Below are 56,763 nucleotides of genomic sequence, written 5' to 3' on the forward strand. Positions count from 1 at the left end.
TCACTATCTGAGCTTCGGAGGATTCTTCGCCAACTTTGAGCGAGAAACAGATGAGCATCCCTGTCTGCTTTGGGCCCAAAGTGACCGCTCAATCAGCCCGCAGTGATACCCACACTCACCGCAAACCCGGCTGCCGCAACAACGCCCCCAGCACCAGCGCCTCCGCCATCACCTCCAGAGCCTCTTCCAGCGTAGCCAGCAACTCCGGCAGTTCTGGCAGCCCTGGCAACCAGGGCCAGTGCGGCTGCACCTCGGGCCATTGGTCCACGGCCATCGCCGCCAGCCCCACGGCGAACCCGGTCCACAGCAGGGCCTGGGTGCTGCGGTGCGACAGTGCCCGGTGCAGCCACGCCAGCGTGGCCAGGCCCACCCCAGCCACCGCGAGCATGGGCGCCTCGCGCACGGCGCCCCAGCGGCAGGCATCGGTCCATTCGTGGCAGCGGAACTTCCACAGCTCGTGCAGCATGAACTGCTCGTCCAGCGCCAGCGCGCCGAAGGCCAGCACCAGCCACACGCCCAGCCGCCCGGGCAGGCAGCGCTCCGCCGTCAGGCGCAGCGCGGTGATGCACAGCGTGAGCAGCAGCGCACTCGACAGCCACGATGCAGGCGAGTTGTCGGAGCGGAACGCGCGCTCCCAGCCCGGCGCAAAGATCCATGCGCTGAACAGCAGGAACCCCGCCACCGCGCCCAGCAGGGCGGGTGCGACCCCCGGGTGGGGCGCCCGCGTGGGGCCGGGCGTGTGGTGGGATGGTGGGGCAGGGCGTTGGCGCATGGCGAGCTTGGAACCACGGGGCACCGGCACCGGGTGGTGCCAGCGGACCGGCGCAATTTTGAATCAGATAGGCCACTGGCGCTGGAATTTAGTGCATTTTCAGCTATGCATTTGGTAGCTTGTTGATGGTTTTGCACGCTGCGGGCGGCGTGCCCTGTTCACGCCCGTGGAATCGCTTCAGAATCGGAAACTCCCACGCTTGTCCGGTATGGCCCTCCCCATCGACCCCTCCCGCAGCGCGCTGCCGCCCGTGGCCCAGTTCCTGGCCGAAGCGGCCCTGCAGCGGCAGGCCGCGCTGCTGGGGCTGGACAAGCCCGGCCCCGCGACCGCGCCGCTGCCCACGGCCGACCCGAGCGCGCCTCCGCCCACACCGACCTCTCCCAGCCCGCCCGCCGGACCTCTGCCCGCCCCGGCGGCCGACAAGGCCAGCATCTCGGCGCAGGCGCGCGAGCAGCTCGGCGCAGGTTTTGAACCACGGCGCGGCGTGGCGGGCAACGCGGCCGCCGCTGCGGCCCCCGGCGCCAGGGCCGGCGCCGCGCCGCGGGGGGCGCTGGCACCGCCGCCGCTGCCCGTGGGCGCGCCTGTGCCAGCCTCCTCCACGGCATCCGTGTCGGGCGCCGACTGGCCCGCCACGGGGCTGGGTGCGCCGCTGCTGCGCATGGTGGGTGCGCTGGTGGCGCAGCTCACGGCGGGCAGTGTGGCGCCTCAGCGGGTCACGGCCGCCCAGCCCTGGCCCATCGGGCTGGCGCAGGCGCTGGAAAGCGGCGCGGTGGACGCGGAGACGCCGCCGCTGCAGACCTGGCTGGTGCGCCAGGGCAGCGTGCAGACGCCCGAAGGCCCGCGCGGCTTTGCGCTGACCCTGCGCGTGCCGGTGCCGTGGCTGGCGTCGCAGGCGCCTTCGGCTGCCGCATCCGCAGCGGCGGCGGCGACCGCCACGCCCTCCACGGCGGCGCCGCTGCAGGTGCCGTTCACGGGCAGTGCGCAGTCGCTGCAGTCCGGGGTGTTCGCGATGGTGCTGCAAGGGCTGGAGGCCTCGGCACCCCGCACCAGCGCCTTGCTGGTGATGGATTTCCAGCCGCAGATGCCCGCTGCCGTGTATGGCCGCGACCTGCTGGCGCAGCTGCGCATGGACCCGTGGACGCAGATGGCCGTGCTGCAGGCCAGCGGCCAGGTGCCGCGCGAGGAGGACCGCGCCCGCAACGGCGCCACCGGTTTGTGCGAGACCGTGGGCTGCCCTTATGCGGCCCGCGCGGAGTGCGCCCAGCCTTTCTGCCTGGCGCAGCGCGGGGTGCGGCCACCGGAGCCGGTGGGCCCCGCGCCCGGCGCCTAGAGCCGGTTCGTCCCGGACTTTTCGGGGATCGCGCTGGCGGGGCGCGGCCTCGCGGGTCAGCGGGTCTTGTGCAGGATGTCCGCGTGGCGCGACCGCGTGATGGGGTAGGCCACCAGCAGCGGAACGGCCAGCACCAGGCACAGCGCCGGCAGCACGCCGGTCATCAGGGTGATGCCCTGCAGCGCGCTGGCCGACTGCGCCACGTTGGGCACGTAGCCCGTCACGTCCAGCATGCCGGCCACCATCACCGTGGCCAGCGTGCGTGCCAGCTTGTCCATCAGGCCGTACAGGCCGTAGTACATGCCCGTCTTGCGCTCGCCGGCCTGCATGTGGCCGTGGTCGATGGTGTCGGGAACCATGGCGAAGGGCACGATCCAGTGCGCGCCCATGCCGATGCCGATGACGACCAGGATGCCCATGACCAGGCGCTGGTCGCCCGGCCCCACCCAGTACAGCGCCACCAGGCCGCCCGCGCACAGCACCAGGCCCAGGACGTACGCCCAGTTCTTTTCCCAGCGGTCGACCACGACCTTCCACACGAACAGCGACAGGCCCACCACGCCGAGCAGCGTGCCCATGTAGCGCGGCAGGTCGCCCTTGTCGCCTTGCAGCTGGTAGATCACGAAGTACGCGAGCGAGGCCTGCACCAGCGTGAGGCCCAGGCGCACCAGGGTCGCGGCGCTCATCAGCAGCAGGAAAGGGCGGTTGCGCAGCGTGGTGCGCAGGGTCTCGCGCACGCTGTCCCACATGGGTTGGCGGTCGCTGGCGTCGGCGGCGGGCTCGGCGCCGCCCTGGGGCTCGCGCACGCGCCAGGCCACCACGGCCACGGCCGCGCCGGCGATCAGGCCGAAGCACGAGCCCGCGAGTGCATAGCCGGTGCGGGCGTCGGGCGCGGCCCGCACCAGCACCGGCATGAACACGCTGCCCGCGAAGAAGCCCAGCAGCGCACCCATGGAGGCATGGGCCGTGAGGCTGGTGCGCTCGTCGTAGTCGGTGGTCATGTTCGCGGCCATCGCCTGGTAGGGCAGCTGCACCAGCGTCATGAGCGTGTCGAACACGGTGTACGTGATGGCGATCCACAGGAACGCGGCCACCGGCGACAGGCCCGGCGGCACCATCCACACCGCGGCTGCCGCAATGCCCAGCGGGAGGGCTCCGTAGACGAGGTAGACGCGGTGACGGCCCCAGCGCGAGCGCGTGCGGTCGGTCACCCAGCCGAACAGCGGGTCGTTGACGGTGTCCCACACCTTGCCCACCAGCAGCGCCGCGCCGGCCACGGCGGGCGCGACCAGGGCCACGTCGGTGTAGAAGATCATGAGCATGAAATTCATCGCCGCGACCAGCATCTGCAGGCCGACGTTGCCGACCGCGTAGCTGAGCTTGGTGCCGAGGGTCAGGGGCGATGGCGTGGTGCTGCCCGGCGCGTGGCTGGGGTGCATCACGGTGCCACCGCCGAGACGGACGCGGGCATTGCGGCGGACGTGGGCGCAGGGGCGGCTGCGCGCGGCGGCGCGGCTTCGAGCATCAGCCGCACTTCGCGGCGCAGCATCTTGTTCAGGAAGCTGCGCGGAATCTCCTCGACGATGCGGACATCGTCGGGGCACAGGGTGGCGGGCAGCTGCTGCGCCAGGTACTGCGCGATCTCACCCTCCAGCGTGCCCCAGTCCTGCCCCTTGCGCCAGCTCTGGCGCAGGCTCAGCACCAGCACGGCCTGCGCGCCATGCTGCACCAGGCAGGCCTCCTTGACCGAGGGGTGGGTGTGGGCCACCTCCTCCACTTCGCGCGGGTTCAGCAGCTGCCCATCGCGCGAGACGCGGTCGGCGCTGCGCCCCAGCACGTGCAGGTAGCCTGCCGTGTCGAAATAGCCCAGGTCGCCCATCACCACCCAGCCGTCGCGCAGGGTCTCGCCGGTCTTTTCGGGGTCGAGCCAGTAGCCGTCGAAGCGCACGGGCGTCAGCACGGTGATCAGGCCCATCTCGCCATGCGGCAGCGGCGTGAAGTCGTCGCCGCGGATGACCACCTGCACGCCGGGCATGACCCGGCCCACGGTGGAGAGCACCTCCAGGCCGAGCGGGTTGCCCTGGGCATCCACGTGTTCGTGCGGCAGCAGCCAGGTGATGGGCGGCAGGGCCTCCAGGCAGCCGTAGCCCTGCTGGAAGATCGGCCCGAAGCGGCGGATGGCCTCGGCGATCTTGGGCGCGGGCATCATCTCCGAACCATAGGGCACGTGGGTCAGCGACGACAGGTCGTACTGGTCCAGCGTGGGCTCGTCCAGCAGGTCGATGATGGCCGAGGGCGAGAGGAAGGCGCGCGACACGCGGTGCTTCTGGATCAGCCCCGCGAGCGTGCTGGCGCGGAAGTCCTCGGGCATCACCAGCGCCGCGCCCGAGAGCAGCGTGGGCAGCACCAGGCCCGAGCCCGGCCCGGTGAGCGGCAGGCCCAGCATGTTCACGTCGGGGCCGTGGGCGGGTGGCCTGAAGTCGATGGCGCGCGAGATCAGGCGCACGCTGTCCAGGTACTTGCGGTTGCTGTAGCCGATGGACTTGGGCAGGCCCGTGGTGCCCGAGGTCATGTGCAGCGCGAACACGTCGTCCTCGTGCACCTCGGCGGTGCCCGCGGTGGGGGTGGCCAGCGCCAGCGCCTGTTCGTACTCATCCCCCAGCGCCAGCAGGCGCAGGCCGGGCAGCTGCTCGCGCACGGCCTGCAGGATGGGGGCGCTCAGCAGCGGGTCGTGGATGAACACTGTGGGCTTGACGCGGCCCATGGTGGTGAGCGCCGCATCGGCCGGCAGGTGCTTGTGGAAGCTCGCGAAGATGGTGCCGTTCTCGAACGTGGCCAGGCGGGTTTCGTACTGCTCGCCGGTCTCGGGCAGCCAGGTGAACACGACGTCGCCCTTCTTCACGCCCTGCGCCTGCATCCAGGCCTGCAGGCGCAACACGCGCTCGTGCAGCTGCGCATAGGTGAGCGTGCCGCGCCGGTCGATGAGCGCGGGCTTGTGGGGGTGCAGACGGTACGCCAGGCGGGCGACGGCGCGGGCGGTGCGCAAGCGGTTCAGGAGAAAGCGCGCCACCAGGCTGCGCAGGGAAGGTAAGGCCACCGGAAGTCTCCCAGGAGGGGCGTGAAAGCAAGGTCAAGGAAGTTTTTCACGCGCACCCGTGGCAAAAGATGACCATTTGTACGTGCGCGTATCTTCTTGTTTCTGCTTCGGCTGTGCGGTCGCTTTGGCTCCGTGAACGGCGGTGCGCGCCGCGTGCCCGTCGCCGTGGCGCAACAAGCAGGCCGGCGCACCGTGCGCAGACAAAGAAAAAACCGCCAGGCCGGATCACGGCGTGGCGGTTGTTTGGCAAGGCCCGCCCCGGTAAGGGCGTGGCCAGGATGGCGGACTAGAAAGTGCCCCTGCGCAATCAGGCGGCGCCTTCACGCCAGGCCACCGGCGTGTCCCCTCGGGGGAAGCGGCGCAGCCGCTGCGGGCGCTTACGGATACAGGCCGCGCATTTCGCGGGCGTGCAGGATGCGCTGGCAGGCCACGATGAAGGTGGCGGTGCGCAGGCTCACCTTGTGCTCTTGCGCCACTTGCCAGATGCCCGCGAAGGCCTCTTGCATGATGCGCACCAGGCGGGCGTTGATCTCGTCCTCGCTCCAGAAGAAGCTGGAGAAATCCTGCACCCACTCGAAGTAGCTCACCGTCACGCCGCCGGCATTGGCGATCACGTCGGGCAGCACCAGCACGCCCTTGTCGTGCAGGATGTCGTCGGCCTCGGTGGTCGTGGGGCCGTTGGCGCCTTCGATCACGAGCCTGGCCTTGATCTGGCCCGCGTTGTCCTTGGTGATCTGGCCTTCGAGCGCGGCGGGGATCAGGATCTCGCAGTCCACGCCCCAGAACTCCTCGGGCTGCATCACATCGGCGCCGGCGAAGCCGCCCACGCCACCCCGGGTCTTCACGTGCGCCAGCAGCGCGGGCACGTCCAGGCCCTTGCCGTTGAAGATGGTGCCGGTGTGGTCCTGCACGGCCACCACCTTGGCGCCGGCTTCGGCAAACAGCTTGGCCGCGATGCCGCCCACATTGCCAAAGCCCTGCACGGCCACGCGGGCGCCGTCGAGCGCCAGGCCGGTGAGCTTGGCGGCTTCCACGCCCACGGTGAACACGCCGCGGCCGGTGGCCTCCACACGGCCGAGCGAGCCGCCCAGGTCCACGGGCTTGCCGGTCACCACGCCGGTGGCGGTGGCGCCCACGTTCATGGAATACGTGTCCATCATCCAGGCCATGATCTGGCCGTTGGTGTTCACGTCGGGGGCGGGGATGTCCTTGGACGGGCCGATCAGCAGGCCGATCTCGCTGGTGTAGCGGCGCGTCAGGCGCTCCAGCTCACCCATCGACAGCTTCTTGGGGTCCACGCGGATACCGCCCTTGGCACCGCCGTAGGGCACGTTCACGGCGGCGTTCTTGACCGACATCCAGGCCGACAGGGCCATCACTTCGGACAGTGTCACGTCCTGGTGGAAACGCACGCCGCCCTTGCCGGGGCCCCGGCTCAGGTTGTGCTGCACGCGGTAGCCCTCGTAGTGGGCGATGGTGCCGTTGTCCAGCTCGATCGGCACGTCCACGATCAGGATGCGCTTGGGGCGCTTGAGCGTTTCCACCCAGCGCGCCAGGCTGCCCAGGTAGGGGGTGACGCGGTCTACCTGCTGCAGGTAGTTGCCCCAGGGGCCGAGGTGGTCGGCCTGCAGGTACGAGGGCAGGGTGTGGACTGCGCCTGCGGGGTTGGAGGCTGGGGCGCCCGTGGATGAAGACATGGTGAATTCCTTGTGGGATCAGTTCAAGCCGCGAAGCTTATGCCTGCCGCCGCACGCTGTCTAAGGCCGTAGTGTTTGTGTGTTATGCATTTGTTGCATAACCACGCAAACGACCGCCCCATGCGGCACTGCACCATGGGCCGCGCCGGGCGCGGGCACCGGGCGGCCGCCCGCCACGCCGGTCATTCCACCGTGAAATGGGTCAGCGCCGGGTCGCCCGTCGGGTAGCGCAGGTCCAGGTTCTGCAGCACCTCGCGCAGCACGGTGGCGATCATCAGGTTGCGGTGGGTCTTGGAATTGGCGGGCACGATGGTCCACGGTGCCCAGGGCGTGTGGGTGGCGGCCAGCAGGGCGTCGTAGGCGCGCTGGTACTCCGCCCATTGCTTGCGCACCTCGATGTCGCCCATGCTGAACTTCCAGTGCTTGGCCGGATCGTCCAGGCGCTCCTGCAGGCGCTGTCGCTGCTCCTCGGGGCTGATGTGCAGCAGGAACTTGAGCACGATGGTGCCCGTTTCGCCGAGCATGCGCTCGAAGTCGTTGATGTGGGCCAGGCGCTGCTGGTGCTGTTCGGGCGTGATCCAGCCGTTGACCACGGGCACCAGCACGTCCTCGTAGTGGCTGCGATTGAACACCGTGATGTCGCCGGCCTGTGGCACCTGCTGGTGGATGCGCCAGAGGTAGTCGCGGGCGCGCTCGGCCTCGGTCGGCGCCTTCCAGCCCACGGCATGCACGCCCAGGGCGCTCATGCGGCCGAACACGCCCCGGATCGTCCCGTCCTTGCCCGAGGTGTCGGTGCCCTGGAGCACCACCAGCAGCTTGTAGCGTTTGTCGGCATAGAACAGGTTCTGCAGCGCATCGAGTTCCTCGGCCAGCGCCTCGACGGCGGCCTTGTCCCGGGCTTTCTCGCCCTGCGAAAACGGCTTGGCGCCCGGGTCGTAGTCCTGCAGCGACACGCCGCGTGGCGGCTTGCCCCGGCTGCTGCCCTTGCCCTCGCCATCGGCGGGCTTGCCGGGTTGCCATTGCGACCAGAGCTCGGCGGCCTTGTTGCGGGACTTGGGAATCAGGGGTGACGGCATGGGGTTCCAGGCGCGGTGCGTTGGTGTGAAAGAGGTTAGCTCACAAGTGGCCTGCGTGGGCCGGCGGCTGCTGCCACTGGTCGTGCCGGCCGTCGATGCGCACGATGGCCAGCCGCGAGAGGTCTTCGTCCGTCAGCCCGTCGATGCAGCCCACGTTGACGCCGTACATCTCGCCCATCGGCGTCTCGGTGCCGTGGCCGAACACGCGCACGCCGCAGTGCCTGCAGAAGTAGTGCAGGTTCTTGCGCGTGTTGAACTGGTAGCGCGTGAGCTCGTCCTGCCCGCGCACGATGTGAAACTGGCCCGGCAGCGCCACGGCTGCCCAGAAGCGCGTGCGCCGGCAGATGGAGCAGTTGCAGCGGAAGGTGGGCTGGCTCAGGTCCAGGCCCGCCTGCACATGGACGGCGCCGCAATGGCAGGTGGCGGTGTAGGTCTGGGGCATGGGCGGGTCCTCGGAACGTGTGGCGATCTTGCAGGGCGAGGGCGGATGATCGCAAAAGCGCGGCTGCGGGGCTACCCCGCCAGCCTTCTGCCGGGGTTCTTTCAACCTTCAACCGCGCCCGTGCGCCATGCGGTAGGCCAGCGGCGTCTGCCCCGTGGCCTGCCGAAAGGCCCGGTGCAGGCCGGCTTCGCTGGCAAAACCCAGGTCTTCGGCGATGCGCTTCAAGGGCCGTGGCGTGTCGCACAGCGCCTCGCTCACCTGGCGCAGCTTGATGCGGCGCATCCAGTGCGCCGCCGGCAGCCCCGTGTGGGCCTGCACCCGGCGCGCCAGCGTGCGGGGCGACACGCCCAGCGCGTCCGCCAGCGCGGGCAGCCGCAGCTCTGCGGCGGGGCTGCGCTGCACCCAGAGCATGGCGCGGCGCAGGTCGGCGTCGGCCGTGGCCATGAGGTCGTGCCCCGCGAACGCCGGGTGGGTGGCGCGCGGGCGCGGCAGCATCAGCAGCGCCTGCAGGTCCGCCAGGGCCTCGGGCGCGATCCGCGCGCCCAGGGCGTGCAGCATCAGCGGCAGGTGGCCGTTGGCACCGGCCGCCGTGGTGGCGGCGCCGTCCTGCACCAGGGGTTCGTCGAAGCGCCAGCGCACGGCGCCGAACTGCTGCTCCAGCGCGGCGCGCAGCCACCAGGTGGCCGTGGCGCCACGGCCGCGCAGGCGGCCGCTGGCGGCGGCTAGCAGCACACCGGCGCAGTAGCTCCACACCTGCGTGCGGCGGGGCAGGGCGGCCAGGGCCCGCACCACCGGGGCCAGCTGCTGCAGTTGCGCGGCCAGGTCGTTCGTGGACGAAAGCCACAGGCCGGGGACCAGCACCGCATCCACATCGGCCCCGGCCAGGGCGGCGGTGGGCGCCAGCGCCGGCCCCTGCCACGTGGGCACGGGCTGCAGGTCGGCGCCCACCCACTGCGTCTGCACCACGGGCCGCTGCACCCGCAGGCCGGCCGCTCGGGCCATGTCGGCGGCAGCGAACAGGCCCGCTGGCATGCAGCCGGGGTACAGCAGCAGGCCCAGGCGCAGCGGGGCGGCGGGCGGCGGCACGGAGCGACGCGGGAGGGATGGCTCGACGGGTGTTGCCATGGGGGAAGAAGTGGTTGGCCGGAAATGGCAAGAAGTTGTCCGATCAGGCCATTCTCGCGCAGGCCGCGGCATCCCACAATCGGCCATCGACCCACCCCCCGGCCCTGTTGGAGACCCCCATGCACATCACCCATCTGCGCAATGCCACCGTCCTGCTGGAATTCTCATCGGAAGGCCGCCCCGTGGGCCTGCTGGTGGACCCGATGCTCGCCCCGCGCGGCGCCCTGCCTGCGCTGCGCTACCTGGGCCAGGGGCGCGAGCGCAATCCCATCGTCGACCTGCCGCCGGGCACGGACGCGGCGCTGGAGCGCGTGACGCACGCCCTCATCACGCACTGCCAGCGCGGCCACTTCGACCACCTGGACCGCGCGGGCAAGCGTTTTCTGCGAGAGCGGCAGATTCCGGTGGTCTGCATGCCGCGCGATGCGGGCTACCTGGCGCAACGGGGCCTGGCGGCGTGGCCGCTGTCCGGCCCGCAGCGCCAGCCGTTCGCGCTGGGCGGCCATGTCACGCCGATCGCCTGCGTGCACGGCCGGGGCTGGATCGGCCGGTTCATGGAGCACGGCCATGGCTACCTGCTGGAGCTGCCGGGCGAGCCCCGCGTGTACCTGGCGGGCGACACGCTGCTGACCCCCGCCGTGCGCGACTGCCTGGCGCGACTGAAGCCGGATGTGGCGGTGCTGCCCGCTGGGGGCGCGCGCTTCGACATCGGCGCGGAAATCCTCATGGACGCCGCCGACATGGCCGAGGCCGCCGCGCTGACGCCCGGCACCCTGGTGGTCAACCACCTGCAGGCCCTGGACCACTGCCCCACCACCCGCGCGGCAGTGCGTGCGCTGGCCGAGCAGGGCGGCTGGGCGCACCGCCTGTGGGTGCCCGAGGACGGCGAGGCGCGGCGGTTCCGGCGCACGACTGGCGGCATGGATGCTATTGAAATAATAGCTAATTGCGCATGATGGTCAGGCGCTGGAGCCCTTCTTGAGGGTGCAGTCGCCGGGGGCCGAGCGCACCCCCGTGCTCTCCCGCATCAGCGCCACGAAGCGCGCCGCGCCCAGGCCCAGCGGGCGCTCCTTGGACCACACCACGTCCACCCACAGTGCGGTGCCGTTGCTCAGGTTCTCGAAGGGCATTTCCACCAGGCGGCCGGCCTCGATGCGTGGCTGCACCAGCGCGCGGGGCTGCCAGCCCCAGCCCAGGCCCGCTTCGATCAGCCCCAGCGCGGCCAGGTGGTTGTCGGTGCGCCAGTGGTGCCGGGCAAACACAAAGCGGGGATCGGTCTGCGCCAGGTCGCGGCTGGCCACGACGATCTGGCGCGTGGTGGTCAGGTGCTCCTCGCGCAGCATGGCGCGCCCGGGGTCTTCGCCCCGCGCCTTCGCCGACGCCCGTGCGCCCTCCAGCACCGGATGCTGGGGGGCGATCACGGCGACCAGCGTCTCGGTGCCCACCTCCTGGAAACCCTCGCGCCCGTCGATGCTGGGGCGCTCGAACACCAGCGCCAGCTGGGCGCGGCCGCCGTGCAGCAGCTCCAGCGCATCCACCTGCGGCGCGGCCAGCACCTCGACCTGGAGCAGCGGGTACTCCTGCGCCAGCGCGGCCAGGGGCCCGGTCCAGCGCGCAGCGAGCAGCTCGGGGGCGATGGCCAGCGTCAGCCGCTCCTCCAGCCCCTGGGTCAGCGCGAGCGCCTGGGCGTTGAGCTGCTGCAGCTGGCCCGCCAGCAGCCGGGCCTGGGGCTCCAGCGCACGCGCTGCCGCGGTGGGCCGGGGCTCGCGCCCGCTGCGGTCGAAAAGCTGCACGTCCAGCTCGGCCTCCAGATGGGCCATCGTCATGCTCACCGCCGAGGGCACCCGCGAGAGCGCGCGTGCCGCCGCCGAGAACGAGCCGTGGTCCAGCGCGGCCAGAAAGACCTGCACGCTGTCGGAACTGAAGGCCATGGTGGTTCCTGATCTATCAATAAAACTGAAACAAGCTGACTTTATATGTCAGATTGTTGAATATAAAGTCCGGCCCATGGACAAGAAACCTACTCTTTTTGGTCTGCAGGGCCTCAAGCGCCGCCTGATCTATGTGACCTTGTACGAACTGATCGCCATCGTGGCGGCGACGGCGGGGCTGGCCCTGCTGACGGGTCAGGGCGCGGGCCATTCGAGCGTGGTGGCCGTGGCGGCCTCGGTGATTGCCATCCTCTGGAACATCATCTTCAACTGGGCCTTCGAGCGCTGGGAAGCACGCCAGCCCGTGCGCGGCCGCAGCGTGGCGCGGCGCGTGGCGCATGCCATCGGTTTCGAGGGCGGACTGGTCTTCACGCTGGTGCCGCTGTTCGCGTGGTGGTTCGGCATCAGCCTGTGGCACGCGTTCGTGATGGACCTGGGGCTGATCGTGTTCTTCCTGTGCTACACCTTTGTCTTCAACTGGGTGTTCGACCATCTGTTCGGCCTGCCGGCCTCGGCCATGGAGCCCGTGGCTGCCTGAGGTTGCAAGGAATTTCGCTATCAAATTAATAGCTATTGGCGCTTGATGGATAAGCGCCAAAGGTCAATTTGACCTCAACTGACCTGATGGGTGCCTGCCTCGGATCAGCCGGTCGCCCGGGCCCGTCGAAGGGCCGCTCGCAAGGAGCGCCCTGGCGTCGACAGGCTCCGCCCGGACGAATGGGGGCAGGCGTGGCCCGTCCGGAAAATCCGGACTCAGATCTGCAGCAACTGCCCCGCAATGGCCGCGGCGGCGGTGCGCGTTTCCACCCCCAGCTTTTCAAAAATGTGCTCCAGGTGCTTGTTCACCGTGCGCGGGCTCATGCCCAGGATGTCGGCGATGTCGCGGTTGGTCTTGCCCTTGCTCAGCCAGGACAGCACCTCGGTCTCGCGCGGGGTCAGCGCCACCTGCTGCAGGTGGCGCGGCGCGGCGGCCTCGGGCTGCGCGTGGCTGAGCAGCAGCATGGATTCGGCCAGGCCGCTGGCGCCCATGTGCCGGGCCAGCAGCTGCCGGCCATCGGCCAGGGGCAGGGTTTGCGCGCCCTCCCGGCGCGCCTGCACCAGCCAGGCGGCCGCGCGTTCGGCCGGTGCCTCTTCACGGGCGAAAGCCGTCTCCAGCCAGCGCGTGGCCTGCGGTGAGCGCCAGGCCACGCGGCCCTGGCCGTCGAGCACCACCACGCCGAGCCCGGCCACGTCCACCGCCTCGCGCGCCAGCCGCGTGGCCTGGGCGTTGCGCACATGCGTGGCCAGCCGGGCCAGCACCTCGGGGATGCGCAGGGGCTTGACCACGTAGTCCACGCCGCCGCTGGCAAAGCCCTGCAGGATCTGTTCGGTGTCCGACAAGCCCGTCATGAACACCACGGGCACATGCGACCAGGGCGGGGTGGCCTTGAGCTGGCGGCACAGCGCAAAGCCGTCCATGCCGGGCATCACCGCGTCCAGCAGCAGGCCGTCGGGCACGGTGAGGTCAAAGCGCTGCAGGGCTTCTTCGGCATCGCGCGCGGCCAGCACGGCGTAGCCTTCGGCGGCCAGTGCATCGCACAGCATGCGCAGGGTGTCGAGCGCGTCGTCCACCACCAGGATCACGCGCTGGCTGATCTGCGGGGCGGCGTCGGGTTGGTCGTTCATGGGGTTCCCTCTTCGGGCTCGCGCAGGTGGTGTGCCAGGGTTTCGAAGTCAAAGCGGTCGGCGCTGGCCTGCAGCAGCGCCAGCGTGGCGGCGTGGCCCGGCAGGTCGCCGCGTGCGCGCCGCAGCCGCTCGCGCAGCGCGGCAGCCTGGCCGGAGCGTGCCAGGCGGGTGAGGTCTTCGCGCAGCTCTTCGGGCAGGGTGGCCAGGGTGTCGTCCGGGTTGGCGGGGCCTGCGGCGGGATCCGGGCCGGGCGCCAGCGGGGCGTTGTCGCGCACCCATTCCAGCTGCAGCGCGTGCTCCAGCGCCTGCAGCAGTTCGGATTCGATCACGGGCTTGCCCACGAAGCCTTGGCACTGCTGGGCGGCCAGGCGCGTCGCTTCATGTTCAAACAGGTTGGCCGATACGAACACGACGGGCAGCTCGGCCGCGGGGCGCAGCGCGCGCAGCAGGGCAGCGGTCTGCCAGCCGTCCAGGTCGTCCATGGTGATATCGAGCAGCACCAGGTCGGGCGGTGTCTGGCGCACGATCTCCAGGCATTCGCGGCCGCTGGCGGCCTCGCGCACATCAAAGCCCAGGGGCACCAGCAGGCCGGCCAGCAGCTGGCGCTGCAGGGGCTGGTCGTCCACCACCAGCAGCGTGCGCCGGGGTGCCAGGTAGCCGATCACCGGGCGCAGCGTGGCGCGGCTGGGCGGGGTCCAGGCCGGGTCCACCGCAATGCCGGGCAGGTACAGCCGCACGGTGAAGGTGCTGCCCTGGCCCGGGGTGCTGGTCAGTGTGAGCTGGCCACCCATCAGCTCGGCAAGCAGGTGCGTGATGGTCAGCCCCAGGCCCGTGCCCGCCTCGCTGGCCCGGCGCCCCGCGCTGCCGCGTTCAAACGGCACAAAGATGCGCTCCAGGTCTTGCGGCTCGATGCCGATGCCGGTGTCGATCACTTCAATGCGCGAGACATGCTGGCGAAAGTCCATGCGCAGCCGCACCTCGCCGCGCTCGGTAAACCGCACCGCGTTGGACAGCAGGTTGATGAGGATCTGCCGCAGGCGCTTGGCGTCGGCCCGAATCCAGCCGGGCATGGTGCCCACGGTTTCCACCACAAAGTGCAGGCCCTTGGCCTCGGCCTGCGGGCGCAGCATGGCTTCGATGTTCTCGATCAGGTCGGGCAGCGGCAGCGGGGCCATGTCCAGCCGCAGGCGCCCGGCCTCGATGCGCGCCAGCTCCAGCGACCCGTCAATGAGCGCGTGCATGTGCTGGCCGCTGTGCTGCATGGTGGACAGCGTCTCGCGCATCCAGCCTTCGGTGTGCGGGTTCTTGAGCAAGATCTGCGTGTAGCCCAGGATGCTGTTGAGGGGGGAACGCAGCTCGTGCGTCATGCCCGCCACGTAGCGTGTCTTGGCCTGGTTGGCCGACTCGGCCTGGTCCTTGGCGGCCTGCAGTTCGGCGTCGGTGCGCTTGTGGGCCTCGATCTCCTGCAGCAGCAGCTGCGTCTGCCGCTCTGATTCATCTTGCGCCATGCGCCGGCTGTCAGTGCTCAGCACCACCCACCACGCGCACACGGCCGCCAGCAGCGCCAGCAACGCAAACACCTTGAGGAACGGCATCCGCAGCACCTGCTCGGGCGCAGGGGTTTGCAGGCTCTCTTGCACATACACCACGCCCACCAGAAACGCCATCACCGCGCACAGCGACACCACGACCATCAGGTACTGTCCGAGGCGAAAGTTCACCTTGATGGCCCAGCGCTGCGGCAGCAGGGCCATCACCACGCCGCGCAACTGGTCGGCCGCGCGCGAGCCGGTCTTGCAACGGTCGTGGCAGCGGGACTCCAGGGAGCAGCACAGCGAACAAATGGGCGCGGCATAGGCCGGGCAGCGCGCCATGTCTTCGGACTCGAACTGGTTCTCGCACACGGCGCAGCGCACGATCTCGCCGGGGCGCCACTCGTTGCCCGGCGCGCGCGCCAGGTAGTAGCGGCCCTGCGTCAGCCAGGCCAGCAGCGGCGCCAGCGCCATCGACAGCACCAGCGCGATGAAGGGCGAAAACGCGGCCGCCTCTTCGCCCAGCAGCCCCGCATAGGCGCCGCAGGCCACCGTGGCCGCCAGCACCATGGCGCCCAGCCCCACGGGGTTGAAGTCGTACAGGTGCGCGCGCCGAAACTCGATGCCCTTGGGGGAGAGCCCGAGCGGCTTGTTGATGACGAGGTCGGCCACCAGCGCGCCCACCCAGGCGATGGCCACGTTGCTGTACACGGCCAGCACCTTCTCCAGCGCTCCAAACACCCCGAGCGTCATCAGCAGCGTGGCAATCAACACGTTGAACACCAGCCATACCACACGCCCCGGGTGGCTGCGGGTGACGCGCGCGAAAAAGTTGGACCATGCCAGCGAGCCCGCGTACGCGTTGGTGAGGTTGATCTTGATCTGCGACACCACCACGAACACCACCGTCACCGCCACGGCCAGCCCTGGCAGGCCCAGCGCCTGCATGACCTGGTGAAAGCCTGCGAGGAACATCTGCGTGGGCTCGGCGGCGCGCTGGGCGCCCACCTCGAACTGCAGCGCGGCAAACGCCAGAAAGGCCCCGCCCGCCATCTTGAGCATGCCCATGACGATCCACCCAGGGCCGGCCACCAGCACGGCGCCCCACCAGCGCAGGCGGTTGGCGCACGTGCGCTCGGGCAGAAAGCGCAGAAAGTCCACCTGCTCGCCAATCTGCACCACCAGCGAAAAGATCACCGCGGCCGCTGCACCAAACATGAGCGGATCGAACTGGCTGCTGCCGCTCTTGAGGCCCGAAAGCCCCGCAAAGTCGCGGTACAGCTGCGGCTGGGCCAGTGCAATCCACACAAAGGGCAGCAGCAGCAGGAACAGCCACAGCGGCTGCGTCCACGCCTGCAGGCGCGATATGAGGGTGATGCCGCGCATGGCCAGCGGCAGGACCACCAGCGACGACGCGATGTAGCACCACTCCAGCGGCCAGTCCACCACCATCTGCAGCGCCAGCGCCATGATGGCCGCCTCCAGCGCAAAGAAGATGAAGGTGAACACCGCATAGATCAGCGACGTGATGGTGGAGCCCAGGTAGCCAAAGCCCGCGCCGCGCGTGAGCAGGTCCATGTCCAGGCCGTAGCGCGCGGCGTAGTAGGCAATGGGCAGGCCCGTCAGAAAGATCAGCAACCCCACGGTGAGGATCGCCCACATGGCGTTGCTGAAGCCGTAGTTCAGCGCAATCGCACCACCAATGGCCTCCAGCGCCAGGAACGACAGCGACCCAAATGCGGTGTTCGCCACGCGGAATTCGCTCCAGCGCCGAAAGCTCTTGGGCGTGTAGCGCAGCGCGTAGTCCTCCATGGTCTCGTCGGCCACCCACGCGTTGTATTCGCGCCGGAACCGGAAGATGGTCTGCGGCGCGCTCTGGGCGTTGGGTGGGAGCGGTGGGGCCATGCGCAGGCTTCAAGCAAGAAGCGTTCTAGGCGTGCACCGCGTTGGGGCGCTGCACGGGTGCGCGGGGCCATGCGCAGGGTGCGCACCGGGGTGCGTAGGCAGCCCTACGTTAATTGACGTATGGGCGCATGCAAGGGTTGTCCCTAACCTTCATTCCACAGCGCAAACAACAACCCGCTTTCGTCCCGTCCTTTCCTTCATTCATTCACACCGATCCCGCAAGGAGCGCCTTCATGAGCCACCCCTCCGACCCCCGCTTCAGTGACTCCGTCCAGGCCGAACCCGGCCGCCGTCGCATCCTGCAGGCGCTGGGCGCCGCGTCGGTAGCGGGCCTGCCCGCCTGGTCTTTTGGCCAGCCCACGGCGCAGGTCAACACCACCAAGCTGGCCATCACCGACACCGAAGTCACCGTGGGCCAGTTGCACTCGGCCACCGGCACCATGGCGATTTCCGAAACGGGCTCCATCCAGGCCGAGCAGCTGGCCATTGACCAGATCAACGCCATGGGCGGTGTGCTGGGCCGCAAGATCAAGGTGATCAAGGAAGACGGCGCCTCCGACTGGCCCACGTTTGCCGAGAAGTCCAAGAAGCTGCTCATCAACGACCGCTGCGCCGCCGTGTTTGGCTGCTGGACCAGTGCCTCGCGCAAGGCCGTGCTGCCGGTGTTCGAAAAGGAAAACGGCCTGCTCTACTACCCCACGTTCTATGAAGGCCTGGAGCAGTCCAAGAATGTGATCTACACCGGCCAGGAAGCCACGCAGCAGATCCTGTACAGCCTGGAATGGGCCAAGACCGAGAAGAAGGCCAAGAGCTTCTTCCTGATTGGCTCCGACTACATCTGGCCCCGCACCTCCATGAAGATTGCGCGCAAGCACATCGAGAACTTCCAGAAGGGCAAGGTCGTGGGCGAGGAGTACTACCCGCTGGGCAGCACCAACTTCGGCTCGCTCATGAACAAGATCAAGGTGCAAAAGCCCGACTGCCTGTTTGTGGCGGTGGTGGGTGGCTCCAACGTGGCGTTCTACAAGGCGCTCAAGGCCGCGGGCATCACGGGCGACAAGCAGCTGCTCGTCACGCTGTCGGTCACCGAGGACGAAATGACCGGGGTGGGCGGCGAGAACTTCGCGGGCTTCTATTCGTCGATGAAGTACTTCCAGTCGCTCGACAACGAGAACAACAAGAAGTTTGTGACCGCCTTCAAGGCCAAGTACGGCAAGGAGGCCGTGATTGGCGACGTGACCCAGGCGGGTTACCTGGGCCCCTGGCTGTGGAAGGCGGCGGTCGAAAAAGCCAAGAGCTTTGACGTGGACAAGGTGGTGGCCGCATCGCCCGGCATTGAACTGACCACCGCGCCGGAGGGCTATGTGAAGGTGGACGCCAACCACCACCTGTGGAGCAAGTCGCGCATCGCCATGGGAATGCCGGACGCGTCGTTCAAGGTGGTGTCCGAGTCGCCCGCGCTGATCAAGCCCGATCCATTTCCCAAAGGTTATCAATAAACACCCCCTGAGGCGCTTCGCGCCTTCCCCCTCTCTCGCTGCGCGGGAGGGGGACGACACCCTCGGTGCGGGGCGGCCCTTCCTCGGTGTCCCTCGCAAGAGGCCGCCCCATGGCACCGCTGTTCGTTTTCCAACGCTGCCCACGCAGGAGCTGCAACATGACCTTTTCCGAAATGATGAACATCGGCCTCATGCAGGGCTTTGCGGGCCTGAGCCTTTTTGCCGTGCTGCTGCTCATGGGGCTGGGCCTGGCCATCATCTTTGGGCAGATGGGCGTGATCAACATGGCCCATGGCGAGTTCATGACCATTGGCGCCTACACCATCTACCTGGGCTCCACCCTGGCGGCCAACCATGCGCCGCAGATGATTCCGTATTACTTTCCGCTGGCGATCGTGGCGGCGTTCGGATTTGCGTTTGCGGCGGGCTGGCTGGTGGAATGGGGGCTGATCCGCCACCTGTACAAGCGCCCGCTCGACACGCTGCTGGCCACCTGGGGCATCAGCCTGGCCCTGCAGCAATCGTTTCGCACCTTCATCGGCCCCAAGGAGGTCAGCCCGACCTTGCCCGACTGGCTGCTGGGCTCCTGGGCGCCCGCCGAGGGGCTGGACATCCCGATCAATGGCCTGTTCGTGCTGGCGCTGACGGCGGTGGTCACGGGCGGCGTGCTGCTGGCCCTGCACCGAAGCCGCTGGGGCCTGCGGGTGCGCGCCACGGTGAGCAACCGCGTCATGGCCAACGCCATCGGCATCGACACCCAGAAGACCGACCGCCTCACGTTCGCCATCGGCTGCGGCATTGCCGGCGTGGCGGGCGCAGCGTTCACCACCATCGGCTCCACCGGCCCCACATCGGGCTCGCTCTACATCGTGGACGCCTTCCTGGTGGTGACGTTTGGCGGCGCCGCCAGCCTGCTGGGCACCGTGGTGTCGGCCTTCGGCATTGCGCAGACGCAGTCCATCACCGAGTTCTTCATGGCGGGCTCCATGGCCAAGATGATCACGCTGTCGCTGATCGTGCTGATCCTGATGGTGCGGCCGCAGGGTTTGTTCGCCTCCAAAGTTCGCCGATGAAATTCGCTCAACTGTCCATTTCCTTCGAGCCCACCGGAGTCTCCGCATGAACGCCCTCAAAGCCTGGATCCTGCGCTACCAGCTCGCCAGCCTGGTACTGCTCACCGTGCTGCTGGCCGTGGTGCTGCCGCTGGCACTCGACATCTTTCGGCTGAACCTGGTGGGCAAGTACCTCACCTATGCGTTCGTCGCCATCGGCCTCGTGATGGTGTGGGGCTACGGCGGCGTGCTCAGCCTGGGGCAGGGCGTGTTCTTTGGCCTGGGGGGCTATGCCATGGCCATGTTCCTCAAGCTCGAAGCGTCGGACCCCATCAGCACCAAGATCCAGTCCACGCCCGGCATCCCGGACTTCATGGACTGGAACCAGATCACCGAGCTGCCCAGCTTCTGGATTCCCTTCAAGAGCCTGCCGTTTGCGCTGGCAGCGGTCATCCTGGTGCCCACGGTGCTGGCCTGGGTCATCAGCTTCGCGATGTTCAAGCGCCGCGTGGGCGGCGTGTACTTTGCCATCATCACGCAGGCCGTGGCGCTGATCCTGACCGTGCTCATCATCGGCCAGCAGGGCTACACCGGGGGCGTGAACGGCATGACGGACCTCAAGACCCTGTGGGGCTGGGACACGCGCACCGACAGCGCCAAGTACATCCTGTATTACGTGTGCGTGGCGCTGCTCATCGGCTCCATCGTCCTGTGCCGCTGGATACAGACCGGCAAGGTGGGCACGCTGCTGCTGGCCATGCGCGACAAGGAAGACCGCGTGCGCTTTTCGGGCTACGACGTGGCCAATTTCAAGGTCTTCACCTTCTGCCTGGCCGCCGCGCTGTCGGGCATCGGTGGGGCGATGTTCTCGCTGCAGGTGGGCTTCATGTCGCCCAGCTTCGTGGGCATCGTTCCGTCCATCGAGATGGTGATCTACGCCGCCGTGGGCGGGCGCATGAGCCTGGTGGGGGCCGTGTATGGCACCTTGCTGGTGAACGCGGGCAAGACGTATTTCTCGGAGAGCTTTCCCGAGCTGTGGCTGTTCCTCATGGCCGGGCTTTTCATCGGCGTGACCATGGCCTTCCCCATGGGCCTGGCGGGCCTGTGGGAGAGCCATGTGGTGCCCTGGTGGAAGGGCCGCCGCGAAGCGCTGCGCCAGGCATCGGTGCAAGGCCGCCCACCCGCAGCCCGACCGCCTGTGGATGCGAGCACCGCTGCGGCATCGTCGCCAGCACCCGCCGCCACGCTGCCTGACGGCGTGAGCCGCCAGGGCGTCTGAAACCACCGGAGCACCCCTCATGAGCAACACCGACTTCGCGCTGGCCATTGAAGACCTGACCGTGTCGTTCGACGGCTTCAAGGCCATCGACGACCTCACGCTGTACATCGACAAGAACGAGCTGCGCGTGATCATCGGCCCCAACGGAGCGGGCAAGACCACGCTGCTGGACCTGATCTGCGGCAAGACCCGCGCCACGGGGGGCAGCATCAAGTTCAAGAACGAGGAACTCACCCGCATGGCCGAGCACAAGCGCGTGCGGCTGGGCATCGGGCGCAAGTTCCAGACACCCTCCATCTACGAGAACCTGTCGGTCTTCCAGAACCTGGAGGTGTCCTACCCCGCGGGCCGCTCGGTGCTGGGCGCGCTGGCGTTCAAGTGCACCGACGAAGTCAAGGCGCGTGTGCAGGTGGTGGCCGAAGACATTGGCCTGGGCGACAAGCTCGACACCGAGGCGGGCCTGCTCAGCCACGGGCAAAAGCAGTGGCTGGAGATCGGCATGCTGCTGATGCAGGAGCCCGAGCTGCTGATGCTGGACGAGCCCATCGCCGGCATGAGCGCCCGCGAGCGTGAGCTGACGGCCGAGCTGCTGCAGCGCATCTGCAAGAACCGCGCGGTGATCGTCATTGAGCACGACATGGAGTTCGTCAAGCGCATTGCCCACAAGGTCACCGTGATGCACCAGGGAAAGATCCTGGCCGAAGGCCCCATGGAGAAGGTGCAGGCGGACCCCAAAGTCATCGACGTGTACCTGGGCCATTGAGATGAAGCGCCCCCCTGAGCGGCCGCGCCCGCTTCATGCGGTGTGGATGACGCGCAGCGCCAGGACGAATGCAATGCGAGACGGCCCCCGGAGCGACCGCGGCTCTCACCGTCCATCCTCCAAACTCTCTGGAGCACAACTATGCTGAAAGTCGAAGACCTGTTTGTCGCCTACGGCCAGAGCGAAGCACTGCACGGCATCTCGTTTGAGGGCCGGGAGAACGAAACCGTGGCCATCATGGGCCGCAACGGCATGGGCAAAACCACGCTGTTCAAAAGCCTCATGGGCGTGATGCCCGTCAAGAGCGGCCAGATCACCGTGGCAGGCCAGGACGTGACCAAGGACGAGAGCTTTCGCCGCGTGGCCAAGGGCATCGCCTACGTGCCGCAAGGCCGCATGATCTTCCCGACCCTCACTGTGCAAGAGAACATCGAGACCGGGCTGGAAAACTCCAAGACGCGGCAGATTCCCGAAGACATCTACGCGCTGTTCCCCGTGCTGTGGGACATGCGCCGCCGCAAGGGCGGCAACCTCTCGGGCGGGCAGCAGCAGCAGCTGGCCATTGCCCGCGCACTGGTCACCGACCCCAAGGTGCTGCTGCTCGACGAGCCCACCGAGGGCATCCAGCCCTCGATCATCAAGGACATCGCCAAGGCGCTCAACGAGATCCGCAAGCTGCGCCAGATCACCATCGTGGTGAGCGAGCAGGTGCTGTCATTCGCCATGGACGTGGCCGACCGGCTGTTCGTCATCGAAGGCGGCCGCCTGGTGCATGAGACGGCACGCGCTGACACCGACCAGCAGCGCATCAAGGCTTATTTGTCTGTATGAGGCACCCCCTGTGTCGCTTCGCGCCTTCCCCCTCTCTCGCATCGCTGCGCGCTGCAGGAGGGGAACGCCCCCAGCGCGGCGGGGCGGCCCTTGCGCGGGGGCACTGGCCTTCGCCGTGACAGTTTCGCAGGGCGCTTGCCGTGCAAGCCCTGGACTCTCTTCCCCCACTTTTTCCTCTGTCCACCCACCCTTCCAAGGAGCATGCCATGGCTGAAACCCTGATCAAGGTCGATCTGAGCAAGTCGCCCACCGAGAACGAGAACATCCACAACCGCTGGCATCCCGACATCCCCATGGCCTGCTGGGTCAACCCCGGCGATGAGTTTGTGCTGGAGACGTTCGACTGGACCGGCGGTTTCATCAAGAACAACGACAGCGCCGACGATGTGCGCGACATCGACCTGACCACGGTGCACTACCTCAGCGGCCCCGTGGGTGTGAAGGGCGCCGAGCCGGGCGACCTGCTGGTGGTGGACCTGCTGGACATTGGCGCCAAGCAGGACAGCCTGTGGGGCTTCAACGGTTTCTTCAGCAAGAAAAATGGCGGCGGCTTTCTGACCGAGCACTTTCCCCAGGCGCAAAAGTCCATCTGGGACTTTCATGGCATGTTCACCAGTTCGCGCCATGTGCCGGGTGTGAAGTACGCCGGCCTCATCCACCCCGGCCTGATCGGATGCCTGCCCGACCGCAAGATGCTGGAACAGTGGAACGCCCGTGAGCAGACCCTGATCGACTCGGACCCCACGGCCGGGCTGGCCAACCCACCCTCGGCGGGCACCGCGCACATGGGTCGCCTGACTGGAGAGGCCAAAGCCAAGGCGGCTGCCGAAGGCGCCCGCACGGTGCCACCGCGCGAGCATGGGGGCAACTGCGACATCAAGGACTTGTCGCGCGGCGCCAAGGTGTTCTTCCCGGTGTATGTGGACGGTGCCGGGCTGTCGGTGGGCGACCTGCACTTCAGCCAGGGCGATGGCGAGATCACCTTCTGCGGCGCCATCGAGATGGCGGGCTGGGTGCACATGAAGGTCACGCTCATCAAGGGCGGCATGGCCAAGTACGGCATCAAGAACCCCATCTTCAAGCCCAGCCCCATCACGCCCACCTACAACGACTACCTGATCTTTGAAGGCATCAGCGTGGACGAAAGCGGCAAGCAGTACTACCTGGATGTGAACGTGGCCTACCGCCAGGCCTGCCTGAACGCCATCGAGTACTTAAAGAAGTTCGGCTACTCGGGCGCGCAGGCCTATTCCATTCTGGGCACGGCGCCCGTGCAGGGCCATATCAGCGGTGTGGTGGATGTGCCCAACGCCTGCGCCACGCTGTGGCTGCCCACGCAGATCTTTGACTTTGACATCAACCCGAGTGCGGCGGGGCCGATCAAGCACCTGGATGGCTCGGTGGCCATGCCGCTGTCGCCCGACCTGGTCTGACAGTCAATCAAACACCATTGCTGCAGAAGGACCCGCCATGCCCACCTACGACTACGCCTGTGCCCAGTGTGGCGGGTTTGATGCCTTCCGCCTGCTGGCCGACCGCAACGAACCCGCCGCCTGCCCGGACTGCGGCGCCGCATCGCCGCGCGTGTTTGCCACCGCACCGCGCCTGGCGCTCATGAGTGCGTCCGCACGCAGCGCCATCGCCACCAACGAGCGCGCGCGGCACGAACCGCAGCGCTCGGGTGACTACGCCCGCCTCAAGCACCCCGCAGGCTGTGGTTGCTGTTCGTCATCGCAAAGCCGCAAGGCCACGGTGACGGCGCCCAGCGGCGCCAAGGCGTTTCCCAGCAAACGGCCCTGGATGATTTCTCATTGATTGGGGATGCTTCACCATGATTCACGGCGATATCTCCAGCAGCAAGGACACCGTTGGCGTGGCGGTGGTCAACTACAAGATGCCACGCCTGCACAGCAAGGCCGAGGTGCTGGACAACGCGCGCAAGATCGCGGACATGCTGGTGGGCATGAAGACCGGCCTGCCCGGCATGGACCTGGTGATCTTCCCGGAGTACAGCACCCACGGCATCATGTACGACGCCCAGGAGATGATGGACACGGCGGCCACCATCCCCGGCGAGGAGACCGAGATCTTCGCCGCCGCCTGCCGCAAGGCCAAGGTGTGGGGCGTTTTCTCGCTCACCGGCGAGCGCCATGAGAAGCATCCGCACAAGGTGCCGTACAACACCTTGATCCTGATGAACGACCAGGGCGAGATCGTGCAGAAGTACCGCAAGATCATGCCCTGGACCCCCATCGAAGGCTGGTACCCGGGGGACACCACGTACGTGAGCGAAGGCCCCAAGGGCCTGAAGATCAGCCTCATCATCTGCGACGACGGCAACTACCCCGAGATCTGGCGCGACTGCGCCATGAAGGGCGCTGAGCTCATCGTGCGGTGCCAGGGCTACATGTACCCCGCCAAGGAGCAACAGATTCTGATGAGCAAGGCCATGGCCTTTGCCAACAACACCTACGTGGCCGTGGCCAATGCCGCCGGGTTCGACGGCGTGTACAGCTACTTTGGCCACAGCGCGCTGATTGGCTTTGATGGCCGAACGCTGGGTGAATGCGGCGAGGAGGAATACGGGGTGCAGTACGCAGCGTTGTCAAAAAGCCTGATCCGCGACTTCCGCAGGAACGGGCAGTCAGAAAACCACCTCTTCAAGCTGCTGCACCGGGGCTACACCGGCATGATCAACTCCCGCGACGGGGACCAGGGCGTGGCCGCCTGCCCGTATGACTTCTACACCCGCTGGGTGAATGACCCCGAAGGCACCCGCAAGGCCGTGGAAGCCATCACCCGGCCCATGGTAGGCACCGAGGAATGCCCGATGGAGGGCATCCCCAACCCTGACAGCGCAGGCCGCAGCTGACGCCAAAGGGGGGTGTGGCGCGGGTTCGCCCGTTCGATGCACTGCAGCGGCCTGAGATCTTCAAACAGTGTCAACCGACTGTGCGAGGCCCGCACTGCGCCCGATAATCGGCCCCCATGCGTGGGCCGTTCTTTTCTATCCTGTGGATGTCGTCCTGTGCGTTGCTGTGCGCCGTGCTCGCGGGCTGCGCGGGCAACGCGCCCACGCAGCGCGGCGAGGTCAAGGGCGCATCCGCCGCGCCCGGTGAGCTGGCCCAGTCCGACATGAACCGCCTGGCCACGCTGGCCATGCAGGAGAACCTGGAGGGCTTGTTCCGCCTCATGGACAAGCTCTACCGCCGCAACCCCGCCGAATGGCGCAAGACCAGCACCACCAGCCGCGAGCACGCCGCCGAGCAGGTGCGCACGGCCATCCTGCAGCGCCAGCCCTGGGCGCCACTGCAGGGGCGCCGTGACATCGCCGCGATGGGCTTTGCGCTGGCGCCGGAGTTTGCGGGAGACCGCGTGGCGGCGTTCATCCATGCGACGGCCGACATGATCATCACGGCCCATGGCGGCAAGACCGAGTTCTTCTTGCTCGACGGTGTGGATGCCCAGCACCTCTACAACGCCGCGCGCAATGTGGAAAGCGCCGTGTGGCTGCTGGCCCAGCGCCGCAATGCCCAGGGCCAGCCGCTGCTGCTGGCCGACGAAATCGGGTCCCAGGGCCGCAACCTGAGCTTCGAGCGCGAGTTCGGCAAGGTCATCGCGCGGCTCGACCTGCTGGCCGCCCTGACCACCGAAAAGTACCGCCGCGCTGCCATCAGCTACGTGCAGGGTATCGTGGGCGGGACTTTCCTGCAGTTTCTGCCGGTGCGTTAAGGGCGATTCGACCGCATCCAGCGCGGGACGCGCCGTCAGCGCGCGCCGACGCGCATGAACGTTCCAGATGGAAACGTGGCGTTACACTTTGGCCACCCTTCCACTCCAAATCGGGACTTCACCATGCGCCAACGTGCATTGCTGTGGCTCACTGCGTTCTTGTTGGCCATGGTGGCCGCGACCGCAGCGCATGCCCAAGACGCGGACCTTTCCATCACAAAGACCGATGGAGTGACCACGGCCACGCCGGGCGGATCGGTGACCTACACCATCACCGCCAGCAATGCAGGGCCGGACCCCGCCGTCGGTGCCACGGTGGCGGACACTTTTCCGGCCGTGCTCACCGGCACCTGGACCTGCGTGGGCGCGGGCGGCGGAACCTGCACGGCGGCGGGCAGCGGCAACATCAACGATGGCGTCAATCTGCCCGCGGGCGGCTCGGTGACTTACACGGTGAGCGCCGCGATCAATGCGTCTGCGACGGGCACGCTGACCAACACCGCGACGGTGACGTCTGCCGTGAACGACCCCAACCCAGCCAACAACAGCGCCACCGACTCCGACACGCTCACGCCACAGGCGGATCTGTCCATCACCAAGACCGATGGCGTGACCACGGCCGTTCCGGGCGGATCGGTGACGTACACCATCACCGCCAGCAACGCGGGGCCGTCCAATGCGTCGGGGGCCGCGGTGCTCGATACCTTCCCTGCCGCGCTCACCGGCACCTGGACCTGCGTCGGCGCGGGCGGAGGCACCTGCACGGCGGCGGGCAGCGGCAACATCAACGACATCGTCAACCTGCCCGCGGGGGGATCGGTCACCTACACGGTGAGCGCCACGATCAGCGGTTCGGCGACCGGAACGCTGGTCAACACGGCGACGGTGACAGCGCCGGGCGGGGTGACCGATCCCAACCCCGCCAACAACAGCGCCACCGACACCGACACCCTCGCGTCGCAAGCCGACCTGGCCATCACCAAGACGGATGGTGTGACCACGGCCGTTCCGGGCGGCTCGGTCACCTACACCATCACCGCCAGCAACGCCGGCCCATCGAACGCCGCAGGCGCGGGCGTGGTGGACACCTTCCCCGCCGCCCTCACGGGCACCTGGACCTGCGTCGGCGCGGGCGGAGGCACCTGCACGGCGGCGGGCAGCGGCAATATCAGCGACACCGTCAACCTGCCCGCGGGCGGCTCGGTGACCTACACCGTCAGCGCGACGGTGAGTGCGGCGGCCACGGGAACGCTGGTCAACACGGCGACGGTGACGGCGCCGGGCGGGGTGACCGACCCCAACCCGGCCAACAACAGCGCCACCGACACCGACACCGTCACGCCGCAGGCGGATCTGGCCATCACCAAGACGGACGGCGTGACCACGGCCACCCCGGGCGGCTCGGTGACCTACACCATCACCGCGAGCAATGCCGGGCCCTCCGGCGTCGCTGGGGCAACGGTGGCGGACACCCTGCCCGCGGTGCTGACCGGCACCTGGACCTGCGTGGGCGCGGGCGGCGGCACCTGCACCGCCTCGGGCAGTGGCAGCATCAACGACACCGTCAACCTGCCCGCGGGCGGATCGGTGACCTACACCGTCAGCGCCACGGTGGGCGCGTCGGCGACGGGGACACTGGTCAACACCGCGACCGTCGCGGCCCCAGGTGGCGTGACCGACCCCAACCCCGGCAACAACAGCGCCACCGACACCGACACCATCGCGGCGGCCCCGAGCGCGATTCCGTCCCTGTCGGAATGGGCGCTGTGGCTGCTCGCCGGCCTGGTGCTGCTGGCCGCGCTGGGCCAGCGCCGCCAGATGCGCTGACCGCGGGCGGGCCAACTACAATCGGCCCCTGGTCCAAGGAGCGTTGCAGCGGCTTGCCGTGCCCTGGTGGGGCATGGCGGCTCGTCAGGCTTGGGCCGCGCATCCCTCAGTACATTGACAACGACGCTCACCTGAACCCCCTTGTGCCGCGCAGGTGAGCCTTATGTCAGATTTGTCCGTCCCCCCCATGAAGTTGTCCGGCCTGGAGCCTGTCTCCATTGGCGAGGGCACGCTGTTCGTCAACATCGGCGAGCGCACCAACGTCACCGGCTCCAAGGCGTTCGCGCGCATGATTTTGAACGGCCAGTACGAAGAGGCCCTGGCCGTGGCGCGCCAGCAGGTGGAGAACGGCGCCCAGGTCATCGACATCAACATGGACGAGGCCATGCTCGACAGCAAGGCCGCCATGGTGCGCTTTCTGCAGCTCATCGCGTCCGAGCCCGACATCGCGCGGGTGCCCATCATGGTGGACAGCTCCAAGTGGGAGGTGATCGAAGCCGGCCTGCGTTGCGTGCAGGGCAAGGGCATCGTCAACTCCATCTCCATGAAGGAGGGCGTGGACAAGTTCAAGCACGAGGCGCGCCTGGTGCGCCGCTACGGCGCCGCTGCGGTGGTCATGGCGTTTGACGAAAAAGGCCAGGCCGACACCTACGAACGCAAGATCGAAATCTGCGAACGCGCCTACCGCATCCTGGTCGATGAAGTGGGCTTCCCGCCCGAAGACATCATCTTCGACCCCAACATCTTCGCCGTGGCCACCGGCATCGAAGAGCACAACAACTACGCCGTCGATTTCATCGAGGCCGTGCGCTGGATCAAGCAGAACCTGCCGGGCGCCAAGGTCTCGGGCGGCGTGTCGAACGTGTCGTTCAGCTTCCGGGGCAACGACCCCGTGCGCGAGGCCATCCACACCGTGTTCCTGTACCACGCCATCAAGGCGGGCATGGACATGGGCATCGTCAATGCCGGCATGGTGGGTGTGTACGACGACCTGGAGCCCGTGCTGCGCGAGCGCGTGGAAGACGTGGTGCTCAACCGCCGCCCCGACGCCGGCGAGCGCCTGGTCGAGATCGCCGAAACCGCCAAGAGCGGCGCCAAGGACGAGAGCAAGAAACTCGAATGGCGCGGCACGCCCGAGCACCCCAAGACCGTGGGCGAGCGCCTGTCGCATGCGCTGGTGCACGGCATCACCGACTTCATCACCGAGGACACCGAAGAGGCCTACCGCGAGATCCTGGCCAGGGGCGGCCGTCCGCTGCACGTGATCGAGGGCCCGCTCATGGACGGCATGAACGTGGTGGGCGATTTGTTCGGCGCTGGCAAGATGTTCCTGCCCCAGGTGGTGAAAAGCGCGCGCGTGATGAAGTCCGCCGTGGCCCACCTGATTCCGTACATCGAGGAAGAAAAGCGCCAGGACGAACTGGCCGGGCGCGACGTGCGCAGCAAGGGCAAGATCGTCATCGCCACCGTCAAGGGCGACGTGCACGACATCGGCAAGAACATCGTCACCGTCGTGCTCCAGTGCAACAACTTCGAGGTGGTGAACATGGGCGTGATGGTGCCCTGCCACGAGATCCTGGCGCGCGCCAAGGTCGAGGGCGCCGACATCGTGGGCCTGTCGGGCCTGATCACCCCCAGCCTGGAAGAAATGCAGTACGTCGCGGGCGAGATGCAGAAGGACGAGCACTTTCGCATCAAGAAGATCCCGCTGCTCATCGGCGGCGCCACCACCAGCCGCGTGCACACCGCCGTGAAGATCGCGCCGCACTACGAAGGCCCCGTGGTCTACGTTCCCGATGCCTCGCGCAGCGTCAGCGTGGCGCAGAGCCTGCTGGGCGACGGCGTGCAGAACTACGTGGACGAGCTGAATGCCGACTACGACAAGGTGCGCATCCAGCACGCCAACAAGAAGGCCACGCCCCTGTGGCCCCTGGCCAAGATCCGCGCGAACAAGACACCCGTGGACTGGTCCGCCTACCAGCCCGCCGTGCCACGTGCGCTGGGCCGCCGCGTGTTCAAGAACTTCGACCTGGCCGAGCTGGCCAGGTACATCGACTGGGGCCCGTTCTTCCAGACCTGGGACCTGGCCGGCCCGTACCCCGCCATCCTCACCGATGAGGTGGTGGGCGTGGAGGCCACGCGGGTGTTTGCCGATGGCCAGGCCATGCTGAAAAAAATCATCGAAGGCCGGTGGCTCACGGCCAGCGGCGTGATGGCGCTGCTGCCCGCCAACAGCGTGAACGACGACGACATCGAGTTCTACACCGACGACACCCGCACCGAGGTCGCCATGACCTGGTACGGCCTGCGCCAGCAAGCGGAAAAGCACACCATCGACGGCGTGACCCGCCCCAGCCGCTGCCTGGCCGACTTCGTGGCGCCCAAGGAAAGCGGCATTGCCGACTACGCCGGCATGTTCGCCGTGACGGCGGGCCTGGGGATCGAGAAGAAGGAAAAGGCCTTCATCGACGCGCTGGACGACTACTCCGCCATCCTGTTCAAGAGCCTGGCCGACCGCCTGGCCGAAGCCTTTGCCGAAGCCCTGCACCACCGCGTGCGCACCGACCTGTGGGGCTATGCCGCCGGCGAGGCGCTGAGCAACGACGACATGATCGCCGAGAAGTACCGCGGCATCCGCCCCGCGCCCGGCTACCCCGCCTGCCCCGACCACAGCGCCAAGAGCGAGCTGTTCCGTGTGCTGCAGTGCGAAGACATCGGCATGACCCTCACCGAAAGCCTGGCCATGATGCCGGCGGCCAGCGTGAGCGGCTTCTACATCGGTCATCCGGATGCCGTGTACTTCAACGTCGGCAAGATCGGTGAAGACCAGTTGCACGACATGGCGCAGCGCCGCAGGATGGATGAGAAGGTGCTGGAGCGGTTGCTGGCGCCGAATCTGTAATGCTATTGATTTTATAGCATCTGGCACTTGATGGATAAGCGCCAGGGGCTGATTTGATCGAATGGACAGAAAGGCCCCGCACGCGGGGCCTTTCTGTTGGTGGCTTTGCCGGAAAGCGCTTCGCAAGCCATGGGCCTGCCTCCAGACCGGCGCGCCTGCGCCATGCCTGGCGCGTGTTTTCGGCAGTGGGAACCCTACTTCAGGAGGGATGCTATTTGCCAGGGCGCAGCATGTAATCAGCCACGATTGGGACAAGCTCGGTGCGGCGCTGCCGCTGCACTTTTCACAGGACAGTGGCTCCCGCCGTGGGCCGCGCAGGGCCCGCCCAAGCACAAGACAAAGAACTGTGTAGGGGCGATGCCAATGCTGCGTTTCCATGGATTTTCGGAGGGGCTCCATCATGCGGCCCTGCGCCTGCTGGCTTGCGCGGCGCTGCTGGCGGGTTTGCTGCAGCCTGGCATGGCCAGCGCCGCGCACACCTCGCTCATCTGCCCGGCCAAGGGTGGTGGGGTCACGCAAGGCGGCACGGTCACCATCGACGTGACCGACTGCACGCCAGGTATTGGCTGGGCGGGCACCGGTCCGGTGGACGGGCCGGCGTTGCCGGTGCATGGCAGTGCCAACCTGCGCATCACCGGACCGAACTGGGTCCTGGACTACAGCCACAATGGCAACAGCGCCACCAGCGACTACTTCGAGTTCACCGACGCATCGGGCAACGCCACTGCGCAAAGCGTCGTGGGCGTGACGGTCACCATCCATCCCTCGTCGTCTCCCATTGCGGTCGCACCCGCAACATTGCCCGCCCTGACGGCGGGCACGCCGTTTTCGCAGGCCCTCAGCGCCAGCGGCGGCACGGCGCCATACACCTACACGCTGCAAGGCGGCGCGCTGCCCCCGGGCCTCGGCGTGGCCGGTTCGGGCGCCATCACCGGCACGCCCACCCGGCGCGGGGGCTACACCTTCAGCGTGCGCTCCACCGACCATGGCGGCCTGTTCGTGGACAAGGGCTACACCGGCACGGTGGGCAACCCGAGCCTGGCGCTGGCCACCCCCACGGGCACGGCGGTGCAGGGCCAGCCCTTCTCGCAAGCACTGGCCACCACGGGCGGTGTGTCGCCCTACAGCTATCTGCTGGAGACGGGCAGCTTCCCGGCGGGCATCAGCATCTCCGGCGCGGGCGTGGTCAGCGGCACCACGGCGGCGTCCCTGGGCAGCTACCCGGTGACCTTGCGGGTCACGGACGCCAGCACGGGGCCTGGGAGCTATTTCGAGCTGGAGAACTACACGCTGGTGGTCAGCCAGCAGCCCGTGCTGTCCATCAACGACGTGGCGGCCAGCGAAGGCAATGCGGGCATGGCCCATTTCAGTTTCACGGTCAGCCTCAGCGCGCCCGCCGGGCCGGGCGGCGTCACCTTCGACATCGCCACGGCCAATGGCACGGCCACCGCGGGGGCCGACTACGTGGCGCACAGCCTCGCGGGCCAGGCCATACCCGCAGGCAGCAGCACCTACCCCTTCGTGGTGCAGGTGCCGGGCAATGCGCTCTTCCAGCCGGACAGAACGTTTTGGGTGAATGTGACCAATCTGGTGAATGCCGTGGCGGGCGACGCGCAGGGCCAGGGCACCATCGTCAACGACGACGCGGCCCCCAGCCTGTCGATCAACGATGTGACCGTGGTGGAGGGCCACGGCGGTACCACCGGCGCCGTCTTCACCGTGTCCCTGAGCGCGCCGAGTGGCTTCACCACCAGCGTCAACTACGCCACGGCCAACGGCACGGCCACGCAGCCCGGCGACTACACCGCCACCAGCGGCACGCTGACTTTCACGCCAGGGCAAACCTTGCTCACCGTCACGGTGCCCGTGGTCGGCGACACCACGCCCGAGGCCCACGAGACCTTCTTCGTCCATCTGAGCGGCGCCGTCAACGCCACCATCGCCGACAACCAGGGCCTGGGCACCGTCACCAACGACGATGTGCCTGTGGCCGTCGGCCCCGGCACCCTGCCGGGCGGCACGGTGGCGGCGGCCTACAGCCAGACCCTGGCGGGCAGCGGTGGCGCAGGCCCTTATGCATTCGCGGTGACGGCGGGCGCGCTGCCCACGGGGCTGGCCTTGTCCACCGGCGGGCTGCTCGGCGGCATGCCCACGGCGGGCGGTGCGTTCAATTTCACGGTCACCGCCACCGACAGCAGCGCCTTTCCGGGGCCGTATGCGGGCTCGCAGGCCTATACCCTGGCCATTGCCAGCCCCACGGTGTCGCTGGCCCCCGCCACCGTGCCGGGCGGCACGCGCACCGTGGCCTACAGCACTCCGCTCGCGGCATCGGGCGGCACGGCGCCGTACACCCATGCCGTCACGGCCGGGGCGTTGCCGGGCGGGCTGCTGCTCAGCGCGGGCGGCGTGCTGTCGGGCACGCCCACGGCCACGGGGTCCTTCAACTTCAGCGTGACCGCCACCGACAGCAGCACCGGCACCGGCCCCTACACCGCCACGCGCGCCTACACGCTGGTGGTGGCCGATGCGGCGCCGGTGGCCAGCCACTCGGCGCACACGGTGGCCTATGGCTCCAGCGGCAACGCCGTGCCGCTGAGCCTCTTCGGCGGGGCGGCCACGTCGCTGGCCCTCACCACACCGGCCGCGCACGGCACGGCGATGGTCAGTGGCACCACCCTCCAGTACACGCCCACGCCGGGCTATGCGGGCAGTGACAGTCTTGCCTATACCGCCACCAACACCTCCGGCACATCGTCGCCCGCCACCGTCACGCTGACCGTGAGCCCGCCCACCCTGGTGATCAGCCCCAACAGCGCGCAGACCGCCACGGTGGGCAGCGCCTACACCCGCACCTTCACCTGGAGCGGCGGCGCCGCGCCCTACACGGGCCTGCAGGTGCAGAACCTGCCCGCGGGCCTGTCGGTCACGGCCACCACGGCCGACAGCGCCACGGTGTCGGGCACGCCCTCGGTGGCCGGTGCGTTCAACCTCCACCTCACCGCCACCGACAGCAGCACCGGCGCCGGCCCGTTCAACGGCGCGCAGGCCGTGGCGCTCACGGTGGGAGCCCCCACCGTCACCCTGGCGCCCGCCACGCTGCCCGCTGCCGGCGCGTACAGCGCCTACAGCCAGACCCTCGCGGCGGCCGGTGGGCTGGCCCCGCACAGCTATGCCGTGAGCACCGGCGCCTTGCCCCCGGGCCTGGCGCTGAGCACGGCCGGCGTGCTGGCCGGGACCGTGGGCGCACCGGGCACCTACCATTTCACCGTCACGGCCACCGACGCCAGCGGGGCGGCCTATGCAGGCAGCCAGGCCTACACGCTGCAGGTGGCGCTGGCGCAGACCTACAGCGGCCCGTCCCCCACGGGCTCGGGCACCATCACGGCCAGCTTTGGCGGCGGCGGTGCGGGGTGCGTGTTCGCCAGCGCGCAGTTCATCCCGCCGTCGGGCCACGCGTCCAGCCCGCCCGCCCACAGCGCCCCGGCGGGGGTGCAGTTTCCGCACGGGCTGTTTGACTTCGCCACCACGGGCTGCACGCCGGGCAGCACGCTGCAGTTCACCATCACCTACCCCGGCGCGCTGCCGGCCCACACCCAGTACTGGAAGTACGGCCCCACGCCGGCCAGCCCGCCCAACGCGGCGCCACGCTGGTACACCCTGCCCGCCGGGGTGGCGGGCACGGTGGCGACCTTCTCCATCACCGACGGCGCCCTGGGGGATGATGACCTGGCCGCCAACGGCGCCATCGTGGACGCGGGCGGCGCGGGCTTCGGGCTGGCCGCCACGGCCGTGCCGCTGGGCGACGGGCTGATCTGGTGGCTGGCCCTGGGACTGCTGGCCGTGGCCGCAGGCCAGCGCCGCCGGGGCGCGGGGTGATGTGCGGTTGATATGAAAATCATAGCTGCCAGCGCTTTCGGGATAAGCGCTGGGGCCTCATTTCATTCAAAGATTGCAACCATCCGCTCCCTGCAAGATTCAGCCGCCCTGGCCTTGCGGCAGCCGGGCAATCACCTTGATCTCGAACTGAAACCCATACAGCCAGGTCACGCCAATGCCCGTCAGCGTGGGGTGGGGCGCCTCGCCCCAGAACTCGGGCACGATGCTCCACACCGCTTCAAAGTTCGCCTCGGGGTTGACGACAAACATCGTCACGTCCACCACATCGTCAAAGGTGCAGCCCGCCGCCTGCAGCACCGCGTCCAGGTTGGTGAACGCCCGCCGCACCTGCGCCTTCAGGTCGGGCTCGGGCGAGCCATCCTCGCGGCTGCCCACCTGGCCCGACACGAACAGAAAGCCGTTGGACCGCACCGCCGGCGAATAGCGGTTGCGCTCGTACAGCGCCTGGCGACCGGCCGGAAACACCACATCACGTTGGGCCATGAAAAAACTCCTTCGGTAGGGCCGGCAAGCCGCCCCGTGTTGACGATGAAGGCACTGTAGAAGCGCGGGGCCGGCCGATAAACAGGCAAGCCTGTCCATCACTGTTCTTAGAATCCAAACAATCGCGGGCCGCACCAGGCCCATTGCAGCGCGGCACGGGCTCGGCCCGCGCACCCCACGGGCCCCCCTGAGGCGGCCGCACCGGAGCATCCCCATGGACCGTTTTGACGCAATGCAGGCCTTCGCGCGGGTGGTGGAAACCGGCAGCTTCACCAAGGCGGCGGCAACCCTGCACATGAGCAAGACCACGGTGACCCAGCTGGTGCAGCAACTGGAGGCACGCCTGCGGGTCCGGCTGTTCAACCGCACCACGCGCAAGGTCCATGTCACCGCCGATGGCGCCGCCTACTACGAGCGCGTGGTGCGCCTGCTGGCCGACCTGGACGACGCCGAGACCAGCCTCTCCACCGCCGCCGCCGCGCCCCGGGGCCGCCTGCGGGTGGATGTGCCCAGCCCCCTGGCCCGGCTCGTCCTCGTCCCCGCGCTGCCCGCGTTCCACGCGCGGTATCCCGACATCCAGCTCGACATGGGCGTGAGCGACCGCCGCGTGGACATGCTGGGCGAGAACGTGGACTGCGTGGTGCGCGGCGGCACCCTCACCGACCAGTCCCTCATCGCCCGCCAGGTGGGCGAGCTCGCACTGCGCGTGTTTGCCGCTCCCAGCTACCTGCGGCACGCGGGCGTGCCCGCGCACCCGGGGGAGCTGGAAGACTCGCACCACCGCATCGTGGGTTTCCTGTGGGCGCGCACCGGCAAGCCGGTTCCCTATGCCATGCGCCGCGGCGGCGAGAGCATCCACGTGCAGGGCCGCTACGTGTGCGCGATGGACGACGGCAATGCCTATCTGGCCGCAGGGCTGGCCGGCATGGGGGTGCTGTGGCTGCCCAGCTACATGGCGCGGCCGCACGCGGCCAGCGGCGAACTGGTGCCATTGTTTGAAGGCTGGACGATGGACCCCATGCCCCTGTACGTGGCCTACCCGCCCAACCGCCATGTGAGCGCCAAGGTCCGGGTGTTCATTGACTGGGTGGTGGAGCTGATGGCGCTGCATGCACCGGTGGCGGTGCGGCGTGCCGATGAAAGCTATTGAAAATATAGCATTCAGGGTTCATGGATAAGCGCCCGGGGCCCATTCAGCTTCAGGATGGCCGGTCAACCCAAACCGCTGAAGCCCGCCGCGCAGCCATCAACCGCCAGGAAACCTACCCCTGCGCGCCCGCCGCCATCTCCAGCTGCATCATGATCATGTTGACCAGCGTGTGCACCGTGGGGCGGCCGGTCTCGATCACGAAGTGGGCCGTTTCGCGGTACAGGCCGTCGCGGTGCGCGTACAGCTCGCGCAGCTTGTCCATGGGGTTGCCCACCTGCAGCAGTGGCCGGGTCTTGTCGTGCTTGACGCGGCGGTAGATCTCTTCGGGCGAGGCGCGCAGGTACAGCACGTTGCCGAAGCGGCGCAGCACCTCCCGGTTGGCCGGGCGCAGCACGGCGCCGCCACCGGTGGAAAGCACCATGCCGCCAGGCTCCTGCGCCACCTCGGCCAGGACCTGGGACTCGACATCGCGAAAGCGCGCTTCGCCTTCCGCTTCGAAAAAGCTGCGGATGGTGGTGCCGAGGGTCTGCTCCAGCCGGTGGTCCAGGTCGACGAATGGAACACCCGCCCGGTGGGCGAGTTGCCGGCCGATGGTGGATTTGCCCGAGCCGGGCATACCGACCAGTGCACAGCGAATCTGCATAAATTTCCTGTTGTTATGGCTGCCCAACTGGACGCAGAGTGTAAGGCGGCGGGCGCTCAGAGCGCGGCGTACACCAGGGCCGGATACAGCTCGCTCAGGTAGCGCAGTTGTCCCGGGGCCTGTGTGAGCAGGATGGCGAACAGGTCCTGCGCCGGGTCCACGAGGAAGAAGGTGCCGCCCAGCCCGCTCCAGCTGTAGTGCCCCGCCGAGCCGGGGCGCGTCGCCAGCCCGGTGGCCGTGCGCACCGCCACGCCCAGCCCGAATCCGTAGCCGGGGGGCAGCACGTCGCCGGCCGTGGGGATGCCGCCCAGGTGGTCCGCCGTCATGAAATCCACCGTGGCGCGGCTGGCCAGCCGCACGGGGCCGTCCGTGCCTTCCAGGGTGCCCCGGCCCAGCAGGAGCTGCAGGAAACGCGCGTAGTCCGCGGCGGTGGACACCAGCCCGCCCCCGGCGGATTCAAACGCGGGCGGGGCGGCCACGTCGATCAACGCGACCTCGGTACCCGTCTGCGGGTCGCGCGCGAAGGGCTCGGCCAGCCGGTGCAGGTTCCGGGGAGGGACGCTAAAGCCCGTGTCGTGCATGCCCAGGGGCCCGAACACGCGGCGCTGCAGGATGGTGCCCAGGGGCGCGCCTTCCACCACCTCGAGCACGGCGCCCAGCACATCCGTGGCGCGGCTGTACTCCCAGCGGCTGCCGGGCGCATGCACCAGCGGCAGGGGGCCCCGCGCGGCCGCGAGACCGGCATTGGTGTGGCGGCGCGAACCAATGCGGGCAGCGCGGTACAGGTCGGGCACCGGGCCCGCCTCCCACGCGTAGCTGAGGCCGGCGGTGTGGCGCAGCAGGTCGTGCACGGTGGCCTCGCGCGGCGCGGGTGCCCGCTGGCCGGTGGCTGGGTCGTACACCTGCTGCCCGGCAAACGCGGGCAGGTAGTGCGACACGGGGTGTGCCAGCAGCAGGCGGCCTTCCTCCATGAGCATCAGTGCCACCAGCGAGGCAATCGGCTTGGTCATCGAGTAGATGCGAAAAAGCGTGTCGTGCGCCATGGCGGGGGCGTCCGCCCCGGGGCGCTGTGCGCCCACCGCCTGGTGCAGCACGGTGCGGCCCTGGTGGTGCACCAGCGCCACCGCGCCGGGCAGCAGGCCCTGGTCCACATGGGCTTGAAGTACGTGGCACAGGCGTGCCAGGGGGGCTGGGTGCATGGGTTCCTCGAGACGGTGGTGGCAATGGGGCCCGCGCACGTTCCGCGTGTCGGAACGTCGCCGGTGGTGGACGGATTGTTTCAGTCTGTTGCGGCATCCCGCGGCGGCAAGTCGCGCAGATGACTGGCGCACCCGCCAATCGCTGGGTGATTACCCTGAAATGTTCTGCACAGCGGAATGCGAGGTTGGGCATCCGGGGCTTCGTTATTAAGCTGGCCCGGCCTCGACCGCAAGGGGATCGCGCCGCTTCGGCGCATCGCGTGCGGCATGCGGGGCGGCTGGGCCGATGGCCGCAGCCTGTCTGCAAACCTACCAGGAGCACGACGATGGAGACACGCCCCCGCGGGGACGCCCCGAGCCCACGCCCCGAGGCCATGCCGCCCGCGCAGCACGGCCGCGCACCGCTCGCAGGGAGGGGCGGTTGATGGACCTGTTCCTGCAGCAAGTGCTCAACGGCCTCACGCTGGGCGGCATCTACAGCCTGGTGGCCCTGGGCCTCACGCTGGTGTACGGCATCCTGCACGTGCCCAATTTCGCCCATGGCGCGTTCTACATGGCCGGGGCGTTCGTGTCGTGGCACCTCATGGCGGCCTGGGGCTTCAACTACTGGGTGGCGATGGCGGGCTCGGCCCTCGCCGTGGCGCTGATCGGCGTGGTGTCGGAGCGGCTGGTGTTCCACCCGCTGCGCAATGCCTCGGGCCTGCATCCGATGATCGCGGCCATCGGGGTGCTGCTGTTCCTGGAGGCCGGCGCGCAGGCCCTGTGGGGTGCGGACTTCCACCGCATGCAGACGCCGTACACCGGCATCATCGACCTGGGCGGAGTCACGGCGCCGGTGCAGCGCCTGCTGATCATCGCGGCGGCCTTCGTGCTCATGGTGGTGCTGCACCTGTTCCTCAAGAAGACGGTGACGGGCTCGACCATCATCGCCATGGCGCAGAACCGCGATGGCGCGTCGCTGGTGGGCATCGACGCGAACCGCGTGGCCATGCTCACCTTCGCCATCTCGGGCGCGCTGGCCGCGGTGGCCGCCACGCTGTATGCGCCCATCAACCTTGTGTACCCGGCCATGGGGCACCTCGTGATCACCAAGGCCTTCGTGATCATCATCCTGGGGGGCATGGGCAGCGTGCCCGGCGCCATCATCGGGGGGCTCATCATCGGTTTTGCCGAGAGCTTCGGGGCGTTCTACATCTCCACCGACTACAAGGACATCATCGCCTTCGTGCTGCTCGTGGCCATCCTGTCGGTGCGTCCGCAGGGCCTGTTCACCAAGGGGGTGCGCTGACATGGCATTCCTGGAAGGCAAATGGGGCTGGGCCCTGCTGCTGGCCGCCGGGCTGGCGTTTCCCCTGTTCGTGGGCAATGACTACCACCTCACGGTGATGGGCACCGCCTACATCTTTGCGATCGCCACCATCGGCCTGAACCTCATCACGGGCTACACGGGGCAGTTCAACTTGGCGCACAGCGGCTTCATGGCGGTGGGCGCCTACACGGTGGGCATCCTCACGGTGGACCACCAGGTGCCGTTCTGGGTGGCGTTCGCGCTCTCGGGCGTGGTCACCACCGTGCTGGGTTTCTTCATCGGCGTCCTGTCGCTGCGGCTCAAGGGGCACTACTTCTCGATCTTCACGCTGTGCGTGGGCTACATCATGTTCCTCGTGATCGAGAAATGGGAAGGGCTCACCCATGGCACGGTGGGCATCATCGGCATCCCCGCCCCGTCGCCCATCGGGGGGCTGCGGTTCGACACGCCGCTGGCGCTGTACTACCTGGCCTTCTTCTGGCTGGTGGTGGGAATGTGGGCCATGCGCCGTATCGTCAATTCGCTGCTCGGGCGCACCTTCATGGCCATCCGCAACAGCGACGAGCTGGCCGAGTCGCTGGGCATCAACCTCATGCGCAACAAGGTGCTGGCGTTCATGCTGTCGGTGTTCTACGCGGGTATCGCGGGGGGGCTGTATGCGGGCTATGTGCGCTTCATCGGGCCCGGCGTGGCGGGGGTGGAGCACACCTTCGACATGACCATGTACATGCTCATCGGGGGGCTGGGGACGCTGCTGGGCCCGTTGCTGGGCGCGCTCGCCATGCCCTGGCTCACGCAGTACCTGCAGTTCCTGCAGGAGTACCGCTTCCTTGTCTTCGGTCCCATCCTCGTGCTGCTGGTGATCTTCGTGCCGCACGGCATCGTGGGCACCTACCTGGGCTGGAAGGCACGCCGCGCCACCCGGCCGTCCGCCACACCGCCCGCAGGAGGCGACCGTGCTTAAGATCGAACACCTCACCAAGCGCTTTGGCGGCCTGGCCGCCGTCAACAACGTCAGCACCACCATCGAGGCCGGCAGGATCAACGCGATCATCGGCCCCAACGGTGCCGGCAAGACGACGTTCTTCAACCTCATCAGCGGAATGCACCGGCCCAGCTCGGGCACCATCACGCTGGAGGGACGCGACGTGACCTCGCTGCGCACCGACGAGGTGGCGCGCCTGGGCGTGGCGCGCACCTTCCAGACCACGGCGCTCTTTGACATGGCCTCGGTGCTGGACAACCTCATCGTGGGCCACCGCCTGCGCACGCGCTCGGGCCTGCTCGACGTGCTGTGCAATTCCAGCCGCCTGCGCGAGGAAGAGCGCATCTGCCGCGAGAAGGCGCGCGAGGCGCTCGATTTCGTGGGCCTCGCGCACCTGGAAAACCGCATGGCGGGCGACATCTCGCAGGAGGAGCGCAAGCGCGTGGCCTTCGCGCTGGCGCTGTCCACCGGGCCGCGCCTGGTGCTGCTGGACGAGCCCGCCGGCGGCGTGAACCCCGACGAGACCGAAGGCCTGGCCCAGCTCATCCGCAAGATGGTGGCCCATGGCCTCACCGTGTGCCTGATCGAACACAAGATGAACATGATCATGAGCCTGGCCGACAAGATCATGGTGCTGAACTACGGCGAGAAGATCGCCGAGGGCACCCCCGCCGAGATCCGCGCGAACCCGGCCGTCATCGACGCCTACCTGGGGAGCGAGCATGCTGCAGCTTGACAACCTCTCGCTCAAATACGGCAGCTTCCAGGCGCTCAATGGCGTGAGCCTGCATGCCCGGCAGGGCGAGCTGGTGGTGCTGCTGGGCGCCAACGGCGCGGGCAAGAGCTCGATCTTCCTGACCATCAGCGGCATCCACAAGGCCGCCGGGGGCAGCATCCGCTATGGCGACAGGGAGCTGGCGGGCATGAAGCCCTCTCAGATCGTGCAGCACGGCGTGGTGCAGTGCCCCGAGGGGCGCAAGCTGTTCCCCGGCATGTCGGTGCTCAAGAACCTGATGCTGGGCGCCTACGTGCACCGGGGCGACACGGCGGGCAGCAGGAAGGTGCTGGACGAGGTGTTCGCGCTGTTTCCCATCCTGGCCGAGAAGAAGGACGACCCCGCGGGCTCGCTCAGCGGCGGCCAGCAGCAGATGGTGGCCATCGGCCGCGCCATGATGGGCCGGCCCAAGGTGCTGCTGCTCGACGAGCCCTCGCTGGGCCTGGCGCCGCTGGTCATCAAGCAGACCTTCGAGGTCATCCAGCGCATCAACCAGGCCGGCACCACGGTGCTGCTGGCCGAGCAGAACGCGTTCGCGGCGCTCAAGATCGCGCACCGCGCCTACGTCATCGAGAGCGGCCGCATCGTGATGGAGGGCGACCGCGACAGCCTCATGAACAACGAGGCCGTGCGCCGGGCCTACATCGGCGCATAGGAGATGAGGAGCAGCCCCCCCGCGGCGCCGCGCGCGTGCGACGGTAGTGCCACCTGTTTGACGACCCTGACTCGCAAGAGCCGCTTTTTCAGAAACCCCAAGGAGACATCAGCATGATCACGAAACGCAAGACCATCCTTCGACTCGGTGCCAGCGCCTTCGCGGTGGCCGCACTGCTGGGTGCCACCGGCACCGCCTTCGCCCAGCAGGTCGTGAAGATCGGCTACTCGGGCCCCTTGAGCGGCGGCGCCGCGCTGTACGGCAAGAACGTGCTCAGCGGCATGGAGATGGCGGTGCAGGAGATCAACGCCAAGGGCCTGGAGGTGGCCGGCCAGAAGGTCAGGCTCGAGATCGTCGCGCTGGACGACAAGTACAACCCCAGTGAAACCGCCATCAATACCCAGCGCCTGGTGCAGGAGCACAAGGCACCCGCGGTGCTGGTGCCGCATTCGGGCGGCAGCTTCGCGGTGATGGCCACCAACGAGGCGCAGAAGGTCCTGCTGCTCTCGTACACCAGCGTGCCGCAGATCACCGAGCGCAACAACAAGCTCACGCTGCGCATCCCGCCCGAGTTCACGTCCTACGTGAAGCCCTTCGTGAACCACGCCATGGGCAAGTACGGCAAGAACGTGGCCATCGCCAATGCCGACCACGACTACGCCAAGGCCTGGACAGCCGCCTTCAAGCCCGCGTGGGAAGCCGCGGGCGGCAAGGTGGTGGCCGAGAACCCCATGTCCTACAACCGCGCGACGGACTTCTACAGCGGCGTGAGCCGGGTGCTCGCCTCCAAGCCCGACGTGCTCTTCATCGGCGGCGCGTCCGAGCCCACGGGCCTGGTGATCAAGCAGGCGCGCGAGCTGGGCTTCAAGGGGGGCTTCGTGATCATCGACCAGGCCAAGATGGACGAGATCGGCAAGATCACCGGCGGCTACGGCCCCCTGGAGGGATCGATCGGCGTGCTGCCCGTGGTGGAGGACAGCTCGCCGGTGACCAAGGCCTTCGTGGAGCGCTTTCGCAAGACCCACCCCGGCCGCGACCCGAGTTCCGAGGTCTCGCTCAACTACACCACCGTGCACGCCACCGCGCTGGCGATGAAGCTCGCGGGCAGCACCACCGACGCCGCCGCGATCCGCGCGCAGCTGGACAAGGCCTTCAAGTCACTGCCCACCGAAAACAACCCGCACGAGATGGACGGCGTGAACGAGCGCGGCGGCTCCACGGCCAACACCCGCGTGGCCATCGTGGAAGGCGGCAAGGTCAAGGAGATCCGGCTGGACGCGCTGGCCAAGTAGGTCGGCGCGGGCCCTGGACCGCCACGCCACGCAGGGCCTGCCACGGAGAAGGGGCAGGCCTTTTTTTGCAAGGGATCTTGCCGTGCACCGCGCGCTGCCCCGGCACGGGCTAACTCCTGGATTTGCAGTTATTTTGGCCGCTGGCGCTTGACTGTAAAGCGCAAGGCGCTATAAAAAGTGAAGCATCAGGCGCGCGGACCCGCCCCGGGAGGTGCGCTGCGCTCCTGTTCCTGCAGCTCGCGCCACTGGACCTTGCCCGTGCCCGACTTGGGCAGGCTGTCCACGAACTGCACGCGGCGCGGGCTCTTGTAGGCGGCCATGTGGTCGTGGCTCCAGTCGATGATGTCCTGCGCGCTCACCTGGCCCTTGAAGGCGTCGCGCAGCACGACCACCGCCTTCACGGTCTCGCCCCGGCGTTCGTCGTGCGCGGCGATCACGCACACCTCCTGGATGGCGGGGTGGGCGTACATCATGGCCTCGACCTCGGCGGGCCAGACCTTGAAGCCCGATGCGTTGATCATGCGCTTCAAGCGGTCCACCATGAAGAAGTAGCCGTCCTCGTCCACCTGCGCCAGGTCGCCGGTGCGCAGGAAGCGCTTGCCCTCCAGAGTGATGAAGCTGTCGGCCGTGGCCTGCGGGTTGTTCCAGTAGCCCACCATGACCTGCGGTCCGTGCACCACGATCTCGCCGGTCTCGCCCGGCGGCAGTTCGGCGAACGTCGCGGGGTCGACCACGCGCGCATCCACGTCGAACACCGGGATGCCCAGGCATTGCGGCTTGGGCCGGTGCGGCGGGTTGATGTGCGTGGCCGCCATGGTTTCGGACATGCCGTAGCCCTCCACGTAGTCCAGCCCCGTCAGCTCCTTGAGGCGTTGCGCCACCGCCTTGGGCATGGCCGCGCCACCGCCCCGGATGGCCTGCAGGCTGGAGATGTCGTAGTCGCCGATGCGCGGGTTGGCCAGGAAGTCCACCACCATGGTGGAGATGGCTTGCCAGATGCTGATGCGGTAGCGCTGCATGAGCCGGGCCGTGGCGTCGCGGTCCCAGCGCGGCAGCACCACCACGGTGGCGCCCACGAACAGCGGCCCGTTCATGCTGCCCGACATGCCCGTGACGTGAAAGAGCGGCAGCACGGCCAGATAGGTCGCATCCTGCGTGCGCGAGAACCACTGCGCGCCGCCCACCAGCGTGCTCATGGCGCTGCGGTGCGTGTGCATGCAACCCTTGGGGTGGCCGGTGGTGCCCGAGGTGTAGGGCATCACGCAAAGGTCATCGGGTCCGGCGGTCAGCGGGCCGGGCGCGAGCCGCTGCGCCAGCATGTCGCTCCAGAGCGTCACGCCCGGGGCGGCGATGGCCTCGCGCGGCGCGCTGACGAACGCGGGCACGGGCAGGTCGGTGGGCACCTGCAGGTAGTCGCTGTAGGCCGCGACGATCAGGTGCTCCAGGCCGGCGCCACCCTGCGCCCCGCCCACCAGCGGCTGCGCCTGCGCATGCAGGTCCTGCGGCAGGAAGGCCACTGTGGCCCCGCTGTCGTGCACATAGTGGCGCAGCTCGTCGGTGAGGTTCATGGGGTTCACCGGCACCACCACGGCATTGGCGCGCAGGATGCCGTAGAACGCCAGGATCCACTGCGGGCTGTTCTGCATGTACAGCAGCACCCGGTCGCCGGCCTTCACGCCGCACCGCTGCTGCAGGAAACCCGCGATGTGCTCGGCCTCCTGCTGGAACTGCCGGAACGTCACCAGCGTGTCGTAGAACACCAGGAAGGGCTTGTCCGGGTAGCGCGCCGCCGAAACCTCGGCGTTGTGGAACAGGTTGGTCTGCGGCAGCGTGAGGTGGCGGGACAGCCCCGGGGGCCAGTGGGCAAGGTGGCGGTCGGACATGCGGGGCGGGCTCCTGAAGGCGTGGTTCGGCGGCGGGGCGGTCAGCCGCGTTTCAGATGGCGTGCCAGCTCGTCCTTGGCGATGGCATTGCGGTGCACTTCGTCGGGGCCGTCGGCAAATCGCAAGGTACGTGCCTGAGCATAGGCGGCCGCGAGCGGGAAATCATCGCTCACCCCGCCGCCGCCATGCACCTGCATGGCCCAGTCGATCACCTGGCAGGCCATGCTGGGCGCGGCCACCTTGATCATCGCGATCTCCTTGCGGGCGACCTTGTTGCCCACGGTGTCCATCATCTGCGCGGCATTGAGCACCAGGAAGCGCGCCTGGTCGATCAGGATGCGCGCGTTGGCGATGCGCTCGCGCGTGACGCCCTGGTCGGCCACCTTGCGGCCAAACGCCGTGCGGCCCAGGGCGCGCTGGCACATCAGCTCCAGCGCGCGCTCGGCCACGCCGATGAGGCGCATGCAGTGGTGGATGCGCCCGGGGCCCAGGCGGCCCTGGGCGATCTCGAAGCCACGGCCCTCGCCCAGCAGGATGTTGGCCACGGGCACGCGCACGTTCACGAAGCTCACCTCGCCATGGCCGTGCGGCGCATGGTCGTAGCCGAACACGGGCAGCGCGCGTTCCATGGTCACGCCGGGCGTGTCCATGGGCACGAGGATCATCGACTGCTGCTGGTGCCGGCTGGCATGGTCGGGGTCGGTCTTGCCCATGAAGATCAGGATCTCGCAGCGCGGATCGGGCGCGCCGGAGGTCCACCATTTGCGGCCGTTGATGACGTAGTGGTCGCCGTCGCGCACGATGCGGGCTTCGATGTTGGTGGCGTCCGACGAGGCCACGTCGGGCTCGGTCATGGCGAAGGCCGAGCGGATCCGGCCGTCGAGCAGCGGCAGCAGCCAGCGCTGCTGCTGCTCGGGCGTGGCATAGCGCGCCAGCGTTTCCATGTTGCCGGTGTCGGGCGCCGAGCAGTTGAAGGCCTCGGGCGCGATGTGCGAGCGGCCCATGATTTCGCACAGGGGCGCGTATTCCAGGTTGGTCAGGCCCGCGCCCAGGTTGGATTCGGGCAGGAACAGGTTCCAGAGGTTGGCGGCCCGGGCCTTGGCCTTGAGGTCCTCCATCACCTGGGTGGGCTGCCAGGCGTTGCCGGCCTTGCGGTTTGCGGCCACCTCGTGGTGGTACACCGGTTCGGCGGGGTAGATGTGTTCTTCCATGAACGCCGTCAGGCGCTGCTGCAGGTCGACGACCTTGGGGGAGTAGGTGAAATCCATGAAGGGGTGCTTTCCGCAAAGGGCAGGGAATGGCGCGGTGTCAGATCAGGCTGGCGCCGCCGTCCACCACGATCGCGTGGCCTGTGATGTGGCGCGAGGCCTCGGAGGCGAGGAACACCACGGCGCCCTTGAGGTCCTCTTCGCCGCCGATGCGGCGCAGCGGGGTGCGCTCGATCATGGCCGGGCCCAGTTTGTCGATGAGGCCGCTGGCCATCTTGCTCGGGAAGAATCCGGGGCAGATGGCGTTGACGCGGATGCCGTAGTGCCCCCATTCGGAGGCCAGCGTGCGCGCGAAGTGGATCGCCGCGGCCTTGGAGGTGTTGTAGGCAATGGTGTTCATGCCCGGCGGCGTGCCCTTGATGCCGGCCACCGAGGCCGTCACGATGATGTTGCCCTTGCCGCGCGGAATCATGCAGCGCTTGCCCACCTCGCGCGAGAGGAAGAAGGGCGCGTTCACATTGAGGTCCATCACCTTGTGCCAGGCGGCGTCGGGGTGGTCCTCGGCCTTGGCGCCCCAGGTGGCGCCCGCGTTGTTGACGAGGATGTCGATGGTGCCAAAGCGCTCCACCACCTGGTCCACCAGGCCGGGGATGTCCCCGGTCTTCTGCAGGTCGTTGACCACGGTCAACACCTCGCAGCCCAGGCCTTCCAGGTGCTTTTTCGCTTCGGCCAGCTCATCGGCCTTGCGGGCCGTGATGGCGAGCCTGGCGCCCATCTCGCCCAGGGCCTCGGCCATCTGTAGGCCCAGGCCGCGCGAGCCGCCGGTGACCAGGGCGACCTGGCCGGTGAGATCGAAGAGTTGCTTGACGCTCATGAGAAGGGCTTTCGTTGGAAGTGCGTGGAGCGCGCGGACTCGAAGGCGACAGGGCGCCCGGGCATCGCGCTGCCGTGGGATGGGGAAAGGTGCGGGGCACCGCGCTCGCGGCGCGGAACCCGCAACTGCACTTCATGCTAGTCGGGGCCGCACCCGATGTAAAACGCGAGCTGTCACCTGCGAAACTCGGTGCGTGCCCGCGAAGGCCCGCCAGCGCGGTCCTTAGCGGTAGACCGCGGTCTCGATGCGGGCCACGATCTCTATCAGCCGCGGCCTCACCGCATCGAGCAGAAAATCCTGCGGGACATTGAACGCGGGCCCGCCGCAGTTGATCACCATGGGCGGCAGCCCGCCCCCCGGCTGAAACCCGCGGGCGATCGCATTGACGTTCTTCTGCCAGTCACCGAACGACGTTGCCACGGACAGGCCGCGGTAGTCCTGCAGCGCCTGGTCGATGCCCAGCTGCACCTGCGGCCACGCGGTTTCGTCGCGGCCCTGGATCTGGGCCAGCACCGCGCTGCGCTCCTTGGGCGGCACGGCGGCGAGCCAGGCGCGCCCCATGGCGGACGTGGCCAGCGAGATGCGCGAGCCCACGTCCAGGCTGAGCGTGTGCAGGGCCGCGCTGCGGCAGTTCTCGACATAGATCATCGACAGGCGGTCCCGGGTGCCCATCGACACCTCGGCGCCCGCGAAGTCGGCCAGTTCCTGCATCAGTGGGCGCGCGACCTGGCGCACGTCCAGGCGCACCAGCATCGAACTGCCCAGCGACAGCGTGGCGGTGCCCAGGCGGTACTTGCCGCAGGCCTCCACGTGGATGAGGTAGCCCAGCCGGGTGAGGGTGGCGGTCAGGCGCGACACGGTGGATTTGGGCAGGCGGCAGCGTTGCGCGATCTCCTGGTTCCCCAGGAGCTTGTCGCCCGCGCGAAAGCAGGCCAGCACCTCCAGGCCCCGGGCCAGCGCCGTCACGAAGTGCCGGTCCTGGGGAGGCCGCGCCAGGGGCGCGCGGGGAGTGTGGGCAGGGCGGGGCGGCGGCATGGGCGCATTATGGCGATGCGGTTCCAGGGGACTGCCTGGCGCCGGGCGGCCGCTGTGGGAGCGCACCTACCTGCACAGCGGTGATCCGCGCATGGACGCAACGGCCTTGCGGCCTTAGGCTGTGGCGATGAACGTGCGCCCGACAGTCCAACGCCTCCTCCTGCCTTTTCAAGCCCTTTGGCGGCTGCTGCAGCCCTTCTGGCGCGCGGCCCAGATGTGGCTGGATGCCGACGGGCTGCGCATGAGCGCGGCCATGTCGTTCTACGGCATGCTCAGCCTCGCGCCCCTGCTGCTGCTGCTGGTGGGCGTGCTGGGCTGGTGGATGGACCGCAGCTATCTGGAGAGCAATCTCATCGCGCAGGTGCAGGCGGTGATGGGCCAGCAGGTGGCCGACGTGGTGCGGCAGGCGCTGGCCAGCGCGCAGGCTCCCAGCGAAGGGCGGCTGGCTTCCCTGGTGGGTTTTGTGGTGCTGGTGTCGGGGGCCACCGGGGTGTTCGTGGAACTGCAGTCGGCGCTGGAGCATCTCTGGCGCGGCGGCGGGCCGGTGCCGCAGCGGGCGGCCTGGTGGCGCATGGCCTCGCTGCGCCTGCGGGGGCTGGCCTATGTGCTGGCGCTGGGGTTCCTGCTGCTGGTGTCGCTGGCCCTGTCCACGCTGATCCACCTGCTGGCGGGCTGGGCCGGGGCGCACCTGTCGTTCGCGCCGCTCGCGCCCGTCATGCAGGTCGTCAACGAAGCCGTCGCCTTCGGCTTTGCCGTGGCGTTGTTCGTGGGCCTGATGCGCATCGGCGCGGGGGCCAAGCCGCCCGCACGCTGCATCATGGCCGGGGCCGTGGTGGGCGCCACGCTGTTCACGGTGGGCAAGCAGCTGCTGGCCTGGTACCTGTCCACCGCGGCCGTGGTGTCGGCCTATGGCGCGGCCGGGTCGCTGGTGGTGTTGCTGATGTGGATCTACTTCTCGTCCGCCGTCCTCTTGTTTTCCGCGAGCTGCGCCCGGGCGTTCCAGGAGCTGGGCGCCTTGCCCGCGCAGCGGGGGCGCCTGCACGTGCCGCAGTAAGGCCCGAGGCCGGCGGTGCCGAGGGTGCCTTCCCCGCGCGCTCAGGCGGAAATGTGCAGCTGGGCGTCCAGGCCCAGCGTGCGGGCGAGCGTCAGCGCGTTCCCGGGCGCATGGGTCTTCATGGTGTTGTCGAAGAAGCAGAACACATTGCGCGCGGCCATGGCGGTGGGGCCGGCGTCTTCTGCGCAGAGCAGCCGCACGTCGGGCGGCACGCCGCCGGCGGCCCACGCGCGGATGCGCCCGGCCCAGGCCGCCAGCTGCGCATCGCTGTAGCCGCTCGCGTACAGCTCCTGGGCGCCGTGCAGGCGCAGGTACATGAAGTCCGCCGTCACATCGCCCACCTCGGGCCAGCGGCCCGCCGTGTCCGCCACCACGAGCGCCACGCCGTGGCGGCGCAGCAGAGCCACCGTCGCCGGCTGGCAGAAGCTCGCGTGGCGTACCTCGAGGGCGTGGCGCATCCGCATCGGGGCCACGGGGCCCAGCCATTCCTTACCCCGCATGCGGTCCTCGCGTTCATGGGCAAGGCGGGCTGCGGCCTCGGTGTCGTGCGGCAGGTGGCCCAGGAAGGCATCGAGCAGTGCTTCCTCGAAAGCCAGGCTTGGCGGCAGCTGCCACAGGATGGGCCCGAGCTTGCAGCCCAGGGCCAGCGGCCCCGACGCCATGAAGTTCGCGATGGCCGCGCGGGCGTCGCGCAGCCGCAGGACGTGGGTGATGTACCGCGGGGCCTTCACCGTGAAGACGAAGCCCTCGGGGGTGTCGGCGGCCCAGCGCCCATAGTTGGACGGGCGCTGCAGCGCATAGAAGGAGCCGTTGAGCTCGATGCTGGGGAACTGCCGCGACGCGAATTCCAGCTCCCGCGCCTGGGTGAGGCCCGAGGGGTAGAAGCTGCCGCGCCAGGGCGGATAGCGCCAGCCGGATATCCCGATGCGGATCTGTGCCGCAGCCATCGCCATCGTGAGCCTCCTTTCTTTCCGCATCCGCGCGGCGCATGGGCCGACGGCCAGCATAGGCGGCCGTTTGCGCGGGCACAACCCGGGTGCTTGCCACCCTTTGGCGCCGGGAGTTCGCAGGGGGCCACGTGCCGCCCCGCCGCTGCAGCGCAGAGAAGAATGTGTAAACAGGTTCTTACGTCCTTTACAGAGGCTACGCCCGGATTCCCGGTACTGCCGGGTACGCTGGCAGCCACCCGTCCAGAACCATCTGGACCTTTCGGAGAACAGCCATGAGCCTCATCGTTTCACCTTCCAATACCACCCGCTCCCTGGCCGCCGCGCCCGTGGGGGCCTTCGGCGCGGCGCCCTCCCTCAAGTGGCTGTGGGCGGCCATCGGGGTGCTCGGCGTGAGCGTGGTCGCGCTGGGTACGACCCTGGTGGTGCAGAACGCGGGGCCGTCCGCGGCCGACGCGCCGCCGCTGGCCGCTGCCGCGCAGCCCGCCAATGGTGCGCCAGGGGCTGCCACGCCCCCGCAGTCCTACCAGGCGCCACCGCCCGTGGGCAACAGGAACGTTGCCATCCACAGCGCGGCCAACCAGCCGCCGGCCTTGGCGCAGGGGTATGCCGAGCCGTCCCGGCAGCCGCAACAGCAGCAGCAACAACAACAACAACAACAACAACAACAACAACAACAACAACAACAACAACAACAACCGCTGCGCACCGCTGCGCAGGCACCTGTGTGCACCACCTGTGGCCGTGTCGAGTCCGTCCAGGCCGTGCAGCAGGCGGCACCCGCCACCGGCGTGGGGGCGGTCGCGGGCGGGGTGCTGGGGGCGGTGGTGGGCAACCAGGTGGGCAAGGGCTCGGGCCGCACGGCGGCCACCGTGCTGGGTGCCGTGGGCGGTGGCTATGTCGGCCACAAGGTCGAAGAGCGCACGCGCACGCAGACGGTCTACCAGATCGCCGTGCGCATGGAAGATGGCTCCGTGCGGCGTTTCACGCGCGCGCAGCCCCCGGCCGTGGGCACGCCCGTGGTGCTGCAGGGCAAGGGCTTCCGCGTGGACGACGGTGCCGCCACGCGGGCGGCAGAGCCCTATCCACGCCCGCAGCCCGGCGCCGTGCGCGTGGCGGACACATATTGATCCACCTCGTTCCCAATGCAAAAAAAGCCCGCTGCCAGCGGGCTTTTTCATGGGCTGGGGGTGCTACAGCACCACGGGGATTTCAGTCGCAGGCGGCGTGTTGCGGCTGCGGCCGCAGCGCACCAGGCCGTCGATCATCACCATGCCGATGCCGGGGATGTCGCCGAGCTGCACGCTTTCGAGCAGCGTGGCGCCCGCCGTGTGCTGGGCGCGGTCCATGAACACGAAGTCCGCCGCGCGGCCCGGCTCGATCAGCCCGCAGTTCAGGTTGCGGATGCGCGCCGTGTTGCCCGTGGCAAAGCAGAACACCAGCTCGGCGGGAATGTCGGCGAAGCTGGAGATCAGGGCGATCATGCGCAGCATGCCCAGCGGCTGCACGCCCGAGCCGGCCGGGCCGTCGGTGCCCAGGATCACGCGGTGTGGGCACTTGAGCTCGATGGCCGCGCGCGCGGCCTGGATGGCGATCTTCTCGTTGCCGTTGTGCACCAGCTCGATCGCGCGGGACGACTTCTCGCACAGCTCGCACACATGCTTCCAGGGCAGCGAGGTGTGGCCGCCGTTGATGTGGCCGATCACGTCGGCATCGGCCTCCAGCACCACGTCCTTGTCGATCAGCCCCGAGCCCGGGATGGACGGGCCGCCCGTGTGGATGGTGCTCTGGATGCCGTGCTTGCGCGCCCACGCCACCATTTGCTGGGCCTCGTAGCCGGCCTTGACGGAACCCAAGCCCACTTCGCCCAGCAGCGTCACGCCCGCGTCGGCCAGGTCCTTGAAGTCCTGCTCGGTCATGCCTTTTTCGATGACCGGGGCACCCGCGATCACCTTCACGCCGCCGGGGCGGAAGTTGTCGAACGAGCGCTGCGCGGTGATGGCCAGCGCCTTCAGGCCCACGATGTCCTTGGGCCGGCCGGGCAGGTGCACTTCACCGGCCGAGACCATGGTGGTCACGCCGCCGTTCATGGTCGAGTCGATCCAGCCGATCTGGTTCTGGCGCGGCGTCCAGTCGCCAAAGACCGGGTGCACGTGGCTGTCGATCAGGCCGGGCGCGACGCAGGTCTTGCGCGCGTCGATCACGGTCTGCGCGTGTTCGGTGTCGCAGTCCTTCTCGCGGCCCACGGCCATGATGAGGCCATCATGAACGACGATGGTGTCGGCATCCAGGATGGGGCGGTCCAGGTCGCCCGACAACAAAAGACCGATGTTCTTGATGACCACTTTGCCCGACTTGCCGCCGGCTGCTGCTTCTGCCATGGATTCTCCTCGTGGGTGGGGGTTCGGGCCCGTTGCGGCCCTCGCTCAGAAAATCGTTGTGTCCGGTGCGTCCTGCGTTTGCCGTACTACTTGCGGAGGTGCGTGCCGAAGATCTTCGGACCTTCGACCGTCACTTGCCCTTGGGTAGGCTGGGGCCCGGCGCCACGGTGCGCAGCACGCTGTCGATGACGAAGGACTCCCAGTGCGCCAGCGCATCGGGCGTCTCCAGGTCTTCGCCCAGAAAGGCCGACAGCGTGTGGCGGTTGGACATGTAGAAGTAGCCCGTGGCGGCGATCAGCAGGTACACGTCGCGCGCCGACACGTCCTTGCGGAACAGGCCTTGTGCCTGGCCGCTCTCCAGCACGCGGCGGATCACCTCGATGGCGGGCGACGAGTATTCGCGGGCCCGCATCGACTTGGAGATGTGCTTGCCCTTGTGCAGGTTTTCCGTGTTGAGCAGCGTGATGAACTCGGGGTTCTTGCGGTAGTAGCCCACCACGAAGCGGATCACCGCCTGCAGCGCCTCGACCGGCTTGGCGGTGTCCAGGTCGAGCTTGGACTCCGCATCGTTCATGCGCCGGTATGTTTCCTCCAGCACCTCGATGAACAGGCCTTCCTTGCTGCCGAAGTAGTAGTAGATCATCCGGTCGAACGACTTGGCGGCCTTGGAGATCTTCTCCACGCTGCCACCTTCGTAGCCATAGCGCGCAAACACCTTGGTCGCTGCTTTCAGGATGTTGTCGCGCGTGGTCTGCGCCGCCAGTTCGCGCACCCCCGTCTTTCGGGCGGAAGGGGAGCGGGTGGACGCCGTCCGGGTCTTGGTGGGTGTGGCAGACATGGATGATCCAGGTGAGAAGGGCCGGCCCCGCGGGGCCGGCCGGGGGTCACTGCTCCGCGAAGGCGCGTTCGATCACGAAGTCGCCGGGCTTCGTGGTGTTGCCTTCCTTGAAGCCGCGCTCTTCCATCATGTGCTTGAGGTCGCGCAGCATTTCGGGGCTGCCGCAGATCATCACGCGGTCTTCCGCAGGGTTCAGCGCCGGCAGGCCCAGGTCGCGCGCCAGCTGGCCGTTCTCGATCACGGTGGTCACGCGGCCCTGGTGCTTGAATGGCTCGCGGGTGACGGTGGGGTAGTACTTGAGCTGCTTGCTCACGATCTCGCCCAGGAACTCGTGCTGCGGCAGTTCCTGCGTGATGTAGTCGTGATAGGCCAGCTCCTTCACCTCGCGCACGCCGTGCACCAGGATGACTTCCTCGAACTTCTCGTACGTTTCGGGGTCCCGGATCAGGCTCAGGAACGGTGCCACGCCCGTGCCCGTGGAGAACATGTACAGCCGCTTGGCGGGCAGGAGGTAGTCGATCAGCAGGGTGCCGGTGGGCTTCTTGCCCACCACGATGTGGTCGCCCACCTTGATGTGCTGCAGGCGCGAGGTCAGCGGGCCGTCGGGCACCTTGATGGACAGGAACTCCAGGTGTTCCTCGTAGTTGGGGCTCACGATACTGTACGCGCGCAGCAGGGGTTTGCCGTTTTCCCCGCGCAGGCCGATCATCGTGAAATGGCCGTTGGAAAAGCGCAGGGCGGTGTCGCGCGTGGTGGTGAAGGAGAAAAGTCGGTCTGTCCAGTGGTGGACCGTCAGGACGCGTTCTTCGAGAAAGGCGCTCATGGTGCTTGGGTCGGGAAAGTTGAAGAAAACAGGGGAAAACTGGCTGAAGTCCGCTCCCGGAGCGCGTCAGAACGCGATATCCAGGCCGGAAAGCTTGTGGCTCACAACCCTCCATTGTTCCGCATCTGGAAGTGGAGGCTTTCTTTTGGTGATTGTGGGCAGGCCCGGGGCCAGGTTTTTGTTGAATTCCAGGAAGGCAGCGAACTCCGCCGGCAGGTCCGTGTCCGCGTAGATGGCATTGGCCGGGCATTCGGGAATGCACACCGCGCAATCGATGCACTCGTCGGGATCGATCACCAGGAATTGCGGCCCTTCCTTGAAGCAGTCGACCGGGCATACGTCGACGCAATCGGTGTACTTGCACCGAATGCATGCGTCAGTGACAACGTGCGTCATATTGGGGCTCCTCATGCACCTTTTCGGGGGGTGCGCAAACACCATTGCGGACCATGGATGATTACGCTACATTCGCGATAAATGTAGTGATCACAACATTTAAGTTAAGTGAATGCTACACAAAATGCACTGAGCGTACAAGCATTTGAAAAGATGCAATGAATGGGCCGCACGATGACTGAACACACCAAGACCGATGGGCTTCCGGGCATGGATGCGCCGGATCTGCCGCAGGTGCTCGAGCGCGCCCGGCCCCGCAATGAGCGCATGAACGCGGCCAAGGTCGAGTGCAATGCGTGCCCGGTGCTGTGCCAGATTTCCGAGGGCCGCGCGGGGGCGTGCGACCGCTACGCCAACCACGCCGGGGTGCTGGTGCGGCTGGACCCGGTGGTGGTGCTGCGCAAGACCCTGGAGGCCGGCGAGGCCACGCTGGTGCCGTTCGCGGCGCGGGCCCAGGCCGCGCAGCAGAGCGGTGCGGATGCCGCCGCAAGCGATGCGGGGAGCGCGCCTTGCACACCGCCCGCGCCCTGGTCGGGCGACCTGCTGCTGAGCGAAGAGGTCTTCGTGACGGGCGTGGGTTCGTCCACCACCTATCCTGACTACAAACCCGCGCCGTTCATCGTGGGCTCCCAGGTGCAGGGCGTGGACATGGTGACCGTGGTCACCGAAGGCATCTTCAGCTACTGCAGCTTCAAGGTGAAGATCGACACCGACCGCTTCCTCGGCTCCGAGCAGGCCAATGTGCGCTGCAAGGGCGAGGTGGTGGGCCACGTGACCACGGCGGAGTACGGTTCGCAGATGCTATCGCTCGGCGGCGTGCACCACCTGACCGGCGGCACCAAGAAGGAAGGCCGCGTCACCGCCGAGATGATGCAGCTGCTGGGCAACAAGCAGGCCGTGGAGTTCACCATCGACGGCGGCTCGCAGCTCGTGATCCAGGCCGGGCGCGCGCCCATCGTCAACGGCGTGGCCGAGCAGCGCATGCGCGTGGGCTGCGGCTCGGCCGCCATCGGCATCTTCGCGCGCCAGTTTTTCGGCCATGCGGATGAGGTGGTGGTGGTGGACGACCACATCACCGGCGTGTTGACCGAGCACCAGGCTGGGCGCTGCCTGGACATGAAGTCCTCGGGCATCCAGATGCGCGGGCGAAAGTCCACGCCGGGGCGCTATTTCCAGGTGGCGAATCCGGGAACGGGCTGGGGCGGCACCGACATCGCCGACCCGCTGGCCATCATCGAAGGCTGGGACCCCGAGGTGGCATGGCCCGGCCTGCGCCTGCTCATGACATCCACCACGGGCGAGCATGCCTGCTGGTATGTGCTGGACGGGCAGCTGAACCCGGTGGAGGCGCAGATGCCTTCCGAAGTGCGCCGCATCGTGGACCGCATCGGCGAGAACTGCGAGCCCTCGCTGGCTTCGGTGCTTTTCCTCGGCGGCGCGGGCGGCAGCCTGCGTGCCGGCGTCACCGAGAACCCCGTGCTGCTCACCCGCTCCATCAAGAATGCGCTGGTCAATGTGACCTGCGGCGGCGCGCCGGCCTATGTGTGGCCCGGTGGCGGCATCACGGTGATGGCCGACGTGCTGCGCATGCCCGACAACAGCTTTGGCACCGTGCCCACGCCCGCCATCGTGGCGCCCATCGAATTCAGCATGCGCCGCACCGACTACGAAGCACTGGGCGGCCATGCGGGGCAGATCCGCAGCCTGCGCGAGGTGCTGGAGCACGGCGCGTGGCACAACGAGGGCGCGCCCCAGGCGCTGGCATGGCAGACGCTGCCGTCCGCCAACCCCTGGCCGCTGGGGCGCCCGCCCCTGCTGGGCTGAGCGGCACCGCCATGCAAGCCTGCCGCAATCCCCTGTCCGACGGCCGCTGGCATTTCCAGCACGGGCCCATGGATCTCGTCATCCAGGCGGAGGGCGCAGCCGATGCCGTGGCCCGGGCCCATGAGCGTGCCTGGGCGCGTTTCGAGGGTCTGCTGCAGGAACTGGTGGACGAGCTGCCAGCCCTGCGCGCGCCGGTGGAGGGGGGCGCCTGTCCTCTGCGCGGCGTGGTCGCGCGCCGCATGTGGACGGCCTGCAGGCCGTACCGCGCAGGCTTCATCACCGCGATGGCTGCGGTCGCGGGGTCGGTGGCGCAGGAGATCCTCGGGTGCTATGCCCAGGACGGCATTGGGCGGGCCTGGGTCAACAATGGCGGAGACATCGCGCTGCACCTGGCCCCCGGGCAGTCGGCCACCGTGGGGGTGTATTCCGACATCGCCGCGCTGGACGCCGCGCAATGGCGCCACGGGCTGGTCCTGGACGGAAAGATTCGCATCGACAGCGCCATGCCCGTGCGCGGTGTGGCCACCAGCGGCTGGCGCGGGCGCAGCCACTCGCTGGGCATTGCCGACAGCGTCACGGTGCTGGCCCGCACCGCGGCCGAGGCCGACGCCGCGGCCACGATCGTGGCCAATGCCGTCAATGTGGATGACGAACG

47 protein-coding genes and 1 riboswitch (1 of these 48 only partly in view) are annotated in these 56,763 nt (G+C 68.2%); of the genes, 25 read left to right on the top strand and 22 right to left on the bottom strand.

Annotated elements, in window-relative coordinates; translation table 11 throughout:
* Positions 1-115 precede the first annotated feature (115 nt).
* Positions 116-772: a DUF8692 domain-containing protein gene (locus tag AC07OD_RS23815; protein WP_494598208.1), complete on the bottom strand. Its 657-nt coding sequence runs from the start codon at positions 770-772 to the stop codon at positions 116-118.
* 208 nt (positions 773-980) lie between these two features.
* On the opposite strand from AC07OD_RS23815, the gene AC07OD_RS23820 reads away from it, so the two are divergent.
* Positions 981-2,102, top strand: coding sequence for a hypothetical protein (locus tag AC07OD_RS23820; RefSeq protein ID WP_494598209.1), 1,122 nt, complete (start codon positions 981-983; stop codon positions 2,100-2,102).
* A 56-nt stretch (positions 2,103-2,158) separates the two neighbouring features.
* Here the strand turns inward: AC07OD_RS23820 and AC07OD_RS23825 are convergent, their stop codons facing one another.
* The 6 genes from AC07OD_RS23825 to AC07OD_RS23850 form a co-directional block, all read right to left on the bottom strand.
* Complete coding sequence (locus AC07OD_RS23825; protein ID WP_494598210.1) at positions 2,159-3,541, bottom strand: MFS transporter; 1,383 nt, start codon at positions 3,539-3,541, stop codon at positions 2,159-2,161.
* The gene (locus AC07OD_RS23830) at positions 3,541-5,199 is read right to left on the bottom strand and encodes a class I adenylate-forming enzyme family protein (protein ID WP_494598211.1); all 1,659 of its coding nucleotides are present in this window, start codon (positions 5,197-5,199) and stop codon (positions 3,541-3,543) included. The genes AC07OD_RS23825 and AC07OD_RS23830 overlap by 1 nt, the downstream gene beginning before the upstream one ends.
* A 377-nt stretch (positions 5,200-5,576) precedes the next feature.
* Positions 5,577-6,896: a Glu/Leu/Phe/Val family dehydrogenase gene (locus AC07OD_RS23835; RefSeq protein ID WP_218296543.1), complete on the bottom strand. Its 1,320-nt coding sequence runs from the start codon at positions 6,894-6,896 to the stop codon at positions 5,577-5,579.
* A gap of 182 nt (positions 6,897-7,078) precedes the next feature.
* Complete coding sequence (locus AC07OD_RS23840) at positions 7,079-7,972, bottom strand: PPK2 family polyphosphate kinase (RefSeq protein ID WP_494598212.1); 894 nt, start codon at positions 7,970-7,972, stop codon at positions 7,079-7,081.
* 40 nt (positions 7,973-8,012) lie between these two features.
* A complete protein-coding gene (locus AC07OD_RS23845) occupies positions 8,013-8,414 on the bottom strand; it encodes a GFA family protein (protein WP_218296545.1) in 402 nt (133 codons plus the stop codon).
* Positions 8,415-8,522: 108 nt separating this feature from the next.
* A complete protein-coding gene (locus AC07OD_RS23850) occupies positions 8,523-9,539 on the bottom strand; it encodes a helix-turn-helix domain-containing protein (protein WP_494598213.1) in 1,017 nt (338 codons plus the stop codon).
* A gap of 119 nt (positions 9,540-9,658) precedes the next feature.
* Here AC07OD_RS23850 and AC07OD_RS23855 point away from each other — a divergent pair, with 119 nt between their 5' ends.
* Positions 9,659-10,495 (top strand): MBL fold metallo-hydrolase, encoded by an 837-nt coding sequence (locus tag AC07OD_RS23855; protein WP_492244778.1) that lies wholly within the window; start codon positions 9,659-9,661, stop codon positions 10,493-10,495.
* Positions 10,496-10,498: 3 nt separating this feature from the next.
* Here the strand turns inward: AC07OD_RS23855 and AC07OD_RS23860 are convergent, their stop codons facing one another.
* Positions 10,499-11,470: a LysR family transcriptional regulator gene (locus AC07OD_RS23860; protein ID WP_494598214.1), complete on the bottom strand. Its 972-nt coding sequence runs from the start codon at positions 11,468-11,470 to the stop codon at positions 10,499-10,501.
* Positions 11,471-11,546: 76 nt separating this feature from the next.
* On the opposite strand from AC07OD_RS23860, the gene AC07OD_RS23865 reads away from it, so the two are divergent.
* Positions 11,547-12,008, top strand: coding sequence for a PACE efflux transporter (locus AC07OD_RS23865; RefSeq protein ID WP_218296549.1), 462 nt, complete (start codon positions 11,547-11,549; stop codon positions 12,006-12,008).
* Positions 12,009-12,223: 215 nt separating this feature from the next.
* Here AC07OD_RS23865 and AC07OD_RS23870 read toward each other — a convergent pair whose 3' ends face one another.
* Together AC07OD_RS23870 and AC07OD_RS23875 are read right to left on the bottom strand one after the other, a co-directional pair.
* Positions 12,224-13,135, bottom strand: a complete 912-nt coding sequence (locus AC07OD_RS23870) for a response regulator (RefSeq protein WP_494598215.1) — start codon at positions 13,133-13,135, stop codon at positions 12,224-12,226.
* Positions 13,132-16,572, bottom strand: coding sequence for a hybrid sensor histidine kinase/response regulator (locus AC07OD_RS23875; RefSeq protein ID WP_494598216.1), 3,441 nt, complete (start codon positions 16,570-16,572; stop codon positions 13,132-13,134). Before AC07OD_RS23875 ends, AC07OD_RS23870 begins: the two co-directional genes overlap by 4 nt.
* A gap of 233 nt (positions 16,573-16,805) precedes the next feature.
* On the opposite strand from AC07OD_RS23875, the gene urtA reads away from it, so the two are divergent.
* The 12 genes from urtA (at position 16,806) to AC07OD_RS23935 (ending at position 34,333) form a co-directional block, all read left to right on the top strand.
* Entirely contained in the window at positions 16,806-18,071 is a 1,266-nt protein-coding gene (gene urtA / locus AC07OD_RS23880; RefSeq protein WP_218296552.1) for an urea ABC transporter substrate-binding protein, read from the top strand.
* A gap of 158 nt (positions 18,072-18,229) precedes the next feature.
* Entirely contained in the window at positions 18,230-19,144 is a 915-nt protein-coding gene (gene urtB, locus AC07OD_RS23885) for an urea ABC transporter permease subunit UrtB (protein ID WP_218296553.1), read from the top strand.
* A gap of 46 nt (positions 19,145-19,190) precedes the next feature.
* Positions 19,191-20,402: an urea ABC transporter permease subunit UrtC gene (gene urtC / locus AC07OD_RS23890; protein ID WP_494598217.1), complete on the top strand. Its 1,212-nt coding sequence runs from the start codon at positions 19,191-19,193 to the stop codon at positions 20,400-20,402.
* A 19-nt stretch (positions 20,403-20,421) separates the two neighbouring features.
* Positions 20,422-21,165 (top strand): urea ABC transporter ATP-binding protein UrtD, encoded by a 744-nt coding sequence (gene urtD / locus AC07OD_RS23895; protein WP_121507918.1) that lies wholly within the window; start codon positions 20,422-20,424, stop codon positions 21,163-21,165.
* Positions 21,166-21,306: 141 nt separating this feature from the next.
* Positions 21,307-21,996 carry an urea ABC transporter ATP-binding subunit UrtE gene (gene urtE / locus AC07OD_RS23900; protein ID WP_494598218.1) on the top strand — a complete coding sequence of 230 codons (690 nt, stop codon included), beginning with the start codon at positions 21,307-21,309 and terminating at the stop codon, positions 21,994-21,996.
* Between the two features lie 206 nt (positions 21,997-22,202).
* A complete protein-coding gene (gene fmdA, locus AC07OD_RS23905) occupies positions 22,203-23,429 on the top strand; it encodes a formamidase (RefSeq protein WP_494598219.1) in 1,227 nt (408 codons plus the stop codon).
* Positions 23,430-23,466: 37 nt separating this feature from the next.
* Positions 23,467-23,811, top strand: coding sequence for an FmdB family zinc ribbon protein (locus AC07OD_RS23910; protein ID WP_057228095.1), 345 nt, complete (start codon positions 23,467-23,469; stop codon positions 23,809-23,811).
* Between the two features lie 16 nt (positions 23,812-23,827).
* Positions 23,828-24,868: an aliphatic amidase gene (locus AC07OD_RS23915; protein WP_492244775.1), complete on the top strand. Its 1,041-nt coding sequence runs from the start codon at positions 23,828-23,830 to the stop codon at positions 24,866-24,868.
* A 116-nt stretch (positions 24,869-24,984) separates the two neighbouring features.
* Complete coding sequence (locus AC07OD_RS23920) at positions 24,985-25,728, top strand: hypothetical protein (RefSeq protein ID WP_494598220.1); 744 nt, start codon at positions 24,985-24,987, stop codon at positions 25,726-25,728.
* 123 nt (positions 25,729-25,851) lie between these two features.
* Entirely contained in the window at positions 25,852-27,555 is a 1,704-nt protein-coding gene (locus AC07OD_RS23925) for an IPTL-CTERM sorting domain-containing protein (protein ID WP_494598221.1), read from the top strand.
* 29 nt (positions 27,556-27,584) lie between these two features.
* Positions 27,585-27,691: riboswitch (S-adenosyl-L-homocysteine riboswitch) on the top strand.
* 51 nt (positions 27,692-27,742) lie between these two features.
* Entirely contained in the window at positions 27,743-30,457 is a 2,715-nt protein-coding gene (gene metH / locus AC07OD_RS23930) for a methionine synthase (protein ID WP_492244773.1), read from the top strand.
* 357 nt (positions 30,458-30,814) lie between these two features.
* Positions 30,815-34,333, top strand: a complete 3,519-nt coding sequence (locus tag AC07OD_RS23935; protein ID WP_494598222.1) for a putative Ig domain-containing protein — start codon at positions 30,815-30,817, stop codon at positions 34,331-34,333.
* Positions 34,334-34,432: 99 nt separating this feature from the next.
* On the opposite strand, the gene AC07OD_RS23940 is transcribed toward AC07OD_RS23935, so the two are convergent.
* The gene (locus tag AC07OD_RS23940) at positions 34,433-34,837 is read right to left on the bottom strand and encodes a RidA family protein (RefSeq protein WP_218296562.1); all 405 of its coding nucleotides are present in this window, start codon (positions 34,835-34,837) and stop codon (positions 34,433-34,435) included.
* Positions 34,838-35,051: 214 nt separating this feature from the next.
* On the opposite strand from AC07OD_RS23940, the gene AC07OD_RS23945 reads away from it, so the two are divergent.
* Positions 35,052-35,987 (top strand): LysR family transcriptional regulator, encoded by a 936-nt coding sequence (locus tag AC07OD_RS23945; RefSeq protein WP_492244771.1) that lies wholly within the window; start codon positions 35,052-35,054, stop codon positions 35,985-35,987.
* A gap of 112 nt (positions 35,988-36,099) precedes the next feature.
* Here the strand turns inward: AC07OD_RS23945 and AC07OD_RS23950 are convergent, their stop codons facing one another.
* Together AC07OD_RS23950 and AC07OD_RS23955 are read right to left on the bottom strand one after the other, a co-directional pair.
* Positions 36,100-36,630 (bottom strand): shikimate kinase, encoded by a 531-nt coding sequence (locus AC07OD_RS23950; protein WP_218296564.1) that lies wholly within the window; start codon positions 36,628-36,630, stop codon positions 36,100-36,102.
* Positions 36,631-36,686: 56 nt separating this feature from the next.
* Complete coding sequence (locus AC07OD_RS23955) at positions 36,687-37,829, bottom strand: serine hydrolase domain-containing protein (protein WP_494598223.1); 1,143 nt, start codon at positions 37,827-37,829, stop codon at positions 36,687-36,689.
* Positions 37,830-38,253: 424 nt separating this feature from the next.
* Between AC07OD_RS23955 and AC07OD_RS23960 the strand changes: the two genes are divergently transcribed.
* From AC07OD_RS23960 to AC07OD_RS23980, 5 genes are all read left to right on the top strand, one after another.
* Positions 38,254-39,117, top strand: coding sequence for a branched-chain amino acid ABC transporter permease (locus tag AC07OD_RS23960; protein WP_218296566.1), 864 nt, complete (start codon positions 38,254-38,256; stop codon positions 39,115-39,117).
* 1 nt (position 39,118) lies between these two features.
* Positions 39,119-40,102, top strand: coding sequence for a branched-chain amino acid ABC transporter permease (locus AC07OD_RS23965; protein WP_218339186.1), 984 nt, complete (start codon positions 39,119-39,121; stop codon positions 40,100-40,102).
* The gene (locus AC07OD_RS23970; RefSeq protein ID WP_218296568.1) at positions 40,095-40,859 is read left to right on the top strand and encodes an ABC transporter ATP-binding protein; all 765 of its coding nucleotides are present in this window, start codon (positions 40,095-40,097) and stop codon (positions 40,857-40,859) included. The genes AC07OD_RS23965 and AC07OD_RS23970 overlap by 8 nt, the downstream gene beginning before the upstream one ends.
* Positions 40,846-41,553 carry an ABC transporter ATP-binding protein gene (locus tag AC07OD_RS23975; protein WP_218296569.1) on the top strand — a complete coding sequence of 236 codons (708 nt, stop codon included), beginning with the start codon at positions 40,846-40,848 and terminating at the stop codon, positions 41,551-41,553. Before AC07OD_RS23970 ends, AC07OD_RS23975 begins: the two co-directional genes overlap by 14 nt.
* Before the next feature lie 113 nt (positions 41,554-41,666).
* Positions 41,667-42,845, top strand: coding sequence for an ABC transporter substrate-binding protein (locus tag AC07OD_RS23980; RefSeq protein WP_218296570.1), 1,179 nt, complete (start codon positions 41,667-41,669; stop codon positions 42,843-42,845).
* 185 nt (positions 42,846-43,030) lie between these two features.
* Here the strand turns inward: AC07OD_RS23980 and AC07OD_RS23985 are convergent, their stop codons facing one another.
* The 4 genes from AC07OD_RS23985 to AC07OD_RS24000 all read right to left on the bottom strand — a co-directional run bounded on the left by AC07OD_RS23985 (position 43,031) and on the right by AC07OD_RS24000 (position 47,845).
* A complete protein-coding gene (locus AC07OD_RS23985) occupies positions 43,031-44,728 on the bottom strand; it encodes a long-chain fatty acid--CoA ligase (RefSeq protein ID WP_492254349.1) in 1,698 nt (565 codons plus the stop codon).
* Positions 44,729-44,769: 41 nt separating this feature from the next.
* Positions 44,770-45,996, bottom strand: coding sequence for an acyl-CoA dehydrogenase family protein (locus AC07OD_RS23990; RefSeq protein WP_218296572.1), 1,227 nt, complete (start codon positions 45,994-45,996; stop codon positions 44,770-44,772).
* Between the two features lie 40 nt (positions 45,997-46,036).
* Entirely contained in the window at positions 46,037-46,810 is a 774-nt protein-coding gene (locus AC07OD_RS23995; RefSeq protein WP_218296573.1) for an SDR family oxidoreductase, read from the bottom strand.
* Positions 46,811-47,032: 222 nt separating this feature from the next.
* Positions 47,033-47,845 carry an IclR family transcriptional regulator gene (locus AC07OD_RS24000; RefSeq protein WP_218339184.1) on the bottom strand — a complete coding sequence of 271 codons (813 nt, stop codon included), beginning with the start codon at positions 47,843-47,845 and terminating at the stop codon, positions 47,033-47,035.
* 127 nt (positions 47,846-47,972) lie between these two features.
* On the opposite strand from AC07OD_RS24000, the gene AC07OD_RS24005 reads away from it, so the two are divergent.
* On the top strand, positions 47,973-48,899 hold the full coding sequence (locus AC07OD_RS24005) for a YihY/virulence factor BrkB family protein (protein WP_218296575.1): 927 nt from the start codon (positions 47,973-47,975) through the stop codon (positions 48,897-48,899).
* Between the two features lie 41 nt (positions 48,900-48,940).
* Here AC07OD_RS24005 and AC07OD_RS24010 read toward each other — a convergent pair whose 3' ends face one another.
* Entirely contained in the window at positions 48,941-49,852 is a 912-nt protein-coding gene (locus AC07OD_RS24010; RefSeq protein ID WP_494598224.1) for a DUF72 domain-containing protein, read from the bottom strand.
* Positions 49,853-50,121: 269 nt separating this feature from the next.
* Here AC07OD_RS24010 and AC07OD_RS24015 point away from each other — a divergent pair, with 269 nt between their 5' ends.
* The gene (locus AC07OD_RS24015; protein ID WP_494598225.1) at positions 50,122-50,976 is read left to right on the top strand and encodes an outer membrane lipoprotein; all 855 of its coding nucleotides are present in this window, start codon (positions 50,122-50,124) and stop codon (positions 50,974-50,976) included.
* 63 nt (positions 50,977-51,039) lie between these two features.
* Here the strand turns inward: AC07OD_RS24015 and AC07OD_RS24020 are convergent, their stop codons facing one another.
* From AC07OD_RS24020 to fdxA, 4 genes are all read right to left on the bottom strand, one after another.
* Positions 51,040-52,227, bottom strand: coding sequence for an amidohydrolase family protein (locus AC07OD_RS24020; protein WP_218339182.1), 1,188 nt, complete (start codon positions 52,225-52,227; stop codon positions 51,040-51,042).
* Positions 52,228-52,357: 130 nt separating this feature from the next.
* Positions 52,358-53,065 carry a TetR/AcrR family transcriptional regulator gene (locus AC07OD_RS24025; protein WP_218339181.1) on the bottom strand — a complete coding sequence of 236 codons (708 nt, stop codon included), beginning with the start codon at positions 53,063-53,065 and terminating at the stop codon, positions 52,358-52,360.
* Between the two features lie 46 nt (positions 53,066-53,111).
* Complete coding sequence (locus AC07OD_RS24030; protein ID WP_218296579.1) at positions 53,112-53,888, bottom strand: ferredoxin--NADP reductase; 777 nt, start codon at positions 53,886-53,888, stop codon at positions 53,112-53,114.
* Positions 53,889-53,954: 66 nt separating this feature from the next.
* On the bottom strand, positions 53,955-54,284 hold the full coding sequence (gene fdxA, locus AC07OD_RS24035; protein ID WP_218296580.1) for a ferredoxin FdxA: 330 nt from the start codon (positions 54,282-54,284) through the stop codon (positions 53,955-53,957).
* A 174-nt stretch (positions 54,285-54,458) separates the two neighbouring features.
* On the opposite strand from fdxA, the gene AC07OD_RS24040 reads away from it, so the two are divergent.
* Together AC07OD_RS24040 and AC07OD_RS24045 are read left to right on the top strand one after the other, a co-directional pair.
* Positions 54,459-56,108, top strand: coding sequence for a 6-hydroxynicotinate reductase (locus tag AC07OD_RS24040; RefSeq protein ID WP_494598226.1), 1,650 nt, complete (start codon positions 54,459-54,461; stop codon positions 56,106-56,108).
* 11 nt (positions 56,109-56,119) lie between these two features.
* Positions 56,120-56,763, top strand: the 5' portion of a protein-coding gene (locus AC07OD_RS24045; RefSeq protein ID WP_218296582.1) for a UPF0280 family protein. Its footprint extends 283 nt past the window's final position; the window shows 644 of its 927 coding nt (coding positions 1-644); its start codon is at positions 56,120-56,122; the stop codon falls past the right edge of the window.

It is taken from the genome of Acidovorax sp. GW821-FHT10E03 (genome assembly GCF_059415205.1).

What these genes read in the sequence shown, in the direction of transcription:
- AC07OD_RS23860 (WP_494598214.1), bottom strand. Translation starts at nt 11,470, where the DNA reads ATGGCCTTCAGTTCCGACAGCGTGCAGGTCTTTCTGGCCGCGCTGGAC.
- AC07OD_RS23955 (WP_494598223.1), bottom strand. Translation starts at nt 37,829, where the DNA reads ATGCACCCAGCCCCCCTGGCACGCCTGTGCCACGTACTTCAAGCCCAT.
- AC07OD_RS23820 (WP_494598209.1), top strand. Translation starts at nt 981, where the DNA reads ATGGCCCTCCCCATCGACCCCTCCCGCAGCGCGCTGCCGCCCGTGGCC.
- AC07OD_RS23980 (WP_218296570.1), top strand. Translation starts at nt 41,667, where the DNA reads ATGATCACGAAACGCAAGACCATCCTTCGACTCGGTGCCAGCGCCTTC.
- AC07OD_RS24000 (WP_218339184.1), bottom strand. Translation starts at nt 47,845, where the DNA reads ATGCCGCCGCCCCGCCCTGCCCACACTCCCCGCGCGCCCCTGGCGCGG.
- AC07OD_RS23815 (WP_494598208.1), bottom strand. Translation starts at nt 772, where the DNA reads ATGCGCCAACGCCCTGCCCCACCATCCCACCACACGCCCGGCCCCACG.
- AC07OD_RS23910 (WP_057228095.1), top strand. Translation starts at nt 23,467, where the DNA reads ATGCCCACCTACGACTACGCCTGTGCCCAGTGTGGCGGGTTTGATGCC.
- AC07OD_RS23985 (WP_492254349.1), bottom strand. Translation starts at nt 44,728, where the DNA reads ATGTCCGACCGCCACCTTGCCCACTGGCCCCCGGGGCTGTCCCGCCAC.
- AC07OD_RS23960 (WP_218296566.1), top strand. Translation starts at nt 38,254, where the DNA reads ATGGACCTGTTCCTGCAGCAAGTGCTCAACGGCCTCACGCTGGGCGGC.
- AC07OD_RS23855 (WP_492244778.1), top strand. Translation starts at nt 9,659, where the DNA reads ATGCACATCACCCATCTGCGCAATGCCACCGTCCTGCTGGAATTCTCA.
- AC07OD_RS23990 (WP_218296572.1), bottom strand. Translation starts at nt 45,996, where the DNA reads ATGGATTTCACCTACTCCCCCAAGGTCGTCGACCTGCAGCAGCGCCTG.
- AC07OD_RS24020 (WP_218339182.1), bottom strand. Translation starts at nt 52,227, where the DNA reads ATGGCAGAAGCAGCAGCCGGCGGCAAGTCGGGCAAAGTGGTCATCAAG.
- AC07OD_RS23975 (WP_218296569.1), top strand. Translation starts at nt 40,846, where the DNA reads ATGCTGCAGCTTGACAACCTCTCGCTCAAATACGGCAGCTTCCAGGCG.
- AC07OD_RS23945 (WP_492244771.1), top strand. Translation starts at nt 35,052, where the DNA reads ATGGACCGTTTTGACGCAATGCAGGCCTTCGCGCGGGTGGTGGAAACC.
- metH (WP_492244773.1), top strand. Translation starts at nt 27,743, where the DNA reads ATGAAGTTGTCCGGCCTGGAGCCTGTCTCCATTGGCGAGGGCACGCTG.
- AC07OD_RS23920 (WP_494598220.1), top strand. Translation starts at nt 24,985, where the DNA reads ATGCGTGGGCCGTTCTTTTCTATCCTGTGGATGTCGTCCTGTGCGTTG.
- AC07OD_RS23950 (WP_218296564.1), bottom strand. Translation starts at nt 36,630, where the DNA reads ATGCAGATTCGCTGTGCACTGGTCGGTATGCCCGGCTCGGGCAAATCC.
- AC07OD_RS23865 (WP_218296549.1), top strand. Translation starts at nt 11,547, where the DNA reads ATGGACAAGAAACCTACTCTTTTTGGTCTGCAGGGCCTCAAGCGCCGC.
- AC07OD_RS24025 (WP_218339181.1), bottom strand. Translation starts at nt 53,065, where the DNA reads ATGTCTGCCACACCCACCAAGACCCGGACGGCGTCCACCCGCTCCCCT.
- AC07OD_RS23925 (WP_494598221.1), top strand. Translation starts at nt 25,852, where the DNA reads ATGCGCCAACGTGCATTGCTGTGGCTCACTGCGTTCTTGTTGGCCATG.
- AC07OD_RS24040 (WP_494598226.1), top strand. Translation starts at nt 54,459, where the DNA reads ATGACTGAACACACCAAGACCGATGGGCTTCCGGGCATGGATGCGCCG.
- AC07OD_RS23870 (WP_494598215.1), bottom strand. Translation starts at nt 13,135, where the DNA reads ATGAACGACCAACCCGACGCCGCCCCGCAGATCAGCCAGCGCGTGATC.
- AC07OD_RS23825 (WP_494598210.1), bottom strand. Translation starts at nt 3,541, where the DNA reads ATGCACCCCAGCCACGCGCCGGGCAGCACCACGCCATCGCCCCTGACC.
- AC07OD_RS24015 (WP_494598225.1), top strand. Translation starts at nt 50,122, where the DNA reads ATGAGCCTCATCGTTTCACCTTCCAATACCACCCGCTCCCTGGCCGCC.
- AC07OD_RS23850 (WP_494598213.1), bottom strand. Translation starts at nt 9,539, where the DNA reads ATGGCAACACCCGTCGAGCCATCCCTCCCGCGTCGCTCCGTGCCGCCG.
- fdxA (WP_218296580.1), bottom strand. Translation starts at nt 54,284, where the DNA reads ATGACGCACGTTGTCACTGACGCATGCATTCGGTGCAAGTACACCGAT.
- AC07OD_RS23935 (WP_494598222.1), top strand. Translation starts at nt 30,815, where the DNA reads ATGCCAATGCTGCGTTTCCATGGATTTTCGGAGGGGCTCCATCATGCG.
- AC07OD_RS23840 (WP_494598212.1), bottom strand. Translation starts at nt 7,972, where the DNA reads ATGCCGTCACCCCTGATTCCCAAGTCCCGCAACAAGGCCGCCGAGCTC.
- AC07OD_RS24010 (WP_494598224.1), bottom strand. Translation starts at nt 49,852, where the DNA reads ATGGCGATGGCTGCGGCACAGATCCGCATCGGGATATCCGGCTGGCGC.
- AC07OD_RS23915 (WP_492244775.1), top strand. Translation starts at nt 23,828, where the DNA reads ATGATTCACGGCGATATCTCCAGCAGCAAGGACACCGTTGGCGTGGCG.
- AC07OD_RS23995 (WP_218296573.1), bottom strand. Translation starts at nt 46,810, where the DNA reads ATGAGCGTCAAGCAACTCTTCGATCTCACCGGCCAGGTCGCCCTGGTC.
- urtC (WP_494598217.1), top strand. Translation starts at nt 19,191, where the DNA reads ATGAACGCCCTCAAAGCCTGGATCCTGCGCTACCAGCTCGCCAGCCTG.
- AC07OD_RS23875 (WP_494598216.1), bottom strand. Translation starts at nt 16,572, where the DNA reads ATGGCCCCACCGCTCCCACCCAACGCCCAGAGCGCGCCGCAGACCATC.
- urtA (WP_218296552.1), top strand. Translation starts at nt 16,806, where the DNA reads ATGAGCCACCCCTCCGACCCCCGCTTCAGTGACTCCGTCCAGGCCGAA.
- fmdA (WP_494598219.1), top strand. Translation starts at nt 22,203, where the DNA reads ATGGCTGAAACCCTGATCAAGGTCGATCTGAGCAAGTCGCCCACCGAG.
- urtE (WP_494598218.1), top strand. Translation starts at nt 21,307, where the DNA reads ATGCTGAAAGTCGAAGACCTGTTTGTCGCCTACGGCCAGAGCGAAGCA.
- urtB (WP_218296553.1), top strand. Translation starts at nt 18,230, where the DNA reads ATGACCTTTTCCGAAATGATGAACATCGGCCTCATGCAGGGCTTTGCG.
- AC07OD_RS24030 (WP_218296579.1), bottom strand. Translation starts at nt 53,888, where the DNA reads ATGAGCGCCTTTCTCGAAGAACGCGTCCTGACGGTCCACCACTGGACA.
- AC07OD_RS23940 (WP_218296562.1), bottom strand. Translation starts at nt 34,837, where the DNA reads ATGGCCCAACGTGATGTGGTGTTTCCGGCCGGTCGCCAGGCGCTGTAC.
- AC07OD_RS23845 (WP_218296545.1), bottom strand. Translation starts at nt 8,414, where the DNA reads ATGCCCCAGACCTACACCGCCACCTGCCATTGCGGCGCCGTCCATGTG.
- AC07OD_RS24005 (WP_218296575.1), top strand. Translation starts at nt 47,973, where the DNA reads ATGAACGTGCGCCCGACAGTCCAACGCCTCCTCCTGCCTTTTCAAGCC.
- urtD (WP_121507918.1), top strand. Translation starts at nt 20,422, where the DNA reads ATGAGCAACACCGACTTCGCGCTGGCCATTGAAGACCTGACCGTGTCG.
- AC07OD_RS23965 (WP_218339186.1), top strand. Translation starts at nt 39,119, where the DNA reads ATGGCATTCCTGGAAGGCAAATGGGGCTGGGCCCTGCTGCTGGCCGCC.
- AC07OD_RS23835 (WP_218296543.1), bottom strand. Translation starts at nt 6,896, where the DNA reads ATGTCTTCATCCACGGGCGCCCCAGCCTCCAACCCCGCAGGCGCAGTC.